General features: G+C 72.7%; 56 protein-coding genes and 1 riboswitch (2 of these 57 only partly in view). Of the genes, 25 read left to right on the top strand and 31 right to left on the bottom strand.

Translation table 11 applies throughout. From position 1 onward, the window contains the following. A protein-coding gene (locus KY5_RS09060; protein WP_199842992.1) for a hypothetical protein crosses the window boundary here: on the top strand, positions 1 to 639 show its 3' portion. The gene continues 117 nt to the left of window position 1, outside the view; the window shows 639 of its 756 coding nt (coding positions 118-756); its start codon lies beyond the left edge, outside the window; its stop codon occupies positions 637 to 639. Positions 640 to 715: 76 nt separating this feature from the next. Here the strand turns inward: KY5_RS09060 and KY5_RS09055 are convergent, their stop codons facing one another. From KY5_RS09055 to KY5_RS09030, 6 genes are all read right to left on the bottom strand, one after another. Then, positions 716 to 2,164 carry a peptidoglycan D,D-transpeptidase FtsI family protein gene (locus KY5_RS09055; RefSeq protein WP_098241742.1) on the bottom strand — a complete coding sequence of 483 codons (1,449 nt, stop codon included), beginning with the start codon at positions 2,162 to 2,164 and terminating at the stop codon, positions 716 to 718. Positions 2,165 to 2,277: 113 nt separating this feature from the next. Beyond that, on the bottom strand, positions 2,278 to 2,952 hold the full coding sequence (locus tag KY5_RS09050) for a response regulator transcription factor (RefSeq protein WP_418952753.1): 675 nt from the start codon (positions 2,950 to 2,952) through the stop codon (positions 2,278 to 2,280). Continuing rightward, positions 2,934 to 4,202 carry a sensor histidine kinase gene (locus tag KY5_RS09045; RefSeq protein WP_098241740.1) on the bottom strand — a complete coding sequence of 423 codons (1,269 nt, stop codon included), beginning with the start codon at positions 4,200 to 4,202 and terminating at the stop codon, positions 2,934 to 2,936. Before KY5_RS09045 ends, KY5_RS09050 begins: the two co-directional genes overlap by 19 nt. Next, positions 4,199 to 5,221: a hypothetical protein gene (locus KY5_RS09040; RefSeq protein ID WP_234362663.1), complete on the bottom strand. Its 1,023-nt coding sequence runs from the start codon at positions 5,219 to 5,221 to the stop codon at positions 4,199 to 4,201. The genes KY5_RS09045 and KY5_RS09040 overlap by 4 nt, the downstream gene beginning before the upstream one ends. Before the next feature lie 91 nt (positions 5,222 to 5,312). After that, positions 5,313 to 5,789 carry a GNAT family N-acetyltransferase gene (locus tag KY5_RS09035; RefSeq protein ID WP_098241739.1) on the bottom strand — a complete coding sequence of 159 codons (477 nt, stop codon included), beginning with the start codon at positions 5,787 to 5,789 and terminating at the stop codon, positions 5,313 to 5,315. Between the two features lie 3 nt (positions 5,790 to 5,792). Beyond that, entirely contained in the window at positions 5,793 to 6,566 is a 774-nt protein-coding gene (locus KY5_RS09030; protein WP_098241738.1) for an IclR family transcriptional regulator, read from the bottom strand. Positions 6,567 to 6,749: 183 nt separating this feature from the next. Between KY5_RS09030 and KY5_RS09025 the strand changes: the two genes are divergently transcribed. Continuing rightward, complete coding sequence (locus KY5_RS09025) at positions 6,750 to 8,282, top strand: aldehyde dehydrogenase (NADP(+)) (protein ID WP_098241737.1); 1,533 nt, start codon at positions 6,750 to 6,752, stop codon at positions 8,280 to 8,282. Between the two features lie 28 nt (positions 8,283 to 8,310). Continuing rightward, positions 8,311 to 8,919 (top strand): DUF1349 domain-containing protein, encoded by a 609-nt coding sequence (locus KY5_RS09020; RefSeq protein WP_098247133.1) that lies wholly within the window; start codon positions 8,311 to 8,313, stop codon positions 8,917 to 8,919. Here the strand turns inward: KY5_RS09020 and KY5_RS09015 are convergent. After that, positions 8,916 to 10,043: a Gfo/Idh/MocA family protein gene (locus KY5_RS09015; RefSeq protein ID WP_098241736.1), complete on the bottom strand. Its 1,128-nt coding sequence runs from the start codon at positions 10,041 to 10,043 to the stop codon at positions 8,916 to 8,918. The genes KY5_RS09020 and KY5_RS09015 overlap by 4 nt on opposite strands. A 63-nt stretch (positions 10,044 to 10,106) precedes the next feature. Between KY5_RS09015 and KY5_RS09010 the strand changes: the two genes are divergently transcribed. The 5 genes from KY5_RS09010 (at position 10,107) to KY5_RS08990 (ending at position 14,093) form a co-directional block, all read left to right on the top strand. Then, on the top strand, positions 10,107 to 10,502 hold the full coding sequence (locus KY5_RS09010; RefSeq protein ID WP_098241735.1) for a winged helix-turn-helix transcriptional regulator: 396 nt from the start codon (positions 10,107 to 10,109) through the stop codon (positions 10,500 to 10,502). Between the two features lie 84 nt (positions 10,503 to 10,586). Then, positions 10,587 to 11,324 (top strand): DsbA family oxidoreductase, encoded by a 738-nt coding sequence (locus KY5_RS09005; RefSeq protein ID WP_098241734.1) that lies wholly within the window; start codon positions 10,587 to 10,589, stop codon positions 11,322 to 11,324. A gap of 11 nt (positions 11,325 to 11,335) precedes the next feature. Further along, complete coding sequence (locus tag KY5_RS09000; RefSeq protein WP_098241733.1) at positions 11,336 to 12,382, top strand: aminotransferase class V-fold PLP-dependent enzyme; 1,047 nt, start codon at positions 11,336 to 11,338, stop codon at positions 12,380 to 12,382. 83 nt (positions 12,383 to 12,465) lie between these two features. Beyond that, positions 12,466 to 13,083 carry an RNA polymerase sigma factor gene (locus tag KY5_RS08995; protein ID WP_098241732.1) on the top strand — a complete coding sequence of 206 codons (618 nt, stop codon included), beginning with the start codon at positions 12,466 to 12,468 and terminating at the stop codon, positions 13,081 to 13,083. Beyond that, a complete protein-coding gene (locus tag KY5_RS08990; RefSeq protein ID WP_098241731.1) occupies positions 13,080 to 14,093 on the top strand; it encodes a maleylpyruvate isomerase family mycothiol-dependent enzyme in 1,014 nt (337 codons plus the stop codon). The genes KY5_RS08995 and KY5_RS08990 overlap by 4 nt, the downstream gene beginning before the upstream one ends. Before the next feature lie 227 nt (positions 14,094 to 14,320). On the opposite strand, the gene KY5_RS08985 is transcribed toward KY5_RS08990, so the two are convergent. After that, the gene (locus KY5_RS08985; RefSeq protein WP_098241730.1) at positions 14,321 to 14,875 is read right to left on the bottom strand and encodes a MarR family winged helix-turn-helix transcriptional regulator; all 555 of its coding nucleotides are present in this window, start codon (positions 14,873 to 14,875) and stop codon (positions 14,321 to 14,323) included. A gap of 178 nt (positions 14,876 to 15,053) precedes the next feature. Between KY5_RS08985 and KY5_RS08980 the strand changes: the two genes are divergently transcribed. After that, on the top strand, positions 15,054 to 16,115 hold the full coding sequence (locus KY5_RS08980; RefSeq protein ID WP_098241729.1) for an alkene reductase: 1,062 nt from the start codon (positions 15,054 to 15,056) through the stop codon (positions 16,113 to 16,115). 85 nt (positions 16,116 to 16,200) lie between these two features. Here KY5_RS08980 and thpD read toward each other — a convergent pair whose 3' ends face one another. The 5 genes from thpD to KY5_RS08955 form a co-directional block, all read right to left on the bottom strand. Next, a complete protein-coding gene (gene thpD, locus KY5_RS08975; protein ID WP_098241728.1) occupies positions 16,201 to 17,100 on the bottom strand; it encodes an ectoine hydroxylase in 900 nt (299 codons plus the stop codon). A 64-nt stretch (positions 17,101 to 17,164) separates the two neighbouring features. Further along, entirely contained in the window at positions 17,165 to 17,569 is a 405-nt protein-coding gene (locus KY5_RS08970) for an ectoine synthase (RefSeq protein WP_098241727.1), read from the bottom strand. A gap of 50 nt (positions 17,570 to 17,619) precedes the next feature. After that, on the bottom strand, positions 17,620 to 18,891 hold the full coding sequence (gene ectB / locus KY5_RS08965; RefSeq protein WP_098241726.1) for a diaminobutyrate--2-oxoglutarate transaminase: 1,272 nt from the start codon (positions 18,889 to 18,891) through the stop codon (positions 17,620 to 17,622). 107 nt (positions 18,892 to 18,998) lie between these two features. Then, on the bottom strand, positions 18,999 to 19,550 hold the full coding sequence (gene ectA / locus KY5_RS08960; RefSeq protein ID WP_199842990.1) for a diaminobutyrate acetyltransferase: 552 nt from the start codon (positions 19,548 to 19,550) through the stop codon (positions 18,999 to 19,001). Positions 19,551 to 19,983: 433 nt separating this feature from the next. Then, positions 19,984 to 21,084, bottom strand: a complete 1,101-nt coding sequence (locus KY5_RS08955) for a pyridoxal-phosphate-dependent aminotransferase family protein (RefSeq protein ID WP_234363153.1) — start codon at positions 21,082 to 21,084, stop codon at positions 19,984 to 19,986. Between the two features lie 88 nt (positions 21,085 to 21,172). On the opposite strand from KY5_RS08955, the gene KY5_RS08950 reads away from it, so the two are divergent. Further along, positions 21,173 to 22,270 carry an amidohydrolase family protein gene (locus KY5_RS08950; RefSeq protein WP_098241723.1) on the top strand — a complete coding sequence of 366 codons (1,098 nt, stop codon included), beginning with the start codon at positions 21,173 to 21,175 and terminating at the stop codon, positions 22,268 to 22,270. 299 nt (positions 22,271 to 22,569) lie between these two features. Further along, positions 22,570 to 23,508, top strand: coding sequence for an SCO1860 family LAETG-anchored protein (locus tag KY5_RS08945; protein WP_234362662.1), 939 nt, complete (start codon positions 22,570 to 22,572; stop codon positions 23,506 to 23,508). Between the two features lie 577 nt (positions 23,509 to 24,085). On the opposite strand, the gene cobC is transcribed toward KY5_RS08945, so the two are convergent. Next, entirely contained in the window at positions 24,086 to 25,630 is a 1,545-nt protein-coding gene (gene cobC / locus KY5_RS08940) for an Rv2231c family pyridoxal phosphate-dependent protein CobC (protein WP_098241721.1), read from the bottom strand. An 85-nt stretch (positions 25,631 to 25,715) separates the two neighbouring features. Here cobC and KY5_RS08935 point away from each other — a divergent pair, with 85 nt between their 5' ends. Beyond that, positions 25,716 to 26,447, top strand: a complete 732-nt coding sequence (locus KY5_RS08935) for a ZIP family metal transporter (RefSeq protein ID WP_055549345.1) — start codon at positions 25,716 to 25,718, stop codon at positions 26,445 to 26,447. Between the two features lie 29 nt (positions 26,448 to 26,476). On the opposite strand, the gene KY5_RS08930 is transcribed toward KY5_RS08935, so the two are convergent. The 8 genes from KY5_RS08930 to KY5_RS08895 form a co-directional block, all read right to left on the bottom strand. Further along, positions 26,477 to 27,895: a cobyrinate a,c-diamide synthase gene (locus KY5_RS08930; protein ID WP_098241720.1), complete on the bottom strand. Its 1,419-nt coding sequence runs from the start codon at positions 27,893 to 27,895 to the stop codon at positions 26,477 to 26,479. Continuing rightward, positions 27,889 to 28,497 carry a cob(I)yrinic acid a,c-diamide adenosyltransferase gene (gene cobO / locus KY5_RS08925; RefSeq protein ID WP_098241719.1) on the bottom strand — a complete coding sequence of 203 codons (609 nt, stop codon included), beginning with the start codon at positions 28,495 to 28,497 and terminating at the stop codon, positions 27,889 to 27,891. Before cobO ends, KY5_RS08930 begins: the two co-directional genes overlap by 7 nt. Beyond that, entirely contained in the window at positions 28,497 to 30,587 is a 2,091-nt protein-coding gene (locus KY5_RS08920) for a putative cobaltochelatase (RefSeq protein ID WP_098241718.1), read from the bottom strand. Before KY5_RS08920 ends, cobO begins: the two co-directional genes overlap by 1 nt. Next, positions 30,584 to 32,140 carry a cobyric acid synthase gene (locus tag KY5_RS08915; RefSeq protein ID WP_098241717.1) on the bottom strand — a complete coding sequence of 519 codons (1,557 nt, stop codon included), beginning with the start codon at positions 32,138 to 32,140 and terminating at the stop codon, positions 30,584 to 30,586. Before KY5_RS08915 ends, KY5_RS08920 begins: the two co-directional genes overlap by 4 nt. After that, positions 32,137 to 33,084 carry a cobalamin biosynthesis protein gene (locus tag KY5_RS08910; RefSeq protein ID WP_098241716.1) on the bottom strand — a complete coding sequence of 316 codons (948 nt, stop codon included), beginning with the start codon at positions 33,082 to 33,084 and terminating at the stop codon, positions 32,137 to 32,139. The genes KY5_RS08915 and KY5_RS08910 overlap by 4 nt, the downstream gene beginning before the upstream one ends. 132 nt (positions 33,085 to 33,216) lie before the next feature. Then, positions 33,217 to 33,290, bottom strand: a riboswitch (cobalamin riboswitch). 157 nt (positions 33,291 to 33,447) lie between these two features. Beyond that, positions 33,448 to 33,672 carry a hypothetical protein gene (locus tag KY5_RS08905; RefSeq protein WP_098241715.1) on the bottom strand — a complete coding sequence of 75 codons (225 nt, stop codon included), beginning with the start codon at positions 33,670 to 33,672 and terminating at the stop codon, positions 33,448 to 33,450. A gap of 12 nt (positions 33,673 to 33,684) precedes the next feature. Continuing rightward, positions 33,685 to 34,980 (bottom strand): inorganic phosphate transporter, encoded by a 1,296-nt coding sequence (locus tag KY5_RS08900; protein ID WP_098241714.1) that lies wholly within the window; start codon positions 34,978 to 34,980, stop codon positions 33,685 to 33,687. Positions 34,981 to 35,182: 202 nt separating this feature from the next. Further along, positions 35,183 to 35,923: a lysozyme gene (locus tag KY5_RS08895; RefSeq protein WP_098241713.1), complete on the bottom strand. Its 741-nt coding sequence runs from the start codon at positions 35,921 to 35,923 to the stop codon at positions 35,183 to 35,185. A gap of 88 nt (positions 35,924 to 36,011) precedes the next feature. Between KY5_RS08895 and KY5_RS08890 the strand changes: the two genes are divergently transcribed. From KY5_RS08890 to KY5_RS08880, 3 genes are all read left to right on the top strand, one after another. Beyond that, positions 36,012 to 36,719 carry a class II aldolase/adducin family protein gene (locus KY5_RS08890; protein ID WP_098241712.1) on the top strand — a complete coding sequence of 236 codons (708 nt, stop codon included), beginning with the start codon at positions 36,012 to 36,014 and terminating at the stop codon, positions 36,717 to 36,719. A gap of 89 nt (positions 36,720 to 36,808) precedes the next feature. Further along, positions 36,809 to 37,948, top strand: coding sequence for an alpha/beta hydrolase (locus KY5_RS08885; RefSeq protein ID WP_098241711.1), 1,140 nt, complete (start codon positions 36,809 to 36,811; stop codon positions 37,946 to 37,948). A gap of 122 nt (positions 37,949 to 38,070) precedes the next feature. Then, the gene (locus tag KY5_RS08880) at positions 38,071 to 39,516 is read left to right on the top strand and encodes a hypothetical protein (protein WP_199842987.1); all 1,446 of its coding nucleotides are present in this window, start codon (positions 38,071 to 38,073) and stop codon (positions 39,514 to 39,516) included. A 10-nt stretch (positions 39,517 to 39,526) separates the two neighbouring features. On the opposite strand, the gene KY5_RS08875 is transcribed toward KY5_RS08880, so the two are convergent. Together KY5_RS08875 and KY5_RS08870 are read right to left on the bottom strand one after the other, a co-directional pair. After that, positions 39,527 to 39,940: a VOC family protein gene (locus KY5_RS08875; RefSeq protein WP_098241709.1), complete on the bottom strand. Its 414-nt coding sequence runs from the start codon at positions 39,938 to 39,940 to the stop codon at positions 39,527 to 39,529. Between the two features lie 135 nt (positions 39,941 to 40,075). Continuing rightward, positions 40,076 to 40,966, bottom strand: coding sequence for a neutral zinc metallopeptidase (locus tag KY5_RS08870; protein WP_098241708.1), 891 nt, complete (start codon positions 40,964 to 40,966; stop codon positions 40,076 to 40,078). A 228-nt stretch (positions 40,967 to 41,194) separates the two neighbouring features. On the opposite strand from KY5_RS08870, the gene KY5_RS08865 reads away from it, so the two are divergent. The 4 genes from KY5_RS08865 to KY5_RS08850 all read left to right on the top strand — a co-directional run bounded on the left by KY5_RS08865 (position 41,195) and on the right by KY5_RS08850 (position 45,311). Beyond that, entirely contained in the window at positions 41,195 to 42,013 is an 819-nt protein-coding gene (locus KY5_RS08865) for a hypothetical protein (protein ID WP_234362661.1), read from the top strand. A gap of 121 nt (positions 42,014 to 42,134) precedes the next feature. Then, a complete protein-coding gene (locus tag KY5_RS08860; RefSeq protein ID WP_098241707.1) occupies positions 42,135 to 43,733 on the top strand; it encodes an ABC-F family ATP-binding cassette domain-containing protein in 1,599 nt (532 codons plus the stop codon). A 386-nt stretch (positions 43,734 to 44,119) separates the two neighbouring features. Next, on the top strand, positions 44,120 to 44,341 hold the full coding sequence (locus KY5_RS08855) for a helix-turn-helix domain-containing protein (RefSeq protein ID WP_055550175.1): 222 nt from the start codon (positions 44,120 to 44,122) through the stop codon (positions 44,339 to 44,341). 166 nt (positions 44,342 to 44,507) lie between these two features. Next, the gene (locus KY5_RS08850; protein WP_098241706.1) at positions 44,508 to 45,311 is read left to right on the top strand and encodes an enoyl-CoA hydratase/isomerase family protein; all 804 of its coding nucleotides are present in this window, start codon (positions 44,508 to 44,510) and stop codon (positions 45,309 to 45,311) included. A 31-nt stretch (positions 45,312 to 45,342) separates the two neighbouring features. On the opposite strand, the gene KY5_RS08845 is transcribed toward KY5_RS08850, so the two are convergent. After that, the gene (locus tag KY5_RS08845; protein WP_098241705.1) at positions 45,343 to 46,065 is read right to left on the bottom strand and encodes a nucleopolyhedrovirus P10 family protein; all 723 of its coding nucleotides are present in this window, start codon (positions 46,063 to 46,065) and stop codon (positions 45,343 to 45,345) included. A 108-nt stretch (positions 46,066 to 46,173) separates the two neighbouring features. Between KY5_RS08845 and KY5_RS08840 the strand changes: the two genes are divergently transcribed. From KY5_RS08840 to amaP, 5 genes are read left to right on the top strand one after another with little or no spacing between them, the layout of a single operon-like run. Then, positions 46,174 to 46,659 (top strand): Asp23/Gls24 family envelope stress response protein, encoded by a 486-nt coding sequence (locus KY5_RS08840; RefSeq protein ID WP_098241704.1) that lies wholly within the window; start codon positions 46,174 to 46,176, stop codon positions 46,657 to 46,659. Positions 46,660 to 46,688: 29 nt separating this feature from the next. Further along, positions 46,689 to 46,874 (top strand): hypothetical protein, encoded by a 186-nt coding sequence (locus KY5_RS08835; protein ID WP_098241703.1) that lies wholly within the window; start codon positions 46,689 to 46,691, stop codon positions 46,872 to 46,874. Positions 46,875 to 46,877: 3 nt separating this feature from the next. After that, a complete protein-coding gene (locus tag KY5_RS08830; RefSeq protein WP_098241702.1) occupies positions 46,878 to 47,222 on the top strand; it encodes a hypothetical protein in 345 nt (114 codons plus the stop codon). Beyond that, a complete protein-coding gene (locus tag KY5_RS08825) occupies positions 47,219 to 47,908 on the top strand; it encodes a DUF6286 domain-containing protein (RefSeq protein ID WP_098241701.1) in 690 nt (229 codons plus the stop codon). The genes KY5_RS08830 and KY5_RS08825 overlap by 4 nt, the downstream gene beginning before the upstream one ends. A 5-nt stretch (positions 47,909 to 47,913) precedes the next feature. Next, positions 47,914 to 48,492 (top strand): alkaline shock response membrane anchor protein AmaP, encoded by a 579-nt coding sequence (amaP, locus tag KY5_RS08820; RefSeq protein ID WP_098241700.1) that lies wholly within the window; start codon positions 47,914 to 47,916, stop codon positions 48,490 to 48,492. Between the two features lie 27 nt (positions 48,493 to 48,519). Here amaP and KY5_RS08815 read toward each other — a convergent pair whose 3' ends face one another. The 6 genes from KY5_RS08815 to KY5_RS08790 form a co-directional block, all read right to left on the bottom strand. Continuing rightward, positions 48,520 to 49,275 (bottom strand): SDR family oxidoreductase, encoded by a 756-nt coding sequence (locus tag KY5_RS08815; protein ID WP_098241699.1) that lies wholly within the window; start codon positions 49,273 to 49,275, stop codon positions 48,520 to 48,522. 5 nt (positions 49,276 to 49,280) lie between these two features. Continuing rightward, positions 49,281 to 51,065 carry a glycoside hydrolase family 15 protein gene (locus KY5_RS08810; RefSeq protein WP_098241698.1) on the bottom strand — a complete coding sequence of 595 codons (1,785 nt, stop codon included), beginning with the start codon at positions 51,063 to 51,065 and terminating at the stop codon, positions 49,281 to 49,283. A gap of 127 nt (positions 51,066 to 51,192) precedes the next feature. Next, positions 51,193 to 51,981, bottom strand: a complete 789-nt coding sequence (locus KY5_RS08805) for an SURF1 family protein (protein WP_098241697.1) — start codon at positions 51,979 to 51,981, stop codon at positions 51,193 to 51,195. 71 nt (positions 51,982 to 52,052) lie between these two features. Further along, positions 52,053 to 52,286, bottom strand: a complete 234-nt coding sequence (locus KY5_RS08800; protein ID WP_079043687.1) for a hypothetical protein — start codon at positions 52,284 to 52,286, stop codon at positions 52,053 to 52,055. A 115-nt stretch (positions 52,287 to 52,401) separates the two neighbouring features. Next, positions 52,402 to 53,397 carry a DEDDh family exonuclease gene (locus KY5_RS08795; protein ID WP_098241696.1) on the bottom strand — a complete coding sequence of 332 codons (996 nt, stop codon included), beginning with the start codon at positions 53,395 to 53,397 and terminating at the stop codon, positions 52,402 to 52,404. 54 nt (positions 53,398 to 53,451) lie between these two features. After that, the gene (locus KY5_RS08790; RefSeq protein WP_098241695.1) at positions 53,452 to 54,087 is read right to left on the bottom strand and encodes a TetR/AcrR family transcriptional regulator; all 636 of its coding nucleotides are present in this window, start codon (positions 54,085 to 54,087) and stop codon (positions 53,452 to 53,454) included. An 83-nt stretch (positions 54,088 to 54,170) separates the two neighbouring features. Between KY5_RS08790 and KY5_RS08785 the strand changes: the two genes are divergently transcribed. Then, positions 54,171 to 54,694 carry the 5' portion of an acetoacetate decarboxylase family protein gene (locus KY5_RS08785; RefSeq protein WP_098241694.1) on the top strand. The gene runs 274 nt beyond the window's last position, so the window shows 524 of its 798 coding nt (coding positions 1-524); the start codon lies at positions 54,171 to 54,173; its stop codon lies off the right edge, out of view.

Genomic DNA, 54,694 nt, shown 5'->3' with positions numbered 1-54,694 from the left:
GAGGAGTCGGGGGCGGACGACGCCGAGGCCGAGTTCGGGCCCGCCGACGAGTTCGCCGCGCAACTGGTGCCCGCCACGGGGGAGCGGGCACAGGACGCACCGGCCGAGCAGGTGGAGACCTGGCGCTGGACCGCCGACACCTACGTCGACGAGGAGCTCCTGAACCGCTTCGGCGACGAGGGCTGGGAGGTCGAGCGGGTCGACGCGCTCGGCCGCTTCGTCAGCCACCGCGACCTGACGAGCCCGCAGCGCTGGGAGTACCGGCGCGAGCTGGTGACCCGGGGGCGCGAGGGGCTCGACGCGCGCCTGGCCCCCGACGGCTGGGAGGCGTGCGGCACCTGGATCGTCTATGCCTGGTTCAAGCGCCCCAAGGCCGCGAGCATCGGCCCCGCGGCCCGGCTCGCGGACGCGCCGCCGGCCCCCGGGCGCACCAGCTTCCTCAGCCGGAAGTTCTCCGTCCTGCTGGCCGTCCTCGCGGTCGCGGTGGCCGTGGCGGGTGTCGCCGTGGCCGTCGGCGACGACGATGCGAGCTCCGGCGGGGGCTTCGTGGTGGGCCTGCTCTGCGGAGCCGCCGCGGTGGCCGCGGTCCTCTGGGTCACCCAGACCTGGCTGGCCCGCTCGCGTTCGCGCTCCCGCTAGCCCGCGCGCCTCGGGCCTGTCAGGTCGGGATCCGCCGGACAGGCCCGAGGTCGCCCCTCATGACGTGAGCCGTTCCTCACGACTTCAGCGCCGCCGCCATCATCGCCTTCGCGATCGGCGCCGCCAGGCCGTTGCCGCTGACCTCGTCGCGTGCCGCGCTCGACGACTCGATCATCACCGCGACCGCGACCTCCTTGCCGTCACCGCCCTTGGCGTACGAGGTGAACCAGGCGTACGGCGTCTTGCTGTTGTTCTCGCCGTGCTGCGCGGTGCCGGTCTTGCCGCCGACGGTCGCGCCGCTGATCTTCGCGTTCGTGCCGGTGCCCTTCTCGACGACCGTCTGCATCGCGGACTGCAGGCCCTCGGCGGTGGACTCGCTCATCACGCGCTGCGCTTCGTCGTCGCCGTACTTCTCCAGGACGTCGCCGCTCGCGTCGCTGATCTGCGAGACCATGTACGGCTTGGCGAGCTCGCCGCCGTTGGCGATGGCCGCGGAGACCATCGACATCTGCAGCGGGGTCGCCGTCACGTCGAACTGGCCGATGCCGGTCAGCGCCGTCTGGGACTTCTCCATGTCGGACGGGTAGACGCTCTTGCCCGCGCGCACCGGCACGTCCAGCTTGTCCGCGTTGAAGCCCATCTTCTCGGACATCGCCTTGACCTTGTCCTGGCCCAGGTCGACGGCCATCTTCGCGAAGACGTTGTTGCACGAGTACTGGAGCGCCGTGCGGATGTCGGCGTTCTCGCAGGGGGCCGACCGGTTCTCGTTGTGGAGGACCGTCCGCGTGCCGGGCAGCGTGTACGGATTCGGGCTGCTCGTCTTCTCGTCCACCGAGCCGTAGAGACCGTCCTCCAGGGCGGCCGCCGCGACGACCAGCTTGAACGTGGAACCGGGCGGCAGCGGCTGGCGCATCGCGCGGTTGACCATCGGCTTCTCCTTGTCGGTGGTCAACTCCTTCCACTCCTTGGAGTCCGTGGAGCCGCTGATCTTCGACGGGTCGTACGACGGGGTCGAGACCATCCCGAGGATCTTGCCGGTCTTGGGGTCGATGGCGACGGCGGCGCCCTTGATGTCACCCAGCGCCTTGTAGCCCGCCTTCTGCACCGCGGGATCGATCGTGGTCACGACGTCGCCGGGGTCGGCGCGCTTGTTGGTGACCGTGTCCAGCGGGTTCTTCAGCCGGTTGTCCGTGCCGTCGAGCAGGTCCTTGTAGATGCCTTCCAGCTGGGTGGCGCCGTAGACCTGGGAGCTGTATCCCGTGACCGGTGAGTAGAGGTCGCCGTCCTTGTAGGTGCGCTTGTACGCGAGGTCTCCGCCCTTCGTCCGCTCGGAGCCGGTGATCGCCTCACCGCCCACGATGATGTCGCCCAGCGGGTTCGCGTACTGCTCTATCGCGTTGCGCCGGTTCAGCTTGTCGTCCGCGAGAGCCTTCGAGTCGTAGAACTGCACCCATGTCGCCCGCACCAGCAGGGCGAGCACGAGCAGCAGCGCGAAGACCGAGGCGTGCCTGATCGTCTTGTTCATCCCACGGAAGGACGAGCGAAGGGGAGCGGTTCGTTCCCTTCTGCGCCGCTTCCGGCCGTTTTCTCAGAGAGTTCTTAAGGTTCGGCGCGCCCGGTGGCCCCGGAGAGCGTGCCTCAGTCGGTCTTCATGAAACCCGCCTCGTACGCCGCGATCACCGCCTGCGTACGGTCGCGGGCGCCCGTCTTGGCGAGCACGGACGCCACGTGCGTCTTGACCGTCGCCGGGCCGACCCCCATCCGCCCGGCGATCTCCGCGTTGGTCAGGCCCACCGCCATCAGCCGGAGCACCTCGCTCTCCCGTCCGGTGAGCCGGGCCACCCAGGCGGGCGGCTCGGGCCTGGCGCTGCCGTACTCGGCGGCGAGCGCGCGGACGGCGGCGGGGAAGAGCAGCGAATCGCTGTGCGCGACGATCCGCACGGCCTGCACGAGGGAGTCCGCGTCCGCCCGCTTGAGGAGGAACCCGGACGCGCCCGCGCGCAGCGCCTCGTACACGTAGGAGTCGTTCTCGAAGGTCGTCACCACGACGATGCGCGGCGGCTCGGGCATCGCCGCCAGGATGCGCTCGGTGGCGCGGATGCCGTCGACCTCCGGCATCCGGACGTCCATCAGGACCACGTCGGGCGTCAGCTCCCGCACCACCGAGACCGCCTCCGCACCGGTCGCGGCCTCGCCCACGACCTCGATGCCCGGCTCGGCGGAGAGGATCGCGCGCAGCGCGGTGCGCACCATGCGCTCGTCGTCCGCGAGGACGACCCTGATGTCGTGCGCCGTCATGGCTGTCCCTGCCATTGCTGTCCCTTCAGAGGAAGTCGTACGTCGAGCCGCCACACGCCGTCCGAGGCACCCACCCGCGCCGTGCCGCCGAGCAGCCGCGCCCGGTCGGCGACGCCGCGCAGGCCGTGGCCGCCGCCGGGGCGCGAGCCGGGGGAGTGCGGCGGCAGGGGGTTCTCGGCGGTGACGCTCAGGCCGGTGTCGTCCAGGGCGACGCGCAGCGTCACGGAGGTGCCTTCGCCGCCGTGCCGCAGGGCGTTGCTCAGGGCCTCCTGCACGATGCGGTACGCCTCGCGGGAGACCAGGGGCGGCACCGCTTCGACGTCCGCCGCCACGTCGGCGCTCACCCGCAGTCCGCCCGCCCTGGTGCGGCGCAGCAGTCCCGCCAGGTCGGCGAGGGTCGGCGCGGGCTCGGTGGAGCGGGCGTCGTCGGCCTCGCGCAGCACACCGAGGACGGCGTCGAGCTCGCCCACCGTGCGCCGGGTGGTGTCCTCGATCGCGGCGAGCGCCTCGCGGACGAACTCCGGGTCCTTGTCGAGGACGCGGCGGGCCGCGCTCGCCTGGAGCGTCACGGCGCTCAGCGCGTGGCCCACCGAGTCGTGCAGCTCGCGGGCGAGGCGGTTGCGTACGGCGAGGTCGGCGGCGTGCTGTTCGGCGGCCGCGAGCCGGTCGGCGGGCGTCGGACCGAGCAGCGCGGGCGCCCAGCGCGCGAGCAGCCCGCCGGCCGCTGCCGCGCACGCCCCGAGCGCGGTCAGGGCCGCGAGGCCGATGAGCGGCGCGAGCGCGAGGAACCACGGCTCGTCGAAGACGGCGGGCGATCCGGTGCTCCCGGCCCGCAGCCCCGGCGCCACCGGCAGGGCGATCAGGAAGACGGCGAACGGCGGCAGCGCGAGCGACATCCCGCTGATGATCCCGCCGAAGCCGAGATGGAGCGTGAACCACGCGACGGTACGGGCCCGCGCCGCCCGGCTCCGCGCGGGCCCGTCGGCGAGCGATCCCCCGGGCACGTCGCAGAGCGCGCGCACGGCGGCCACCGACATCGGGCGGGTCAGCGGGAAGAGCGCGGTGATCGCGGCGAGCGGCAACCCGACGGCGAAGGAGGTGAGTTGGGCGGCCACCGAGCCGAAGAACTGCTTGTCGCCGAAGAGCGGGCCGACGATCACGGAGCCGACGAAGACGTACGGCATGGCGAGGGCGCCGCCGAGGATCAGGTGGATCCATCGGCGGCGCGTCCGCCGCCCGAACAGGGCGGCCGCCAGGTCCTTCACGCGGTGGACCCCGACCTCTCCTTGAGGAAACGCGCGCCCGTGGCGGCCACGAGCAAGCCGATGATCATGCGCACAGCGTAGGTCAGGAGCATCGGTCCGGTGGGCCGCTGCCCGACGTCGCCCGCGCTGACGAGCGCGCCGAAGAGCAGCCAGCCGCCCCAGCAGCCCACGGCGCCCGAGCCGAGCCAGGCGAGGGTGAGCGGCACCTTCACGGGGAGCAGCGGCGGGCGCCGCAGGACGAGCAGGAGGGCGCCCGCGACGGCCGCGAGGCAGTAGACCGCGCTCAATCCCTCCAGTACGGCGGACCCGGTCGTGCGCCCATCGGCCTGCGACGCGTTGAGCCCGGCGTCGACTCCGGAGGCCCACAGCAGGTGCGCGGTGACGGGGAGGAGCGCGAGCAGCGCGGCGCTGTACGCGGCGATCCGCGGGCCCCTGGCGCCGTCGCGCGGCAGCTCCCCGAGGCGTCCGCGCCACAGGTGGGCCCAGCGGTCCTTCGCGTACGGCACGAAGAGGGCGCCGAGGGCGATGCCCTGGACGATGAAGCCGCCGTAGACGACGCCGAACACCCAGTCGTGCAGGAAGGGTTCGGAGCTCTTCTCGCCCTCGGAGCCACCGCCGCCGAGTGCCGTCGCGAGCAGTTGCAGCGGGAACCCGGCCATGATCGGCACGAGCAGTCCACTCGCCACCCACATCGGCACGACGAGCAGCCACGCGGGCGTGCGCAGGCCCCAGGGGCGGGTCAGGAGCAGCACCAGGACGAGCACGGCCGCGTCCATCAGGACGGTCAGGCCGTTGGCGAGGACCATCGTGGTGCGGTGCTCGAGGAGGGGGCTGCCCGCGGGGATCCCGAGGTGGCTCCCGAAGATCCAGGCGACCTTGAGCGAAAGATAGGGAAGACAGGCGACTTGGGCGACGCCCCGCAGTGCGCGGCGGGCCCGGCTGGGCCGAAGGGGCACGCCACCGCCCGCCGTGCGCGTGGTGGGGCCCGGGGGAGGAAAGGCAAGCGAGGTCTGCTCCATGGCTCAACGCTCCCGCGCCCCCGCGCCCCACACGTCCTGCGCGGCGACGATCCGCCTCCGCCGTGCGGGGGAGGCCCGTGTCGCGGGAGGGTCAGTCGGCGTCCAGGATCAGGACCACCTCGTCGATCTCCGCCCCGCGCGACTGCGCGAAACCCCGTCCCCGTGCGGTCGCGCGGAATCCGCACTTCTCCAGGACGCGGAGCGAGCCCGCGTTGTCCGCCGCCGCGCGGGCGTACAGAGGGCGTTCGGGGACGAGTACGAGGAGTTCGCGCAGCGCGGCCGTGGCCAGGCCGCGGCCCCAGTAGGCGCGGTCGATCCAGTAGGTGACCTCGCGCTCGCCCGGCTCGCCGTACACCGACGCGTTGCCCACGACGTCGCCGTCCGCGAGGACCGTGCGCAGGTCGACGTCGGCCGCGGCGCGGTTCCTCGCCCAGTGGGCCTCGAAGCGGTCCCGGTCGGCGGGGTCCTCGGGGGTGAACGCGGCCATGTGGCGCGACTCGGGATCGTTCATCTGCCGGAAGAAGACCGGCAGATCACTGTCGTGTACCTCGCGCAGGGTGACATCCATGCCTCAGAGCCTACGAGTCGCCAGTGTCAGTCGGTCCCGCGCGTCGAACAGCGCGTCCTTGACCATCTGTTCATGGGCGGGCGTGAGGCGCGCCACCGGCACCGAGCAGCTGATCGCGTCCCGCGCCGGAGTGCGGTAGGGAATGGCGACGCCGAAGCAGCGAAGCCCCAGCGTGTTCTCCTCGCGGTCCACGGCGAAGCCCTGCTCACGCACCGTACGCAGCTCCTCGATGAGCTTCTCGCGGTCGGTGATGGTGTGCTCGGTGAGCGCGGGCAGCGCCTCCGGGAGCATCGTGCGCACCTGCTCGTCGGTGTACGTGGCGAGCAGCGCCTTGCCGAGCGAGGTGGAGTGCGCGGGCAGACGGCGGCCCACGCGTGTGAAGGGCCGCAGGTAGTGCTGGGACTGGCGGGTGGCGAGGTACACGACGTTCGTGCCGTCGAGCCGGGCCAGGTGGATCGTCTCGGTGGTGTCGTCCGAGAGCCGGTCGAGCGTGGGCCTGGCCGCCGCGACGACCTCGTCGCCGTCGATGTAGGAGGTGCCGACGAGCAGCGCGCGCACCCCGATGCCGTACCGCGTACCGGTCGCGTCCGTCTCCACCCAGCCGAGCTCGACCAGGGTGCGCAGCAGCATGTAGAGGCTCGACTTCGGGTAGCCGACGGCTTCCTGGACCGCGGCCAGGGAGTGCATTCCGGGACGGCCCGCGAAGTACTCGAGCAATTCCACCGTCCGCACCGCGGACTTGACCTGCGCACCGCCTCCGGTCTCGCCAGCCGACATCGCCCTTGACCCCTTAGTTCGCCGAGAAATAGTCTCCGAAGTCTCCACTCATTCAGCATTGGAGACGGTGTTCAGCATATCGAACGCCCCTGGTGAGTGGCATACCCCTGGCAAGGCCCCTGGCAAGACGCCTGGCAATATCCCTGGCGAAAACCGGCATCACCTCTGGAAAGGGAATCCGCGGTGGCAGCAGCACCAGTCTGGAGTGTCGACCCCCGAACCGGGAAGCAGCGCGAGCAGGTTGCGGTGGAGGCCACGGCCGAGGAGGTCGACCAGGCGGTCCGCGCCGCCCGGGCCGCCGCCCCCGCGCTCGCCGACCGCGCGACCCGCGCCGCCTTCCTGCGCACCGCGGCCGAGCTCCTCGAAGGCGCCGAGGAACACCTCGTGGAGGCCGCCGACGCGGAGACCGCACTCGGCCCCGTCCGGCTCACCGGCGAACTCGCCCGCACCTGCTACCAGTTGAGGTCCTTCGCGGCCGTCGTCGACGAGGGCGCCTTCCTCGGCGTCGTCATCGACCACCCGGACGCGACGGCCACCCCGCCCGTCCCCGACCTGCGCCGCTACAAGATCCCGCTCGGTGTCGTCGCCGTCTACTCCGCCTCCAACTTCCCCTTCGCCTTCTCCGTGCCGGGCGGCGACACCGCGAGCGCCCTCGCCGCGGGCTGCCCCGTCGTCGTCAAGGCCCACCCCGACCACCCGGGCACCTCCGAACTGGTCGCCGCCACCCTGCGCAGGGCCGCGGCCAGGCACGACATCCCGGAAGGCGTCATCGGTCTGGTCCACGGCTTCGAGGCGGGAGTCGAACTGGTCAAGCACCCGCTGGTGTCGGGCGCGGGCTTCACCGGTTCGGTACGCGGCGGTCGCGCCCTGTTCGACGCGGCGGCGGCCAGGCCCGTGCCGATCCCGTTCCACGGCGAGCTCGGCTCCCTCAACCCCGTCGTCGTCACCGAGGCCGCGGCCGCCGAGCGCGGCGAGCAGATCGGCACCGGCCTCGCGGGCTCGATGACGCTCGGCGTCGGCCAGTTCTGCGTCAAGCCCGGCCTGGTCCTCGCCCCCGAGGGCGCGGGCGGCGACCGCCTGGTGAAGTCCCTGACCGAGGCGGTCAGCGACACCGAGGCCGGGGTGCTCCTCGACCACCGCATGCGCGACAACTTCGTCGCGGGGGTGCGCGAGCGCGCCGAACTCCCCGAGGTGGACGCCCCGGTGACGCCGGGCGCGGGCGGCGAGCACACGGTCAGCGCGGGCTTCCTCACCGTCCCCGCCGCCAGGATCGCCGAGGAGGGGGCGTACGACCTCCTCCTTGAGGAGTGCTTCGGCCCGGTCACCGTCGTCGCGCGGTACGCCGACGACGCGGAGATCACCGCCGTCCTCTCCCGGCTGCCGGGCAACCTCACCGCCACCGTGCAGCTGTCCGCCGCGGAGGCGGCGGGCGAGAGCGGCCGTGGCGCCGAGCTGCTCGCCGAACTGACCCCGCTGGCCGGGCGGGTGCTCGTCGACGGCTGGCCCACCGGCGTCGCCGTCGCGCCCGCCCAGCACCACGGCGGCCCCTACCCGGCCACCACGTCCACCTCGACGTCCGTGGGAAGCACCGCCATCGAGCGCTGGCTGCGCCCCGTCGCGTACCAGAACACCCCCGAGGCGCTCCTTCCGCCCGAGCTGCGCGACGCCAACCCGCTGGGCCTGCCGCGCCGTTACGACGGAGCCCAGGAGCACTGACGTGCCGGGCGCCTGGAACACTGACGCCATGGACGTCACTCTCCCCGAACTGCCCTTCCCGCTGCGCACGTACGGCCCCGACGGCAACTGGTCGTACGAGGACGGGAGGCTCACCGGCTGGGCGGGCGCCCGACAGGACCGCTTCGTGCCGCCGACCGGCGAGGCGCTGGACCCCGCGTCCGACGCGCCCCGCCTGCTCGGCGCGCCCGAGGGGGACTTCCAGCTGATCGCCCGCGTCACGGTCGGCTTCGCCGCGGCCTTCGACGCGGGCGTGCTCTATCTGCACGTGGGCGACCGCGAGTGGGCCAAGCTCTGCCTGGAGCGCTCGCCCGACGCGCCCACGATCTGCACGGTCGTCACCCGGGGCCGCTCCGACGACTCCAACGCCTTCGTCGTGGACGGCGACAGCGCCTGGCTGCGCATCAGCCGTACGGGTTCCGCGTTCGCGTTCCACGCGTCGAAGGACGGCGAGCACTGGACGTTCGTGCGGATCTTCTCGCTCGGCGACGAGGAGTCCGCGCGGGCCGCGCTCGTCGGCTTCCTCGCGCAGTCGCCCGTCGGGGAGGGCTGCGTGGTGACGTACGAGCACATCGAGTTCCGGCCCAACTGGCCGCAGGGTCTGCGCGACGGCTCCTAGAGCGTGATCCGGCCGCCGGTCGCCGCCGACCTCTCGATGGCGTCGAGCAGCCCCTGACGGCGCGCCGCGTGGGCGAAGTCCGGCGCGTGGGCGGTGCCTTGGGCGAGGTCGGCGTGGATCCGGGCGTACTGTGCCCCGACGTTGTACGAGGGGAGTCCGCGCACGCCGTCGAGGGCGGGGACGTCGAAATAGCGCGCGGGGACGGGGAGTTCGGTCACCGTGACCTCCGTGCCCCGCGCGCCCCGCACGGTCAGGGCGGCCTGCTGGAGGTGGCCCGAGTCGCCCGTGACGACCAGGTCGCCGTCCGTGCCGTTGATCTCCCAGTGGAAGTTCGTTCCCCGGGACATCCCGGCGCGAAAGTGCGCCGAGACCACGGCGCCGCCCGCGAGGCGCCCGCTCACCGCGATCTGGTCGTGGACCGTCATCGGCGCGGCCCGCCCCGTGCCCTCCTCGTGCACGACGGGGCGCCGGGTCGCCAGGGTCGCCGACACCTCGGTGAGCTCGCCGAGCACCATGGTCACGGCGTCGATCGTGTGCCCGAAAGGGATGGTCAGCATCGTGCCGCCGTTGGCCCTGTCGATGAGGTACTCCCCGCCCGGCTCGAAGACGGGACCCCAGCGCCGCCCCGACGCCACCAGGCTGGTGGAGAGGACCTCGCCCACGTACCCGTCGGCCACCAGATCGCGGACGTGGCGGACCGCGGGCGCCGAGCGGGCCTGTAGCCCCGCGAACGTCCGCACCCCGGCCAGGTCCGCGGCCGCCGCGAGCTCCTCGGCCTCGGCCAGGCCGTTGCCCAGCGGCCACTCGGAGAGCACCGCCTTGCCCGCGCCGAGCGCCGCGGTGATCACCTCGCGGTGCAGCGGCACGCGCACGCTCACCACCACGAGGTCGACCTCGTCACTGCGCACGAGCTCCTCGGCGGAGCCGAAGGCCAGCGGCACGCCGTACTTCGCGCCGGCGGCCCGCGCGGAGGCGTCGCTCGACGCGGACAGGGCCCGCAGCTCGTAGCCGTCGAGACGGTTCAGGGCGGGCAGGTGGGACTGCGGTGCCCAGCCGCCGCGGGCGGAGAGGCCGACGAGGCCGACGCGGACGGGGGAGGGGGCGGTGGTGGTCGCGGAGTTCATGATCGGGACGGTAGGCGCGACCCCCTGATTACCCGCAAGGGATACAGCTATATTTTGGAAACCATGACTGGTCAGACCCGTAATGACGCCGCGGGGCGCCACGACATCTACGGCCTGCTCTGCCCCGGCCGCGCCGTCTTCGAGCTGCTCGTGAACAAGTGGACGGGCCTCGCGATCACCGCCCTGGAGGACGGGCCCCGCCGCTTCGGCGAACTGCGCCGCAAGCTGGAGGGCGTCAGCCCCAAGGTGCTCACCCAGACCCTGCGCCGCCTGGAGGAGAACGGCCTGGTGCGGCGCACGGTCTACGCCGAGGTCCCACCCCGCGTCGAGTACGAGCTGACCGATCTTGGCCGAGGCGCCCTGGAACCCCTCGCCCACCTGCGCATCTGGATCAGGGCCAACACGGGAAGGTTCACGGCGGGAGAAGGCGGGGCAGGAGAATGCGCCGCGGGGGAATGAGGCGCTTTGCCCGGACGTTGACGGCAGGAGCGGAGGCACCCTCCGTACCGATGACCGTACGACCTGAAGAGAGCAGTCACACACATGCGCGTCGAGATCTGGAGCGACATCGCCTGCCCCTGGTGCTACGTGGGCAAGGCCCGCTTCGAGAAGGCCCTCGCCGCCTTCCCGCACCGCGACGACGTCGAGGTGGTGCACCGCTCCTTCGAGCTGGACCCCGGGCGCGCCAAGGGCGACACCGCCCCGGTGCTCGCGATGCTCACCAAGAAGTACGGCATGACCGAGGAGCAGGCCCGCGAGGGCGAGCAGCGCCTCGGTGAGAACGCCGCGTCCGAGGGCCTCGGCTACCGCACCGAGGGCCGCGACCACGGCAACACCTTCGACATGCACCGGCTGCTGCACCTCGCCAAGGAGCGGGGCCGCCAGGACGAGCTGATCGGCCTGTTCTACCGCGCCAACTTCGCCGAGGAGCGCTCCGTCTTCGAGGACGACGAGCGCCTGGTGGCGCTCGCCGTCGCCGCCGGACTCGACGCCGACGAGGCGCGTGCCGTCCTCGCCGACCCGGAGAAGTACGCCGCCGACGTCCGCGCGGACGAGCGCGAGGCCGCGGAACTCGGCGCGGGCGGCGTGCCGTTCTTCGTCCTCGACCGCAAGTACGGCGTCTCGGGCGCCCAGCCCGCCGACGTCTTCGCGCAGGCCCTGGAGCAGGCGTGGGGCGGCCGCTCCCCGCTGACCACCATCGCCGCGGACACCGAAGTCGCCGAGGGTGAGGCGTGCGGCCCCGACGGGTGCGCTGTTCCGCAGCAGGGCGACGCCGTATAAGAGTGGGTCCCATGGGGATCAGCGCCGGCGCCGAGTTCGCGCCCACGACGACGTATCTCAACACCGCGAACTGCGGTCTGCCGCCGCGCCGCGCGCGCGAGGCCGTGCGCGCCATGGCCGCCGAGCTCGGCGACGGCAGGCCCGGCGGGGCGGAGGACTTCGGGTCCGTGGAAGCGGCCCGGGCGTCCTTCGCCCGGCTCGTCGGGGTGCCACCGGGCCGGGTGGCCACCGGCGGCTCCGTCGCCGTGCACGTCGGTCTGATCGCGGGCTCGCTGCCGCCGGGCAGCGAAGTCCTCTTCCCCGAAGGGGAGTTCGCCTCCGTCAGCACCCCCTTCGCGGTGCGCGGCGATCTCCGCGCGCGGTACGCGCCCTTCGAGTCGCTCGCCGAGGCCGTCGGCCCCGACACCGCGCTCGTCGCCTTCTCCGCGGTCCAGTCGGCCGACGGCAGGACCGCCGACCTCGCCGCCGTCCGTGCCGCGGCCGCCGCGCACAGCGCGCGCACCCTCGTGGACGCGACGCAGGCCGTGGGCTGGCTGCCGTTCGACGCCTCGCTGTACGACTACACGGTCACCGGCGCCTTCAAGTGGCTGCTCTGCCCGCGCGGCGCCCAGTTCCTCACCGTGACCGAAGAGGCCCAGAAGTCCCTGGTCCCGCTGCACGCGGGCTGGCTCGCGGCCGCCGACACCGACAACTCCTCGTACGGCCCGGTCACCGAACTCGCCCCCGACGCGCGCCGGTTCGACGAACCGCCCGCCTTCCTCGCCTACCGGGGCGCGGCCGCCGCCCTCACCCTCGTCGAGGAGACCGGCGTCGACGCGGTGCACGCCCACGACACCGCCCTCGCCGCCCGCTACCGCGCGGGGCTCGCCAGGATCGGCCGCACCCCGGTGCCCGGCACGTCCCCCATCGTCTCCGTGCCGGGCCTCGGCGACCGGCAGCCCGAACTGGCCCGCGCCGGGGTCGTCACCTCCGCACGCGCGGGACACCTGCGCGCCGCGTTCCACCTGTACAACACCGAGGCGGATGTGGACCGGCTGCTCGACGTGCTCTCCGGCTGAACCCTGGCGCGCCGGGCGGCTGGACGCCACGCTTGGCAGGGCGGGGCGGGCGCGCAGGGCGGCCGCGCGAGGTGGTGGTGCCGATGAAGCGGGCGTTCGACACGGCGGACGCGCGAGGCGGCCCCGAGCGGCCGCCGCCCGACGACGACCTGCACCGGCGCCTCGTCTACGGCGACGAGGCCGCGCTCGCCGATGCCTACGCCGCCTACGGCGACCTCGTGCTCCGCGTCGCCGCCCGGGTCACCCGCAGCCCCGCCGCCGCGGAGGACGTCGCGCAGGAGGTCTTCGCCCACCTCTGGAGCAGGCCGTACGCCTTCGACGCGCGCCGCGGCAGCCTGCGCGCCTGGCTCTCCATGCTCGCCCACCGGCGGGCCGTGGACTGGGTGCGCGGCGAGGAACGGCACCGCAAGGCCACGCACGTGGACGAGACGGTGCTGCGCGCCGTCCCCGCCCCGGGACCCGCCCCCGACGAGGCCGTCCTCGAACAGGAACGCTCGCTCCTGCTGCACTCCGCGCTCGCCCGGCTCCCGCTGCACCAGCGGCAGGTGGTGCACCTGGCCTATTTCGCGGGCCGGACGTACCGTCAGGCCGCGGTCGAGCTCGGCATCCCCGAAGGCACCGCGAAGACCCGCCTGCGGACGGCCCTGCGCACCCTGGCAGAGACCCTCGCGGACCCGCCCCTGCGAGGTGAGATCCCGTGACCACGGAACACGAGGACGTACGCGAACTGCTCGGAGCCTGGGCGGTGGAAGCGGTCCTGCCCGGAGACGAGCACCGGATCACGGCCCACCTGCCCGGCTGCGCGGCCTGCTCCGCGGAGGCGCGCAGGCTGCGGGACACGGTGCGGCACCTGGAGGGGCCACCGGCCCCGCCGCCGTCCGACGTCCCGCACGTGCTTTCCCGCGCGTTCCGCACCCGCGCCCCCGCCCTGCGCACCGCCCCGCACGCCGCGCCCTACGCGGCCGCGGTCGCCGGGCTCCAGGCGCTCCTGGGGGAGTTGGGCGAGCGGGGCGACTGGGAGACGCCGGTCGCGCACGACTGGGACGTGCACGACACCGTCGCGCACCTGATCGCCGCTGACGAACCGCTCGCGCTCCACCTCGGGCTGCACGCGCGCGTGCCCGCCTCCTCGGTGCCGGAGGGGGCGCCGTGGCGGGCGGCCTGGGCGGCGCGCACCTCCGACGTCATCGCCCACGAGCGGCTGCGCACTCCCGCGCAGACCGTCGCCACCTGGCGCAACCAGGCCGCGGGCCTGCTGGCGGCACCCGCCGCCCACGACCGTGAACTGGCCGCGCGCGCCGCGGTGTTGATGGGCGTACGGCTGCCGGTCGGCGACCACTTCCTGGTGCGGGCCTTCGAGGCGTGGGTGCACGCCGACGACATCGGCAGGGCGCTCGACCGGCGGGTGCCTCCACCGCGGGTCCCGCACCTGTGGCAGCTCGTCAGGCTCGCGGTGCGCATCCTCGACATCGCCCTCGGCCCGCAAGCACCGACGGTGGCGCTCACCATCGAGGGGGAGGGCGGCGGCACGGAGTGGATCCTGGGCGACACGACCGACGCCGTCCGCGCCGAACTGGTCCTGGACCCGGTCGACTTCTGCCTCCTGATAGGCGGCCGCCGCCCCCCGACCGACATCCCCCACGGCCTGTCGGGCGACACATCAGCAGCCCACCACCTCCTCACCCGAGCAGCCTCCCTGTCGTGGCTATAGCCCCACTCACCCAGACACGACTGACACCCACGCTGCGACGTCGCGGATAAGGGGCGCGAGGAACTGCGCGAGAAGCACGTCTGACGTCAACTCAACGACGACACAGGCAACGTCGCAGCCAGGGGCGCGGGGAACTGCGCGAGAAGCACGGCTCAGGCCCACTGGACGAGGTCACAGGCAACGTCGCAGTCAGGGGCGCGGGGAACTGCGCAAACGCACGGCTGACGTCAACTCAACGGCGACCCAGCCCCCGGCACGGCCCCCGGCAAGGCCCCGCACCGCGAATCCTCCCCCTCCACACAAAGACTCGCCTCAACCTTGGCCAGCAGCCGAGCCAACTCCACCCGCTCCCCCGCATCCAGCCCCGCAAGCGTCCGCCCCTCCAACTGAGCCCACGCCCCCTCCACCTGGGCCAGCAACCCGCAACTCGCATCGGTGGCCTCGACGAGAACGGCCCGCCGATCCGCCGGATCGGGCCGCCGCCGCACATGCCCGGCCTGCTCGAGCCGCTGGAGCATCTTCGTGACCGTGGACGGGTCGAGCTCGACCGCCTTGATGAGTTCGGACTGGCGCACGGGCCCCGCGTCCCACAGGTGCATCATCACGAACTCCTGGCCGGGGTACAGCCCGAGCCCCTTGAGCAGCTTGCCCGCGGCCACGCGATGCAGCCGCGCCACCCGGCTGACGGCGAGGCTGACGGGCCCCGCCTGCGCCACCCCGTGCGAGCCGGGGGTACAGACGGGGTCGCCGGCCGTTGCGGACGGTGCGGTGTCGGCCTTCATCGCGTGCTCCTGCTCCTGCTGCTGGTCGCGGGGTGCTCTCGGCGCATCTCCAGATACGTCCTCAGTATGTCGTCAGTATGTCTTCCAGAAGATTACCTTGGTCGGCCAATGAATGGGTTACAGTGGCATCCGGCGCAGATACTTGGCCGACCACATAACAACCTGCCCGGGAGTCCTGATGACCACCGCGTTCGACCCGATCGACCTGTCAGGCAGCCGCCTCGGCAACCGCATCGTCATGGCCCCCATGACCCGCAGTCGCGCTGGTGAGGGCGGTGTGGCCACGGATCTGACCGCCGAGTACTACGCCCAGCGCGCCTCCGCCGGACTGATCGTCACCGAGGGCATCCAGCCTTCCGTGGTCGGCCAGGGATACCCGGACACACCGGGCCTGCACAGCGCGGCGCAGGTGGCGGGCTGGCGCAAGGTCACCGACGCCGTGCACGCGGCGGGCGGCCGGATCTTCGCCCAGATCATGCACGCGGGCCGCATCGGCCACCCCGTGCTGCTGCCCGAGGGGCTCGTGAACGTCGCCCCCTCGCCGGTCGCCGCCGAGGGCCAGGTCTTCACGGCCGAGGGGCCCAAGGAGTTCATCACCCCGCGCGAGCTGACCGGCGCCGAAGTGCGCGCCACCATAGGCGACTTCGTCACCGCCGCGCGCAACGCGATCGACGCGGGTTTCGACGGCGTCGAGCTGCACGGGGCCAACGGCTACCTGATCCACCAGTTCCTCGCCCCGGGCTCCAACCGGCGCACGGACGAGTGGGGCGGCTCGCCCGAGAACCGCGTCCGCTTCGCCGTCGAGGTCGCCAAGGCCGTCACCGCGGAGATCGGCGCCGAGCGCACCGGCTTCCGCGTCTCGCCCGGCAACCCCTTCAACGACATCTCCGAGCCCGACCCGGAGCCCGTGTACATCGCCCTCGCGAAGGAGCTGGCCGCGCTCGACCTGGCGTATCTGCACGTCATGGAGGTGGGGGAGATCCGTGACCTCTCCAACAGGCTGCGCAAGGAGTTCGGCGGCACGTTCGTCCTGAGCCCGCAGACCGAGGGCCCCACCAGCCACGGCGCGCTCGCCCTGGTCGAGGACGGCACCGCGGACCTGATCGCCTTCGGCGCGCTGTTCCTCGCCAACCCCGACCTGCCTGCCCGCCTGCGGACCGAGGGCCCCTACAACACACCCGACCAGTCGACCTTCTACGGCGGCACGGAGAAGGGCTACACGGACTACCCGACGCTGTAGCACCGGCGGTACGCGACGTACCGGCCGTACGCGAGTCGGCCCGGCACCCACGGGGGGCGCCGGGCCGACTGACGTACGCGGCAGGCTACTTCACCGGCGTGAAGTCCCGCGCACCGATGAACTCGGGCCGTCGTACCGGTGCCGCGAACGGCTCGACCGCCGTGTTCTCCACGCTGTTGAACACGATGAAGACGTTCGACCGCGGATAGGGGGTGATGTTGTCCCCCGAACCGTGCATCGCGTTGCAGTCGAACCACGTCGCGGAACCGGCCTCACCGGTGAAGAGCCGGATCCCGTGGTCGGACGCGAAGTGGGTCAGCGTCCCGTCCGAAGGGATGCCCGCGTCCTGCATCTGCAGCGACCGCTTGTAGTTGTCCTTCGGCGTCGCGCCCGCACAGCCGAGGAACGTCTTGTGCGACCCCGGCATGATCATGAGGCCGCCGTTGGTGTCGTGGTTCTTCGTCAGCGCGATCGACACCGAGACGGTCCGCATGTTCGGCAGGCCGTCCTCCGCGTGCCAGGTCTCGAAGTCCGAGTGCCAGTAGAACCCGGAGGCGCCGAAGCCCGGCTTCACGTTGATCCGCGACTGGTGGACGTACACGTCCGAGCCGAGGATCTGCCGGGCCCTGCCCACCACGCGCGGGTCGGCGGCCAGCCTGCCGAAGAGCTCACTGATCCGGTGCACCTCGAAGAGGGAGCGGATCTCCTGCGTGCGCGGCTCGACGATGGAACGCTCGTCCTCCCGCATCGCGGGATCGTTCATGAGCCGTTCCAGCTCGGCGTGGTACACGCCCACTTCGTCCGGGGTGATCAACTGGTCGATCGCCAGGAAACCGTCCCGCTCGAACCCCGCCAGATCCCCGGCCGCGATCGGCCCTTCGGTACCCGGCTCGGACCACACCACGGGGTCCTTGCGTTCGATGAGCACCTCTTCGGCGCCTCGGGTCGGGTACAGGTCGGTGGTGCGTTCGGGTGCGGTGGTCATGGTGGTGCCTGCCTCTCCTCTCGTACGGCCCTGTTCGGGATGTCAGCGGACCGGTGGACCGGTCTCAGCCCTCGTCCGGCTCCGTGAGCAGCGGGTACACGCCGTTCTCGTCGTGGTCCTCACGGCCGGTGACGGGCGGGTTGAAGACACACAGGCAGTGGAAGTCCTCCTTGATCCGCATGGTGTGCTTCTCGTGCCCGTCGAGCAGATACATGGTGCCCGGCGTGATCGTGTACTTCTCGCCGGTCGTCTCGTCGGTCAGCTCGGCCTCGCCCTTGGTGCAGACGACGGCCTCGATGTGGTTCGCGTACCACATCGACGTCTCCGTACCCGCGTACAGGATGGTCTCGTGGAGCGAGAACCCCACGCGCTCCTTGGCGAGGACGATGCGCTTGCTCTCCCAGGTGCCCGATGCGGCCTTCACATGCCGGTCGGTGCCTTCAATGTCCTTGAACGAACGGACGATCACGGTGAGTTGCCTGCTTTCTTAACTGTCGTACGGTGAGGGGACGGCGGCCGTCAAGCGGTCTCGCGCACGGCGCGTGCCAGCGTCCGCAGCCCCTCGTCCAGCTCGTCGGGCGTGATCGTCAGCGCCGGAAGGAGCTTGACGACCTCGCTCTCGGGGCCGGAGGTCTCGATGAGCAGGCCGAGCTCGAAGGCGCGCTTGGCCACCTTGCCCGCCCGCTCCTTGTCGCGGAACTGGATGCCCCACACCAGGCCGCGCCCGCGGTACTCGACGGTGTCGTCGGGGTACTCGGCGCGCAGCGCGCTGAGGGTCTCCTCGATCTGCTGGCCGCGGGCCAGGGTCTGCTTCTCCATCGCGGGGCCGTCGGTCCAGTACGTCTCCAGGGCGGCGGCGGCCGTGACGAAGGCCGGGTTGTTGCCCCGGAAGGTGCCGTTGTGCTCGCCCGGCTCCCACACGTCGAGCTCCGGCTTGAACAGGCAGAGCGACATGGGCAGGCCGTAGCCGCTGATGGACTTCGACACCGTCACGATGTCCGGCGTGATGCCCGCCTCCTCGAAGGAGAAGAACGCGCCGGTGCGGCCGCAGCCCATCTGGATGTCGTCGACGATGAGCAGCATGTCCCAGCGCTCGCACACGTCGGCGAGCTTGCGCAGCCACTCGGCGCGGGCGACGTTGATGCCGCCCTCGCCCTGCACCGTCTCGACGATCACGGCCGCCGGGGTGTTCAGGCCCGAGCCGGAGTCCTCGAGGAGGCGCTCGAACCAGATGAAGTCGGGGGTCTGGCCGTCGAGGTAGTTGTCGAACGGCATCGGCGTGCCGTGCACCAGCGGGATGCCGGCGCCCGCCCGCTTGAAGGCGTTGCCGGTCACCGCGAGTGAGCCGAGCGACATGCCGTGGAAGGCGTTCGTGAACGACACGATCGACTCGCGGCCCTTGACCTTGCGGGCCAGCTTCAGCGCCGACTCCACGGCGTTGGTGCCCGTCGGGCCCGGGAACATGACCTTGTACGGCAGGTCGCGGGGGCGCAGGATGACGTTCTGGAAGGTCTCAAGGAAGGCGCGCTTCGCGGTCGTCGACATGTCGAGGCCGTGCGTGACGCCGTCGCGCTCGATGTAGTCGATCAGGGCGCGTTTCAGGACCGGGTTGTTGTGGCCGTAGTTGAGCGAACCGGCTCCGGCGAAGAAGTCGAGGTACTCGTGGCCGTCCTCGTCGAACATGCGGCTGCCCTGCGCGCGGTCGAAGACCGTAGGCCAACCGCGGCAGTAGCTGCGCACCTCCGACTCCAGGGTCTCGAAGACGCTCAGGTCGGGCTGGGTGATGGTCACAGCGAATCTCCTGGGAGATGAGGTAGTGCGGGGGAGGTGGGGGGTGTTGAGGGAAAGCCGGGGGAGTGGGGCGGGGAGCCGGGCGGGCGCCCGCCGTCCGTCGTCGCTCAGTGCGGCAGTGGCTCGATGAGGTAGAGCACCTCGGGCTCGTGCCCGTCGTCGGGGAACAGGCCCGCGTCGAACAGGACCGTGCGCGCGACCGATGCGCCGTGCCGCCTCGCGTACGAAGTGAAGAGGGCCTCGGACGCCGTGTTGTCGGGCGAGATGGTCGTCTCCAGGGAGTCCACCGGGTGCGTGGCGGTCACCTGCGCGGTCAGCCCGTCGAGGAGGGCGGCGGCGAGGCCCTTGCCGCGGTGCGGGTGGTCGACGGCCACCTGCCAGACCATCAGGGTGCCGGGTCGGTCGGGGCGGATGTAGCCGGTGATGAAACCGGCCACCTCGCCGTCGGCGTCCCGCGCCACCACGGAGGTCCGCGCGAAGTCACGGCACCACAGCAGATAGCTGTACGAGGAGTTGAGGTCAAGCACCTTCGAGTCGCGGGCGATCCGCCAGATCGCGGCGCCATCGGCGACCACGGGACTGTCGAGTCGCAGTCCCTCGGGCATTTTTTGGAATTTCGCTTGCAGGTCGGTCGGTAGATCGGCTTGTGCAGCGGTCATGCGGATTGAATTTACCGAGCAATTCCTGGGATTGCATCGAGCAAAGGGGTTACGTGAGAGCGGTCCATGTGTTATCACGCGGGGGTGCGCGCCCGCACGAGATCCCGACCATTTATGGTGATTTGCCCAGGAGATAGTGCACAAAATGGACGCGATGTGGAGTGCGTCACAGATCAACAACTGGTGCGGGGTGGGTCCGAATTACGGTGGTTGGCGCTGTTGAAACCTTAGTGTTTAGGTCCCCGGAAAGCGGGCAGAAGAATACGGGAAGCTGTGCTTCTCGGGTTTATAAACAATTCGCGATAATGCCTTGAGGGCGTCTGAGGGAATTCAATGGAAGAGGAGTCCCGGAAGGGGTGCGGGGAACTGCGCGACAAGCCACGACGAACGCGCGGCCGCCCGCGACCCGCACCCTGCCCCCGGGTCGCGGCGGCTAGCTCCAGGCGTCCGTCACCGCGCGGCGTGCCGCCTCCAGGTCGACCGTGAGGCCCGACTCCGTCATGGCCGCGCCCAGGGCCGCGAGCGAGGCGTGGACGACGCCGCGGGTCGCGTCGGGGCCGTAGTGGTTGACGCGGATCATCTCCTTGGCGAGCGCCCCGCCCCCGGCGACCAGCGGCAGTACCGGGTCCGCGGCGAGCGCCCTGGCGACGAGCTCGGAGGCGTCGACGCCCGAAGGCGCGCGCAGCGTGGTGGCGACCGGGGCCGCGTCCCCCGCCTCGTACACGTAGGGCTCGAGACCGCCGCCCAGCGCGAGCGCGCCCGCGCGCGTGGCGGCCGCGGCCGTGGCGTGCCGCGCCATCAGGGCGTCCAGGCCCTCCGTCTCGATCCGCTCCACGCACGCCTCGAGCGCCAGCATCTCCAGCTGGGCGGGCGCGTGCAGCAGCGCCTTCCTGCCGCCGTCGATCCAGCGCTCCTTCCAGTCCAGGAGGGAGAGGTAGGAGCGGCGCGGCGCCTGCGGGTTGGCGGCCAGGCGCTGCCAGGCCCGCTCGCTGACCGACACCGCGGAGACGCCCGCGGGCCCGCCCATCGCCTTCTGCGCGCCGATCACGCACAGGTCCACGCCCCACGCGTCGGGCAGCAGCGGCTCGGCCGCCACCGAGGCCACCGCGTCCAGCATGAACAGCGCGCCGTGCTCGCGCACGACCGCGCCGATCTCCGCGACGGGGTTGGTGTTGCCGGTCGCCGCCTCCGCGTGCACCAGCGAGACGAAGTCGATCTCCGGGTGCGCGGCGAACGCCTGGCGCACCTGCTCCGCGGTGACCGCCGTGTGGAACGGCACCGCGAGGTCGATCACCGTCGCGCCGCAGTCCCGCAGCCAGTTCCCGAACGTCTGGCCGTACGGCCCCGTGATCACGTTCAGCGCCGTCGTGCCGGGTCGCGCGGCGCCCCTGATGCATCCCTCCAGGGGCAGCAGGGCCTCGCCCTGCATGATCACGACGTCCTGCTCGGTGGCGAGCAGCCCCGCCACCCGCGCCTCGATGGCGGCGAAGTGCTGGGCGCTCAGCGGCGCCAGGTCCAGAAAGGGGTGCGTCACAGTACTGCTCACGTCACTGCTCACTTCGCTCACGAGTTCGTTCGGGCTGCGGTACCGAGCGTACCGGCCGCCTTTTAGGCTGCTGTTCATGAGCGATCACGCGGTGTTGCACGTGAAGGGGCGGGTGCTCGTAGGGCCCGAGGACGTACGGGGCGAACTGTGGGTGGTCGGAGGGCGGGTGACGTACGACCGCCCGGTCGGCGCGGCGGCCGCCGAGATCCGCACCGTCGAGGGGTGGGCCCTGCCCGGCCTCGTCGACGCGCACTGCCACGTCGGCCTGGACACCCACGGTCCGGTGGACGCCGCCACGGCCGAGAAGCAGGCCCTGACCGACCGGGAGATCGGCACCCTGCTGATCCGCGACGCGGGCTCCCCCTCCGACACCCGCTGGATCGACGACCGCGAGGACCTGCCGAAGATCATCCGGGCCGGTCGGCACATCGCCCGCACCCGGCGCTACATCCGCAACTACGCCCACGAGATCGAGCCCGACGACCTGGTCGCCTACGTCGCCCAGGAGGCGCGGCGCGGCGACGGCTGGGTGAAGCTCGTCGGCGACTGGATCGACAGGGACGCGGGCGACCTGACGGCCTGCTGGCCCCGCGGCGCGGTGGAGGCGGCGATCGCCGAGGCCCACCGGCTCGGCGCCCGCGTCACCGCGCACTGCTTCGCCGAGGACTCCCTGCGCGACCTGGTGGAAGCGGGCATCGACTGCATCGAGCACGCCACCGGGCTCACGGAGGACACGATCCCCCTGTTCGCCGAGCGGGGCGTCGCCATCGTCCCGACACTGGTCAACATCGCCACCTTCCCCGACCTCGCGGCGGGCGGCGAGGTCAAGTTCCCGCGCTGGTCCGCCCACATGCGCAGGCTCTACGACCGCCGCTACGACACGGTGCGCGCCGCGTACGACGCCGGGGTGCCGGTCTACGCGGGCACCGACGCGGGCGGCTCCCTCGCCCACGGCCTGGTCGCCGCCGAGGTCGCCGAACTGACCCTCGCGGGCATCCCCGCGGTCGACGCACTCTCCGCGACGACGTGGGGCGCGCGGGAGTGGCTGGGGCGTCCCGGGCTCGTCGAGGGTGCGCCGGCGGACCTCGTGGTGTACGAGGCGGATCCGCGGGCGGACGTACGGGTGCTCGCGGCGCCTCGGCGGGTCGTGCTGAACGGGCGGGTGGTGGGTTGACCGGCCGTTACGCCAGGTCTCACGGGTCGTTGATCTACCCCCTTCTGCGACTTCACCCCCCGATACGAGGGTTGCTTCAGAGGCTCAAGGGAACGCCCGTGCCTCCCGATTCGAAAGCAAGGTCGGAAACCTCCCTTTGGAGTGAACTCACGCCAGGTTGCTGACCGTTCACTCTCAGTGCGTAAAGATTCCCGCGTCGCCCTTCGTCGAAGGAGGGCGACGCCCTCGGCGCGCACGTGATGTCCCCATGTGGCGTGCGCCGTCGGCGGCTCCATTTCTCCTGTGGGGGTTCCACCACTTTGAACAGCAACACGTTCCGCATGCCCGCGCGCCGCATCTCCGCCGTCGCGATCACCACCGCCCTGGCCGCCGGTCCCGCGGCCCTCGTCGGTGCCGGGTCCGCGCAGGCGACCGGGGGCGGCGGCGACGGCACGCGCGGCGGACGCGCGGACGCCGTCGTGCTGCGGACCGGACTCGACGTCTCCCTGCTCAACAAGACCGTGAACGTCCCGCTCAAGGTCTCCCTGAACGAGGTGCAGGCGCCCGCCGACGCCGAGAAGACCGCGCTGACCGCCCGGTTGGACGGGGTCGACGGAGGCCAGCCGTTCAGCGTCCTGCGCGCGGACGTGGCGACGGCGCGGGCCACGGTGAAGGGCGGCAGGGCGGAGGGGTACAGCAACGTCGCGCGGGCCAAGGTGCATGTGCCCGGCCTGCCGCTGCTCTCCCTCATCGAGGTCGACCAGGTCACGTCGAAGGCGGTCTGCGAGGCGGGCAAGCGGCCCGTCGCCGAGGCGAACCTGCTGGGCGGGGTGACGGTACTCGGCAAGAAGGTCACGCTGACCGCGTCCGGGACGACCGAGGTGAAGGTCCCCGGCGTCGGCGAGGTCCGGCTCGACCTGTCACGGACGCGGACGACGTCGCGCACGGCGGCGGCGACGGCGCTGCGGCTCAAGGTGTCGGTGAATCCGCTGAAGCTGAACGTGGCGGAGGTGGAGGGAACGGTGACGCTGGCGGGCGCCGGCTGCGAGTCGCCCGCGGGGAAGCCGCGCGAGGAGACGGGGACGGAACCCCAGGGCAAGCCGGAGCAGCCGGTGCAATCGAAGCCGGAGCCGAAGACGGAGGCGAACCTGGCGGAAACGGGGGGCAGTTCGGTGACGCCATACGTAGCGGGTGGAGCGGTGGCGCTGCTGGCGGCGGGCGGCGGGGTGGTGACGCTCTCGCGCCGCAGGCGAGGCTGATTCGGGCGGGGCGCCTTGGGGGGGCGTCTGCGTGTGTGGGGGGCTTCGCTGTCCTCGCGGCTGCGGGCCGGTGGGGGTTGCCGCGCCAGCGGCTGTCGTGGGGGCGGGGCGGCGGGGGTGTGTGCGTACTGGCCGTCCTCGCGTCTGTGCCCCGGTGGGGGTTGCGCCGCCAGCCGCCGTCGTGGGGGCGGGGCCGCGGGGGTATGTGCGTACTCGCCGTCCCAGATGACCGCCAACGGACTTGCTTCCCTGCCCCCGTCACTTATGTGCTCCGTGCGCACATACCCCCACGTCCCCTCGCGCGCGCTCGCGACCGTCCCCCCGGCGGGGGTTCCCGTCCTCACCCCCACCGGGCCGCGGTCGCTGTTCGACCGGAGGGGACGTGGCGGTATGTCCGCCCGGAGCACTTGCGGCCACGTGCCGAGGTGCCCTGAGTGTGGCGGCCATCTGGGACGGCGAGGACGGACATACCGCCGCGGCCCCGCCCCACAACCGAGCCCCAACGCGCGATCCGGTGCGGATCAACGGGTGGGTGGGTGGGAAAGGCATCCGCCGCGAAGCGGCGGCGTAGTCGCTCCTACAGGCCCCCCCGACGCAGAGAGTCCCCGAACACCGCGAGAAACCCCGCAGAAGTGCTCCGATCACGAACCGCGAGCCGAATCCAGTCAGGCCCCAGGCCAGGAAACGTATCGCCACGCCGCACCGCATACCCCCCGCCCCGCAAGCGCTCACGCACCACACCCGCCCCCGGCACCCGTACGAGAACGAAGGGCCCCTCCGCAGGCTCCACCACCCGTACCCCGAAAGGCGCCAACTCCGCCAGTCCGGCCAGGAGATGGGACCGGTCCGAGGCCACCCGGTGCGCCGCGTGCCCCGCCTCCGCGAGCGCCCGGGGCGACACGCACGCCCGCGCCGCGGCGAGCGCGGGCGTCGACACGGGCCACAGCGGCTGCGCCTGCTCGAGCGCCGCGATCGTCTCCGGCGCCGCGAGCACGTAGCCGATCCGCAGCCCCGCGAGCCCCCACGTCTTGGTGAGGCTGCGCAGCACCACGAGCCCCGGCACGTCGGTGCGGCCCGCGAGGGCCTCGCGTTCGCCGGGCACCGCGTCCATGAACGCCTCGTCCACCACGAGGTGCCGCCCGGGCCGCGCGAGCCCGGCGACGGCCGCCGCCGGGTGCAGCACGGACGTCGGGTTGGTCGGATTGCCGACGACCACGAGGTCGGCTTCCTCCGGCACCGCCGACACGTCGAGCCGGAACCCGTCCGCCTCCCGCAGCAGCACGCGCCCCACCTCGTGCCCCGCGTCCCGCAGCGCCGCCTCCGGCTCGGTGAACTGCGGGTGCACGACGTAAGGGTGACGGACCTTCAGCGCGCGAGCGATGAGCACGAACGCCTCCGCCGCGCCGGAGGTGAGCAGCACCCGGTCCGGAGTCACCCCGTGCCGGTCGGCCACCGCCCGCCGCGCCTCCCGCCCGTCGGGATACGCGGCGAGCCCGTCGAGCGAGGCGTGGATGTGCTCCTTCAGCCACGCCGGGGGAGTGCCCGCCCGCACGTTGACCGCCAGATCGGTGAGGCCCGCGCCGTCGTCGCGTACCTCCGCGTCCCCGTGGTGCCGCAGATCGGGACCGGGCGAGGGGGGCGTGTGCATGGGCTCGAGCTCCCTGGGTTCGGTGCCGGAGGACACGGCAGGCGGTTCGTCCGGGCGGCTCGCGATCGCGCAGGTCGCCATCGCGGGGCGCCCGTGCGGCGTCGACTTCCTTTTGGGTACGAGGAGTTCACCACCGGCCCGCAGCGCCGCGGCCTCCGCGACCGAGGGCGTTCCGACGGCCGCGCGGGACCGGTCGGTCGGGTTGGGCACCGGAACCCGGGCCAGTTCCGCCGCCGGGTACGCCACGAGTGGCACCCCGAGCCGCGCCGCCGCCGCGACGATCCCCGGCTCCTCGGCCTTCGCGTCGACCGTCGCCAGTTCGACGACGGCCTCCAGGGAGAGCCCCGCGTCGCGCACGGCGTCCCTGACGAGCCCGAGCACCTCCGCCGCGTCGGCGTCCTCACAGGCGCCCACGCCGACGACCAGGGCGGCGGGCGCGGGCACCGTACCGGCGGCGAGGTCGGCGTCGGCCATGAGCGGTCCTTTCGTACGAGGGAGAGGGAGGGGCACGGCGGCTGCGGATGTGCGCCGCGGTGGGTCAATCGGTTAGCAAGGTGCCATGGCGGTGTTCGTGGCGCTCGGCGCCTTCCTCATGACGCTGGTGGGCGGCTGGACGGCCCAGCGGGTCACCGACCGGCGCCATCTCGTCCTGGGCCTCGCGGGCGGCCTGATGCTCGGCGTGGTCGGGCTCGATCTGCTGCCCGAGGCGCTGGAGGCCGCGGGCGGGCCCGTGTTCGGCGTCCCCGCGGCCCTGCTCCTGTTCGTGGCGGGCTTCCTCGTCGCCCATCTGGTGGAACACCTGCTCGCGGGCCGCCACGCCGCCCACGGCGCCGACGAGCACGCGAACGGCCGGGTCCCCGAGGTGGGGCTCACGGCGGCCGCCGCGATGGTCGGGCACAGCGTCATGGACGGCGTCGCGATCGGCGCGGCCTTCCAGGTCGGCGGCGGCATGGGCGTGGCCGTGGCGCTGGCCGTCATCGCCCATGACTTCGCGGACGGCTTCAACACGTACACGATCACCAGCCTGTACGGGAACGCCCGCCGCAAGGCCCTCGCGATGCTGTTCGCGGACGCGGCGGCCCCGGTGGTGGGTGCCGCGTCGACGCTCCTCTTCACCATTCCGGAGCAACTGCTCGGCGGCTATCTCGGCTTCTTCGGCGGGGCGCTCCTGTACCTGGCCGCCGCCGAGATCCTGCCCGAGGCGCACCACGACCACCCGGCCCGCTCGACCCTGCTGTGCACGGTGGCGGGCGCCGCCTTCATCTGGCTGGTGGTGGGCCTCGCGGGCTGAGCCACGAGGGCCGGTGCGTACGGCTGCGGTCACGTCGCGCATCTCTCGACGAACCGGCGGGCGATGCCCGGCTCCGCCGCCCAGTGCGTGTGCAGATAGCTGGCGTGCACGTTCTGCCGCACGAAGCCCTCGACGCGCCGTTCGGGCTGGTGCAGGCCCCAGGCGGGGGACTCCCCGGCCCCCGGCTCCACGACCGTGCGGTGGAACTCGTGCCCCCGCATCCGGGTCCCCGCCACCGCGAGCACGCTGTCCGACACGGCGACCGCGTCCCGGTACCCGAGCGTCAGCCGCTCCGACATCCGCGCGTCGGCGTCGAGCACCCCGCACATCGGCTTCCCGTCGAGCTCCCGGGAGAGGTACAGCAGCCCCGCGCACTCGGCGGCCACCGGCGCCCCGGAGAGCGCGAGCGAGGCCACCGCCTTCCTGAGCGGCTCGTTCGCCGACAGCTCGGGCGCGTACACCTCGGGGAAGCCGCCCCCGATCACCAACCCGGCGGTCCCGTCGGGCAGTTGCTCGTCGTGGAGCGGGTCGAAGGGGACGACCTCCGCCCCGGCGGCGGTGAGCAGCTCGGCGTGCTCGGCGTACGAGAAGGTGAAAGCGGCCCCACCGGCGACGGCGACCACCGGCTTCGCGCCGGCCGCTTGACGCGTACTCCGTCCGGCGCCGGAAGGATTTTCAGCCCGTCCGGCGTTCGAGGACGAACTCGGCGAAGCCGGTGACGACACCAGCCCCGGCGACCACGCCCCACCCCGGAGGGCAGGCGCCGACCGGGCCAGCGCAAGAAGAGCGTCCAGATCGCACCCGCCCCGCACCTGCGAGGCCAACGCGGCCACCGAATCGACCGCGTCGGCCCGCCGCTCGGCGACCGGCACGAGCCCCAAGTGCCGAGAGGGAGCACTGACTTGCCCCACCCGGCGCAACGCGCCCAGTACCGGCACCCCGGACTCCTCGAGCGCCTCCCGCAGCAGCGCCTCGTGCCGGTCCGAGCCGACCTTGTTGAGGATGACGCCCGCGACCCGCACCTCGGGGTCCCACGAGGCGAAGCCGTGCACGAGCGCCGCAACGGACCGCGACTGCGACGACGCGTCGACGACCAGCACGACCGGCGCCCGCAGCAGCTTGGCCACGTGCGCTGTGGAGGCGAGTTCGCCCTGCCCTGCCGCCCCGTCGTACATCCCCATCACGCCCTCGACCACGGCGATGTCGCACCCGGCTGCCCCGTGCGCGAACAGCGGCGCGACCAGGTTGGGCCCGCACAGGTACGCGTCGAGGTTGCGTCCCGGGCGTCCGGTGGCGAGCGAGTGGTAGCCGGGGTCGATGTAGTCGGGCCCGACCTTGTGCGGGGAGACGGCGAGCCCGGCGGCCGCGAACGCGGCCATCAGGCCCGTCGCGACGGTCGTCTTGCCGCTGCCCGACGACGGCGCCGCGATGACGAGGCGAGCTACCACTCGATGCCCCTCTGGCCCTTCTGCCCGGCGTCCATCGGGTGCTTGACCTTGGACATGTCGGTCACCAGGTCGGCGAAGTCGATCAGCTGCTGAGGGGCGTTGCGGCCGGTGATGACGACGTGCTGGGTGCCGGGACGGTTCCTGAGCACCTCCACGACCTCCTCCGGGTCGATCCAGCCCCAGTGCATCGGGTAGGCGAACTCGTCGAGGACGTACAGCTTGTACGTCTCCTGCGCGAGGTCGCGCTTGACCTGCTCCCAGCCCTCGCGCGCCTTGTCCTCGTTGGTCAACTCGCCCTCGGCGGGGGCGCGTTGGATCCACGACCAGCCCTCGCCCATCTTGTGCCAGTCGACCGTGCCGCCCTCGCCGGACGCCCCGAGGACCTTCAGCGCGTTCTCCTCGCCGACCTTCCACTTCGCCGACTTCACGAACTGGAAGACACCGATCGGCCACCCCTGATTCCAGGCCCGCAGCGCGAGCCCGAACGCGGCGGTCGACTTGCCCTTGCCGATGCCCGTGTGGACGAAGACGAGCGGGCGGTTGCGGCGCTGGCGCGTCGTGAGCCCGTCGTCCGGTACGACGCTCGGCTGTCCCTGCGGCATTAAGCGGCCCTCCTCGAAGGCGAGTTCATTCCCTGTACGTCCTTGACGAGACCGGCGATCGAGTCCGCCCGCAGCTCGTCGAGGGTGACGGCGGTGCCGCCGAGCTCGCCCGCCAACTGGGCCGCGAGACCCAGGCGTACGTAGCCCGACTCGCAGTCGACGACCACCGAGGCGACCCCGTCGGCCGCGAACAGCCGTGCGGCGCGGCCCGCTCGGGCCACCGGCTCGACGCCTCCGGTCGCCCTGCCGTCCGTCACCACGACCACCAGGGGACGCCGCGCGGCGTCCCGCAGCCGCTCCACGCGCAGCACGTCGTGCGCCTTGAGCAGGCCCGCGGCCAGCGGCGTGCGGCCACCGGTCGGCAGCGATTCGAGGCGGGCCGCCGCCGCGTCCACCGACGACGTCGGCGGCAGCGCCACCTCGGCGTCGGCGCCCCGGAAGGTCACGAGCCCCACCTTGTCGCGCCGCTGGTAGGCGTCCAGGAGCAGCGAGAGCACGGCGCCCTTGACGGCGCTCATCCGCTGCCGCGCCGCCATCGACCCGGAGGCGTCCACCACGAACAGCACGAGATTGCCCTCGCGCCCCTCGCGCGTCGCCTGCCGCAGATCGTCACGGCGTACGACGAGTCCGGTGCCGACGCGTCCGCGCGCCCTCTGGTGCGGGGCGGCGGCCTGCACGGTCGCCGCCAAGTGCAGCTTGGTCAGGGCGCCTTGGGGGCGCCGCGAACCCGTCGTACGGCCGTGCTCGGTACGCGCGCGTGAGCGCCGCCCCGCCGCGCCCTCGCCGATGCCGGGCACGCTCAGCATCTTCGTGCGGAACGGCTCGGCGGCGCGCACCGCCTGCTGCTCGCCCGCGCCACCGGGCGCCGGGGCGGGGGCCTGCGGGGCGGGTGCCTCGTCCTGACCCTTGCCCTCGCCCTCGCCCGTGCCCTCGCTCCCGCCCTGGTTCTGGGACGGCAGTTCGGGGGAGCCGGGTCCCTCGCCCGCCGGGGGCTGCCCGCCGCCTCCGCCGGGCCCGTCCGGATCGGGGTCGTCGTCACCGTCGGGGGAGCCGCCCCCCTCGGGCTCGGGCGCCTCGTCCTCGCGGGCCTCCTCCAGCGTCTCGTCCAGCTTGTCCTCGTCCAGGCCCGGCGCGTCGAAGGGGTTGCGGCGCCTGCGGTGTGGCAGCGCGAGCAGCGCGGCCTGGCGCACGTCCTCGCTCTGCACGTCGGTGCGGCCCCCCCACGCCGCCAGTGCCGTCGCGGTGCGCGCCATCACGATGTCCGCGCGCATCCCGTCCACCTCGAACGCCGCGCAGGTCGCCGCGATCTGCCGCAACGCCCCGTCGCCGAGGGTCACTTGGGGTAGCAGCGCCCGCGCGGCCACGACCCGCTCGCGCAGCGCGCTCTCGTCGTCGTACCAGCGCCCGGCGAAGCCCTCGGGGTCGTCGTCGTAGGCGAGCCTGCGCCGCACGACCTCGACGCGCTGGTCGGTCTCGCGGGAGGCGGCCACCTCGACGGTGAGGCCGAACCGGTCGAGCAACTGCGGCCGCAGCTCGCCCTCTTCGGGGTTCATGGTGCCGACGAGCAGGAAGCGCGCGGCATGCCGGACGGACACGCCTTCGCGCTCCACGTACGAGGCGCCCATCGCGGCGGCGTCCAGGAGCAGGTCGACCAGGTGGTCGTGGAGGAGATTGACCTCGTCGACGTAGAGGATGCCGCGGTGCGCGTCGGCGAGCAGCCCGGGTTCGAACGCCTTGACGCCCTCGGCGAGCGCCCGCTCGATGTCGAGCGCGCCGACGAGCCGGTCCTCGGAGGCGCCCACGGGCAGTTCGACCATCCGCGCGGGCCGCGCGGTGGCACCGCCCGCCTCGTGCGGCCCGTCCGGGCAGTTCGGGTCGGCGGCCGAGGGGTCGCACGAGAAGCGGCACCCGGCGACGACCGGCACCTCCGGCAGGAGCGCCGAGAGCGCGCGCACGGCGGTGGACTTGGCGGTGCCCTTCTCACCCCGCACGAGCACGCCGCCGACGGCGGGCGATACGGCGTTCAGCAAGAGCGCGAGCCGCAGGTCGTCCTGCCCGACGAGGGCGGTGAACGGATACGGGGTACTCACAGGGCCTCCTTGGTACGTTCTGGTGCTGCTGACGGCGCCGGCGTCGGTGCGGGCGCCCCCGGCGGAATGAACGGCAGACCCGTCGGCGTCCCCTTCTCGATCAGGGCCAACAGCGCGTCCGTGTCCGCGTGTTCTTCGATCAGGTCACCGAGCAGGTCGAGCTGTTCCTCGCGCAGCGCGCCGAAGCTGGTGTCGGGCGCGGGCACGAAGCGCCGTCCGGCCGCGCGCGCCACCTCGGTCAGGAACCGGCGCCGGAACGCGTCGCTCTCCAGCGACCCGTGCCAGTGCGTGCCCCACACCTCGCCGACCCGGCAGCCGTCCAGGAAGGGTTCCCCGCCCACGACGTCGGCCACGCCATGGTGGATCTCGTATCCCTCGACGCGCTCCCCGAGTGCCTCACCCACCGGCCGCGCGAGCGTCTTCTCGCGGGCGAACCGCACCCGTACGGGCAGCAGTCCGAGCCCGTCCACGGAGCCCGCCCGCGACTCGACCTCGTCCTCGATGTGCTCGCCGAGCACCTGGAAGCCGCCGCAGATCCCGAGCACGGGGCGCCCCTCCGCGGCCCGGCGCGCCAGGGCGGCGGCGAGCCCCCGCTCGCGCAGCCACTCCAGGGCGCGCACGGTGCCGCGCGTGCCCGGCACGACCACGAGGTCGGCGTCGACGAGCTCCTCGGCGCGGTCCACGAACCGCACGACGACGCCCGGTTCGGCGGCGAGCGCGTCCACGTCCGTGAAGTTGGACATCAGGGGCACGGCGCAGACGGCGACCCGCAGCACGTCGTCGCCGACCGGCGGCGCGACCACGGACTCCCGGACGGCGCCGCGCAGGGACACCCGCAGGCCGTCCTCCTCGTCGATGCCGAGCCCGTGCTGGAAGGGCAGCACGCCGTACGTACGCCGCCCGGTGAGCCCGTGCAGCATGTCGAGCCCGGGTTCGAGCAGCGAGACGTCCCCGCGGAACTTGTTCACCAGGTACCCCGCGACCAGCTCCTGGTCCTCGGCGCTCAGCAGCGCCGTCGTCCCGAAGAAGGACGCGAAGACCCCGCCCCTGTCGATGTCGCCGACCACCAGGACGGGGAAGCGGGCGGCCCGCGCGATCCCCATGTTCACGATGTCCGTGCGCCGCAGATTGATCTCGGCGGGACTGCCCGCGCCCTCACAGATCACGGCGTCATACGTGCCCCTGAGCTCCTCCAGGCATCCCACGACGGTCTCCAGAAGCGCCGCCTGCCGTCCCCCGTGGTAGCCGCGCGCACTCATCTCGCCCACCGGCTTGCCCATGAGGACGACCTGGCTGGAGCGGTCGCTGCCCGGCTTGAGCAGCACCGGGTTCATCAGCGCGCTCGGCTCCACCCGCGCGGCCTGGGCCTGCATGGCCTGCGCACGCCCGATCTCGGCGCCTTCGTGCGTGACGAAGGAGTTGAGGGACATGTTCTGCGCCTTGAAGGGCGCGACGGACACGCCCTTGCGCGTCAGCCACCGGCAGATCCCCGCGGTGACGACGCTCTTGCCCGCGTCCGACGTGGTCCCCGCGACCAGCAGCCCGCCGCTCATGCGTCTCTCCGTTTCCGCCGGGCGGCCGCCACCGCGACCCCCAGCGCCAGCCAGCTCACCCGTCGGGAGAGCTTCACGGCCCGCTCGATGTCAGGGACGCGTACGGCGCGCCCGTCCGCGTTCAGGACGGGACGGTGCTCGACCCGCCCCGCGTACGAGAGGGTCCCACCGAGCCGTACGCCCAACGCCCCCGCGAAGGACGCCTCGACGGGCCCGGCGTTGGGGCTGGGATGCTTCCCGGCGTCCGCGCGCCAGGCCCGCGCCGCGCCGCGCCGCGAGTCGCCCGCGAGGGTCGCGAGGACGGCGGTCAGCCGGGCCCCCGGCCATCCCATGACGTCGTCGAGCCGGGCGGAAGCCCATCCGTAGCGCCGGTACCTGGGCGACTTGTGCCCCACCATGGCGTCCAGCGTGTTGACGGCGCGGAAGGCGACGAGCCCGGGCACGCCGCCGAGCGCCCCCCACACCAGCGCACCCACCACGGCGTCGGAGGTGTTCTCCGCGACGGACTCCACGACGGCCCGCGCGATCCCGTCGGCGTCCAGGGCCTGCGGATCCCGTCCGCACAGGTGGGGCAGCCGCTCCCGCGCGACCTCGATGTCACCGGCCGCCAGGGCGCCGCCGACGGCCCGCGCCTCACGGCCGAGCGTCGTCCCGCCGACCACGGCCCAGGTCGCGGCGGCGGTCAGCGCGACGGATCCGGCGCGTCCGGCGGGGGAGCGGCGTACGAGAGCGGTGGCGAGGGCGGCGGCGCCCGCGGCGCCACCGGCGCACACCACGGCGTGCAGGGCGCCCCACCCGCGGTGGTCGCGCCACAGCACCCGCTCGACGGCACCCGCCGCACGGCCGAACGCGGCGACCGGGTGTCCCCGGCGCGGATCGCCGAGCAGCAGGTCACCGACGAGCCCGGCGGCGGCGCCGTACGCGAAGTCGCGATCGGCACTCACGGGGGGTCAGCCGGTCGCCGTGCCGAGGAGCTGACTCGTACTCGGAAGGGGAACCGGCAAGGGGCGGCCGCGCATGGCGATATGTCCTCACTCAGGGTGTCCGCGCCCTGGTTCGACGTGATGCGGCGGCGCGAGTTCCTGGCTTCCGGGGAGGTCGCTCCCCGATGACAGTGGCGGGACCGCGCCGGATTCGCACCGGCTTCCTCACCTGCCGCCGTAGTTGGCCCCGGCAGTCCACCACGCCCCGCGAACGCCCGTCAACTCGCCGTTGACCTGCGGCGGGAGAGTGTGCGGAGCCCCACACACGACGGTGGGGTGCGGGACGCGCACGCGCGTCCCGCACCCCACCGGTGAAGCTTGTCGTCAGGCGACGATCAGATAGATCCCGTACGCCACCGCTGCCGCGCAGAGCGCGAAGCAGGCGTACGCGCCGGTGCGGGCCATCGCCGCGGAGCCGCCGCCGGAAGAAGCTGCCGCCTCCTGCTTGGAGAGGCCGACGATGCCGAGCGTGAACAGGCCCACCAGGGCCACCGTCACCGCGAGGCTGACTCCGAAGACGGAGCCGAGAGCTGCCCAGTCGATGCTCATGCTGATCCGTCCTTACACCGTCGCGGGCCTGGCGGGGTCCGCCATGGCGCCGGTCGTGGTCGTGGTCGGGGCCGAGATGGTGGCCTTGACCGGGTCTTCGGAAGAGGCGTCCGCGGCGGCCGTCGTGCCCACCGGGGGCGGGGAGACGGCGGCGATCGCGGTGGTGACGACGCCCGCGGGCTCGGCGTCCTTGGCCGCGCCGCCGATCTCGTCGTCGGTGACGTTGGTGTGGTCGATGGCGTCGCGCCGCGAGAGGGCCCAGATCACGGCCGAGCCGCCGATCAGGATCGCGGCGGTGACCGCGATGCCCCAGGGGCCCTGCTTGGTGAGGAACTCGGCACCCGCGCCGACCAGACCGGCGGCCGGCAGGGTCAGACCCCACGCGACGAACATCCGGGTCGCGGTCGACCAGCGGACCACGCCGCCCTTGCGGCCGAGGCCCGCGCCCATCACGGCGCCGGAGCAGGACTGGGTGGTGGAGAGTGAGAAGCCCAGGTGCGAGGAGGCGAGGATGACCGTCGCGGCGCTGGTCTGGGCGGCGAAGCCCTGCTGCGGCTGGAGGTCGGTCAGGCCCTTGCCCATGGTGCGGATGATGCGCCAGCCGCCCAGGTAGGTGCCGAGGGCGATGGCCACACCGGCCGAGACGATGACCCACATCGGGGGGTTCGCGCCGGGGTTGAGGACACCGCCGGTGACCAGGGCGAGCGTGATGATGCCCATGGTCTTCTGCGCGTCGTTGGTGCCGTGCGCCAGCGAGACGAGGCCCGCGGAGGCGATCTGGCCCACGCGGTAGCCCTTGGCGGTGGCCTTGGTGTCGGTGTTGCGGCCGATCCGGTACGTCAGGCGCGTGGCCAGCATCGCGGCGATGCCCGCCACGAGCGGCGCGGCCAGGGCCGGGATCAGGATCTTGGTGACGACGGTGCCGCCGTTGATCGACGACCAGCCCATCGACATGACCGCGGCGCCGATGAGGCCGCCGAAGAGCGCGTGGGAGGAGCTGGAGGGCAGGCCCACCAGCCAGGTGAGGAGGTTCCAGAGAATCGCGCCGACGAGCGCGGCGAAGATGACCTCTGTCTTGAGGCCGTCCTCGTTGACGATGCCGCCGGAGATCGTCTTGGCGACTTCGACGGAGAGGAAGGCGCCGACGAGGTTGAGCACGGCGGACATGGCCACCGCCGTCTTGGGCTTGAGAGCGCCGGTCGAGATGGTCGTCGCCATCGCGTTGGCAGTGTCGTGGAAACCGTTCGTGAAATCGAACACGAGAGCGGTAACGATCACGATCCCGAGGAGAAGCGTGATGTGTTCCATTTACCCAGGCTTCTGTTGGACGTCAGTGGCATGTGGAACGTAGGCAACCTGGGTGAACGGAAAGTGAACTGGGCCGGGCGGTGCGGTGACCCGAAGCGGAGTGCCACCACTCCGTCTCTGCCAGGTGTCTGACGAAGATCGTACGGAGTGGTGGCGCGAGGCCCGGAATCTGGGCGGAGTGTCGGCTTCCGGGGCCCTTCGGCTAGCCCCTGGCGAACCGCTTCAGCGCGGCCGTCGAGCCGTTGAAGAGATTCTGATCACCCGGCAGTCCGCCGTGGTTGTCGTACTGCCAGAACGTCCAGTACGCCCAGCCCCTGGGCAGTGACCCCGCCGACGACGACCAGTGCGCGAGCCACAGGGCGTGGTCCGGGGCGAAGGCCCCGCTGCCGCCCGTGCAGTCGTTCCACCACTTGGCGGTCGTGTAGATCACCGGACGGCGTCCGGTTCCCCGCTTCACCGCGTCGCTGAAGTCCCGGATCCACTTCACCATCCTGGCCTTGCTCAGGCCGTAGCAGTTCCGCTTGCCGTACGGGTTGTGCTCGATGTCGAGCGCGGGCGGCAGCGTCCCGCCGTCCGCGCGCCAGCGCCCGCCGTGGCTCAGGAAGTACCGGGCCTGGGCCGCGCCCGATGACGTGCTCGGCACCGCGAAGTGGTAGGCGCCGCGGAGCAGTCCCGCCGCGCGCGAGCCGTCGTACTGCTGGTCGAAGTAGGGGTTGAGGTAGGAGTCGGACTCGGTCGCCTTCACGTAGACGAACCGCGCGCCCTTCTCCCTCGCCCGCTGCCAGTCCACGTTCTTCTGGTGCGAGGACACGTCGTGGCCCCGAGGCCCGCCCGCCGCCGAAACCGGAACCTCGGCGAGGGCGCTGCCGGCGACGGCGAGCGCCGCCACCGCTGCCGCCGCGAGCCGGGTACGACGACGGGACGATCTGTGCTCACGAGCCATGTTTCCCCTGCCTTGCGGACGCCCGGATTCCTGCGGACGCCTGGATTCCGCCCTATGGTGAGCGCTGCCCCGCTGGCAGGATCACCGCATGACTGAGCAACGACAGGACGCGGGGCGGGACACGGCGGGCGAAGCGGGCGGCGCGGGCCGGGACGCCGTCGAACAGGCGTGGGCCGAGCTGGTGGAGACCGCCCGCAGAACGGTGCGCGAGGGCCTGGTCGTCGGCACGTCGGGCAACGTCTCCGTCCGCGTCGGCGGCACGGTCCTGGTCACCCCGAGCGGCGTGCCCTACGACCGGCTGACGCCCGGGGACGCGCTCGGCGTCGACCTCGAAGGGCGGCAGCTGTTCGGCGACCTCTCGCCCACCAGCGAGCTGCCCATGCACCTCGCGATCTACCGCGAGACCGACGCGGGGGCCGTCGTCCACACCCACGCCGTGCACGCCACGGCCGTCTCGATGCTCGTCCCCGAACTCCCCGCCGTCCACTACATGACGGGCATCCTCGGCGGGCCCGTCCGGGTCGCTCCGTACGCCCTGTACGGAACGGAGGAGCTGGCCGAGAACATGCTGCACGCCCTGCGCGACCGCACCGGATGCCTCCTCCAGAACCACGGAACGGTCACGTACGGAGACTCGCTGTCCCAGGCGTACGACCGCACGGCCCAGCTGGAATGGATGTCCCGCCTCTGGCTCACGGCGAGCTCGCTGCCCGGCCACACCCCCACACTCTTGTCCCCGGACCAGCTCCGTGAAGCGGAGGAGAGGCTTCGGGGGTACGGACAGCGGCGTTCCTGACCCGCGCCCGACCGCGCGGCCGCGCGGCGGGATCACCCGGCGGGCACCGCCCACTGGCCCCGCACGCTCCCGCCCCGGACACTGGAGCCGTGCGCCCAGCCAAAGCGACGGCAGCAGCCGTCACCGTAGCCACCGGAGTCACCGCCGCTCTCGGCGCGGCCGCAGTCGCGGCGGGCCGGTACGCGAGCGACGCCGCCCTCAAGGCCCCGGCGGGCCGCCCCCTGCCGACGGAGCCCCGACTCACCGTGCACGCCACGGCCGCGGGCCAGATCACCCTGACCCGCGCCCTGGCGAGCCTGCGCCCCGGCACCTACGGACTCGGCGGCGACGGCACGCACGCCGTCGTCGGGCCCGTCCTGGAGTCGGCGCCGCACGCGGCGGACACCGTCGTACGCCGCCTCGAAGCCGTCACCCACGGCACCCTGGAGCCCGGCGCGAAGGTCTGGCTCACCCCGCAGGTCCACATCGGCGACCCGCACGCCGCGCTCGGCATCGACCACGCGGACGTCGACATCCCCGGCGAACTCGGCGGCCTGCCCGCCTGGTTCGTGCCGGGGGCCCGCGACACCTGGGTCATCGCCGTGCACGGCCTCGGCACGACCCGCGAGCACTCCATGGTCCTCATGGACTTCCTGCACCGCCAGCGGTTCCCCGTGCTCGCCCTCGCCTACCGGGGCGACCTCGGCGCGCCCCGCTCGCCGGACGGCCTCGGCCACCTCGGCGAGACGGAGTGGCGCGACCTGGACGCCGCCATCCGCTACGCCGTGCGCTACGGGGCCGAGCGCGTCGTGCTGCTCGGCTGGTCCACCGGCGCGACCATGGCCCTGCACGCCGCGGCCCACTCGGCGCTGCGCGACCGCGTCAGCGGCCTCGTCCTCGACTCGCCGGTCCTCAACTGGGAGACCACGCTGCGCGCCCTCGCCGCCGCCCGCCGCACCCCGGGACCGCTCCTTCCGCTTGCGGTCCGTGCGGCCCAGGGCCGGACCGGTCTGCGCGGCGACCGCATCCTGGAGGCGGCCGATCCCGAGGTGCTCAAGGTCCCCACCCTCCTGGTGCACGGCCCCGACGACGTCGTCGCACCCTGGGGACTCTCCCGCCGCCTCGCCCAACAGCGCCCCGAGCTGGTCACGTTGCACACCGTCCACGACGCGCCGCACGGCGCCATGTGGAACGCCGACCCCGCGGGGTACGAAGAGGCCCTGCGCCGCTTCCTCACCCCTCTCATGTGACGTGATGTGACCGCGGATCCGATCGTTCGAACCTCCTGAACCGACCGTTCGAGACCGTCTCCAGAACGCCTCCTTCGCCATTCCGTTTGGGTTTTCTGACCGTCAACAGGAAGACTGCTCCTGTGACGTCCCGTACCCCGCGCGACTCCAGGCTCCGACTCGTCCGCGCTCCCCACCCGAGGGCCGAGACGCGAGGAGAGGCCCAGCGCGACTCAGCGCGCCCCCTTTCCGCCGCCCCGGGCGCGGTGAGCGACCGCCGTGCGCGCCGTCCCGCGCCCCGGCCGCCCGAGGGCACACCGGCCCCCGCCGAGCTGGCGAGGGCGGCCCGCGCCGGTCTCGCCGACGCTGTACGGGTCGCGCGCTGGGCCGACGCGGCCCTGCGCCCAGGACCCCGCCGCTCCGGAACCACCCCCGACGGCAACGGCACCCTCTCCGACGCCACCGCCGAACGGGCCGCCGCCGAACTGGGACTGACCACCGATCAGGTCCGCGCCGACTGGGACACCGCGCGGCTCGCGGGCCTCATCGAGGTGCACGGCGACAGCGCGCGGCCCGGCTGGCGGCTGCGCGTCTGGAACCGCGACGACACCGCGGTGCTGCGCGGCTGGGTCGCGCTCTTCGACGCCTGGTCCCTCGCCCACCCCGCGCCCCTCGACCTCGCCCCGGCGGCGGTCGCCGAGGCCGTCGAGGCGATGCCGCAGGTGCTCTCCTTCCTCCAGCTCTCGGCGGGCCCCGTCCCCGTGCCGCAGCTCCTGGACCTCCTGGACCAGCGCGTCACGGAACTGCGCACCGAGCGCTGCGAGATTCCCTACGGGCCGCCCCTCTCTCCCGACCCCGCCGAAGAGGCGCCGCTGCCCGCCCTGCTCGACTGGGCCCTGCGCGGCCTCGCCGTCGTGGGCGCGCTGACCTACGCCGAGGGGCAGGCCACGCTCACCCCGCTCGGCAGCTGGGCGGTCTGGGTCAAGCTGGAGCAAATCTGCGTCGCCGCGCAGAGCCCCGCCGGGCACATCGAGCAGTCCGCCGAGGACATGCTGCGCGGCTGCGTACGACTGCGGCCCAACGCGGCGCGCGTCGAATACCGCGCCTGGCTCGCGGCCCGCCCCGTCGGCAGCGCCGTCACCGACCTGCTCACCGCAGCCCGCGGCGAGGACGCCCTGCTGCGCGGCCTGGCCTTCGAGGCGCTGCGGGTGGTCGGTGCCCCGGCCGAGGCGGAGGTCAGGACCGTCCTCGACGAGACGTCGCTGCGTCCGTACGCCCTGCTCTGGCTCGCCGAGCAGGAGGGCGCCGACCCCGAGGACGTCCACCTCGTGCTGAGCCGCGAGGAGTCGACCTGGCTGTGGATCGACACCGCGGCGGCCGTCGCGGACCACGGCGAGGCGCAGGTCCTCGTCCGGCACCTGGAGTCGGCGGTCCAGCCCACCGTGCCCGCGCTGCTCGAAGAGGTGCGCAAGGCGGGGCACCCCCGCACCGTCCAGGTCCTGGTCGCCCTCGCCGCGGCCCACCCCGATCCGGCGCTCGCCAAGGCCGTGCGCCGTGCGGCCTTCCAGGTGCACACCGGCGGGGAGTGACCGGACCGGTTCAGGCCCGGGTCTCGGGCGCGTACGTCCCGAAGCTCCACACGTTGCCCTCGGCGTCCCGCGCCATGTAGTCCCGGGAGCCGTAGTCCTGGTCGGTCGGGGGCATCAGGATCTCCACGCCGTGCTCCTTGGCCCGCTGGTGGTGGGCGTCGACGTCGTCCACCACCAGGTACACGCCGCACGGCCCCGCGTCCTTCATCACCTGGTCGAAGAGGCCGCCCCGGCCCTTGGAGCCGAGCATCACCGCGCCGTTGCCATACGTCAGTTCGGCGTGCATGACGCTGCCGCCCTCGCCCTCGTACACACTCGCCTCGGTGAAGCCGAACGCCTCCGTCAGCTGCTGGATCGCGGCCTTCGCGTCCGCGTACAGCAGGGTGGGGAAGATGGTCGGCCGTGCGCTGTCGTCGCCTGCCATGCCGATCGCTCCGATCCGTGAAAAGTGATCTGCTCCGCCAAAAGTGATCTGCTTCACATCTCTTCACAGTCTGGCATCCGGCACCGACAACGCCCGCCGGAGCCGCCCGAGGCCCCGGCCCGCCCCGCGCACGGTTCAGCGGAACGTGTTGCACTGCCCCATGTCGCCGGTGCGGTAGCCCTGGTAGAACCACTGCTGCCGCTGCTCGGCCGAGCCGTGCGTCCAGGACTCGGGGGTGACGCGCCCCTGGAACTTCTCCTGGATCCGGTCGTCGCCGACGGCGGCCGCCGCGTCGAGGCCGTCCCGGATGTCGTTGTCGTCGAGGCTGCTGATCAGCGGCTTCCCGGTGCGGTCGTCGGGGCTGCGGGTCGCGTGCCGCGCCCAGACCCCCGCGTAGCAGTCCGCCTGGAGCTCGACCTTCACGGCGTTGCTGTCGCGGCCCGTGCGCCCGTCCTGGGAGCGTTGCAGGGTTCCCATGAGGTTCTGCACGTGGTGCCCGTACTCGTGGGCCACCACGTACGCCTGCGCGAAGGGCCCGCCGTTGGAGCCGAATTTCGTCCGCAGTTCGTTGAAGAAGCCCAGGTCCAGATAGACCTTCCGGTCGCCGGGGCAGTAGAAGGGGCCGACAGCCGACGTCGCGGTCCCGCAGGCGGTGCCCACGCGGTTGGTGAACAGGACGGTCTGCGCGGGGGAGTAGGTCGCCCGTCGGCGCTGGAACTCCGGGCGCCAGAAGTCCTGGACGCTGTTGACCACCGCCACGATGCGGCAGTCCTCCTTGGCGTTGGCGTCCCGGCCCGTGCGGCAGCTCTGCTGCACCTGCGCGAGCGACGAGGAGGAGGCCGAGGGCTCCTGGTCGCCGGAGGAGAGGCCCAGCTGCTCGGGGCCCACTCCGAAGAAGAGCCCCAGGAGCAGCGCGATCAGACCGGCGATGCCGCCGCCGACCGTCGCCCTGCCGCCGGGGATCCGACTGCCGCGCACATCCTGCACCTCGGAGGTGTCCAGGTCGGCGTCGTCGTCGAACTGCATGGGCGCACCCCTCTGCCTCGCGTCCGGGACGGCACACGTCGCCCCGCGCGCCGAGCTATCGGCCACTTCATCCTGATATGCCAGCCCTCGCGGGGCGCCGGACGGAGGTCCGAACGGGGGACGCGGGCCGCGCCCCGCGCCGTGTCGCGACGGCTCCGGGCGCCCGTAAGGGGCCCCGCGGCTACGCTCTGCGCCTGATCCGTGGGCAGTGGTTCCGAAGGGGGCGTCATGTCCGTTCTGCCGGTCGAGGCGACCGACACGACCGCACCACCGCCCGAGGCCGCCCCACCGTCGGCGGACCTTCCCCTGAGGGGCTTTCCGGCCCCGACAACCGCCCCGACAACCGCCCCGGCCTCCCGGCGAGGCACCCGCATCGCGCTCCCCGTCGCCCTGGCCCTGCTCGCCGTGCCGCTCATCACCGCCGCCCACCACTCGCGGCTCGCCCCCTACGGAGACCACCTCACCGTCCACACGCGCGTGGCGGACGCCGAGCGCGCCGGGGAGCCCGAGCTGCGCAGGGCGGGCCGGGCCGTCGAGGCGTACGACCCGGTGAGCGGCAAGGCCCGGTGGACGTACGCGCGCGAAGGGCGGCGCCCCCTGAAGACGCTCGGTGCCCCCGGACACGCCTTCACGCTCTGGAGCGACGGCCTGGTCACCGACACCGCGCGGGCCGACGGCGGCTCCGTGCGCTGGCACCGCGCCGCGCCCGGCAGCGCCGCCTGGCTGCGCGGCGAGGCGGCCCGGGGCGGTGCGGGGGTCCTCCAGCCGCTCACCCCCGGCGCCCGCATGCTGGCCGTCGTCACCCCGCACCGCGTCGCCGCCTACCGCGCCGTGGACGGCGACCTGCGCTGGGTGCTGCCCGCACGACCCGGCTGCGCCTTCGTACCGTCCCGCGCCGTGCGCACCCGGGGCGCCCTCCTGCTCGCCCAGCCCTGTGCGAGCCCGGGTGCCTCCTGGACGTCCCAGGTCATCGCGGTGGACGACTACGGCAGAATCGTTCCCGGCCGTACACCGCTGGGCAACGGGGACCTCGGGCCGGAAAAGTAGTTGCGGGGGCCCGTTAGACTGGCTGCCATGGCAGCTCCTCTTCTCAGTTGGACGGCATAGACACCGGTCCCGAGTACCTCAGTCGTCCCACTCGCCGTCCACTCTGCTCAGGAGTACCCCCGTGATCACCGCTTCCGGCATCGAGCTGCGCGCCGGCGCCCGCATCCTCATCGAGAACGCCACCTTCCGTATCGCGAAGGGCGACCGCATCGGCCTCGTCGGCCGCAACGGCGCGGGCAAGACCACCCTCACCAAGTGCCTGGCCGGTGAGGGAATCCCAGCCGGCGGCACGATCTCCCGCTCCGGAGAGGTCGGTTACCTCCCGCAGGACCCCCGCACCGGCGACCTCGACGTGCTCGCCCGCGACCGCATCCTCTCCGCGCGCGGACTCGACGTCCTGATGCGCAAGATGCGCGAGAACGAGCAGCGCATCGCGAACGGCTCGGGCGCCACCCGCGAGAAGGCCCTCAAGCAGTACGAGCGCCAGGAGACGGAGTTCCTCACCAAGGGCGGGTACGCCGCCGAGGCCGAGGCCGCCACCATCGCCGCCGCGCTCAACCTCCCCGACCGCGTGCTCGGCCAGCCCCTGCACACGCTCTCCGGTGGTCAGCGCCGCCGCATCGAGCTGGCCCGCATCCTCTTCTCGGACGCCGACACGCTCCTCCTGGACGAGCCGACCAACCACCTCGACGCCGACTCGATCGTCTGGCTGCGGGACTACCTGAAGACGTACCGCGGCGGCTTCATCGTGATCTCCCACGACGTCGACCTCGTCGAGACGGTCGTCAACAAGGTCTTCTACCTGGACGCCAACCGCGCCCAGATCGACGTCTACAACATGGGCTGGAAGCTCTACCAGCAGCAGCGCGAGTCCGACGAGAAGCGCCGCAAGCGCGAGCGCCAGAACGCCGAGAAGAAGGCCGCGACGCTCCACTCGCAGGCCGACAAGATGCGCGCCAAGGCCACCAAGACGGTTGCCGCGCAGAACATGGCGCGCCGCGCCGACAAGCTCCTCGCGGGCCTGGAGGCGGTGCGCCAGAGCGACAAGGTCGCCAAGCTGCGCTTCCCCGAGCCCTCGCCGTGCGGCAAGACGCCGCTCATGGCCGAGGGCCTGTCGAAGTCGTACGGCTCGCTGGAGATCTTCACCGACGTCGACCTGGCCATCGACAAGGGCTCGCGCGTCGTCATCCTCGGCCTCAACGGCGCGGGCAAGACCACCCTGCTCCGGCTCCTCGGCGGTGCCGAGAAGCCCGACACCGGGGAGGTCATCGAGGGCCACGGCCTCAAGCTCGGCTACTACGCCCAGGAGCACGAGACGCTCGACCCCGAGCGCACGGTCCTGGAGAACATGCGCTCGGCCGCCCCCGACCTCGACCTCGTCGAGGTGCGCAAGACGCTCGGCTCGTTCCTCTTCTCCGGAGACGACGTCGACAAGCCCGCGGGTGTCCTCTCCGGCGGTGAGAAGACCCGGCTCGCGCTCGCGACCCTGGTCGTCTCCTCGGCGAACGTGCTCCTGCTCGACGAGCCCACCAACAACCTCGACCCGGCGAGCCGCGAGGAGATCCTCGGCGCGCTGCGCACCTACAAGGGCGCGGTCGTCCTCGTCACGCACGACGAGGGTGCGGTGGAGGCGCTCCAGCCGGAGCGGATCATCCTGCTCCCGGACGGCGTCGAGGACCTGTGGGGCCAGGACTACGCGGATCTGGTCGCCCTCGCCTGAGCCGCGTTCCGGTGCCCCGGGCCTGGTCCCCGGGGCGTCCACCGCGCTTGATCGAACCATTGATCCACTGGGTATGGATCATTCGGCCGATCCGTGATCCCCCATCTGTGTGAGCTGTCCTCGTACCGAGGTGTGTCATACACGGATTGTGGCGCCGTCCTGGCAAGGGCGCGGCTCTCCCGACCGGCACGGCGCTGACCTGGCGCTTCGTCCCGCTACTGGTTCGGCCGTACCGGATCCCACGCGCGGAATCGTTAATTCCACTCGTGGTGTCCGCTTCGGGAGCGGCAAACCTCGTCGTACGGACCTTGCCGAATGGGTGGCCAGGAAGCCCGGGAGGGGTGATCATGAGAAGTCCAGAGCGCACTTCCCATGAGGAGGCACGGGTGGCCGAGACTCTGAAGAAGGGCAGCCGGGTAACCGGCGCCGCGCGCGACAAGCTCGCGGCAGACCTGAAGAAGAAGTACGACGGCGGTGCGAGCATCCGGGCGTTGGCCGAAGAGACCGGCCGCTCGTACGGTTTTGTGCACCGGATGCTCAGCGAGTCCGGCGTCACGCTGCGAGGACGCGGCGGGGCGACGCGAGGCAAGAAGGCCGCCGCAGGCTGACAGCAGGCGGCACGCTGTTCCGTGGTCCGATGGTGACCACCCGGTCGATCGTTCCGCCAGGTCCTTCGGGACCTGGGGGTGACCCCTGATCGGCCGGGTGGTTACTGTGCAGTCACTTACGGGCGCTTCCCTGCGTCCGGCCCGACCGCACCCATCGGAGGCACCCATGGCTTCGTCCGACAGCGAGCTCGCACCGGTTCTCGACAAGGACGGCGTAAGCCTCACCATCGACGAGGCCGTCGCCACGGTGACGCTGACCAATCCGGCCAAGCGCAACGCCCAATCTCCCGCGCTGTGGAGGGCGTTGACGGAGGCAGGTCGGCTGTTGCCCGGCAGCGTCCGCGTCGTGGTGCTGCGCGGTGAGGGCAAGTCCTTCTCCGCGGGCCTCGACCGGCAGGCGTTCACGCCGGAGGGCTTCGACGGCGAGCCGTCCTTCATCGACATGGCACGCGGCGAGGACGGTTTCCTCGACGCGACCATCGCCGAGTACCAAGAGGCGTTCACCTGGTGGCGGCGGGCCGACATCGTGTCCATCGCCACCGTCCAGGGGCATGCCATCGGCGCCGGCTTCCAGCTCGCGCTCGCCTGTGATCTGCGGATCGCGGCGGACGACGTGCAGTTCGCCATGCGCGAGACCAGCCTGGGCCTGGTCCCCGACCTCACCGGCACCCATCCGCTGGTGGGGCTCGTCGGCTATGCCCGCGCCCTGGAGATCTGCGCCACCGGGCGCTTCGTGCACGCGGACGAGGCCGAGCGCGTGGGCCTCGCCAACCTCGTCGTGCCCGCCGACCAACTCGACGCCGCCGCCAAGGACTTGGCCGCGGCGCTCGTCGCCGCGCCCCGGGACGCCCTCATCGAGACCAAGGCGCTGCTCCAGGGCGTCGCCGACCGTACGTACGAGGAGCAGCGCGTCGCCGAGCGCGCCGCGCAGGGCCGCCGGCTGCGCGACCTCGCGGGCCTCGGCGACTGAGGTCGTCCGACGGCGGTGACGCGTACCGAGGTCACTCCACGGCGGTGACGAGCACCGCCACCGAAGGGCGGTCGGACAGGGCGTCGCCGACCGCCGCGCGGACCGCGAGTGCCACGTCCAGGGCTCGGTGCTCCCGGTCCGTCGCGAGCTCCACGCGCGCGTGGCGGCGCGGCAGGGCGTCCTGCGCCGCGTGCTCCTCCAGGTGCACGGCCGGGCCGAGCGCCTCGGTAAGTCGCGCCACACCAGGCACCGAGAGGGCCGCCCGCGCGGCCCGCGCCGCGTCGCCGTCTCCTTCGGGCGTCGCCGCCGCGGCCGCTTCTGCGGTCGGCCGCTCCGCCGCGTCCTGGGACCCCGCGTCCTCGTCGTCGAGCAGCGCCGTCACTCTGAGATCCACCTCGGCGACCACCAGACCGATCCGGTCGGCCGCCTCGGACAGCACCGTCCGCAGCCGCGCCGCCGCCTCGGGCAGCGGCCGCGCCGTCGTGGCCGCCACGTCCGCCGTGATCCGCAGCGGTCCGGGCGGCAGCGCGCTCGGCGGTGGCGGTACCGCGGCGACGTCCTTCCGTTCCGGATCGGCGACGCCGATGCGCAGGTCGCCCGAATGGACCCCTGCGACCTGTCCCGCCGCACGGCGCAACGCGGCCACCGCCGCCGTCTCCGTCACCCATGTGCCGTCCGCCGCTCCGCCCAGTGGCAGCACCCGGCCGAGGCCGAGCCTGCGGCGTACCGCCTGGGTCCACCCATCACCCGTCATGACCCCAGCCTGCCGCATCCCCGGCGCGCAGCCGCGCAACCGCACCTAATGTGGACCAAGGGAACAGATCCCCACTCGACATCCCCTTTCGGAACGGACGGGACGGCGATGACCGACACCGGACAGCGGAACACGTCTCAGACGCTGGAGAAGGATTCCCCCGACACGTCGGCGGGGAAGACCACGACCAAGCGCGGCGGCGGCGATCCAGCCGGCCGAGGGCGCACCACCATCGCGGACGGCGTCGTCGAGAAGATCGCCGGACTCGCCGCGCGCGACGTGGAGGGTGTGCACGCGATGGGCGGCGGCCTCGCCAGGACCTTCGGGGCCGTGCGCGACCGCGTCCCCGGCGGCACCAAGTCGGTGACGCGCGGCGTGAAGGCCGAGGTCGGCGAGGTACAGACGGCGCTCGATCTGGAGATCGTCGTCGAGTACGGCGTGTCGATCGCCGATGTCACACAGGACGTGCGGGAGAACGTGATCGCGGCCGTCGAGCGCATGACCGGGCTCGAGGTCGTCGAGGTCAACATCGCCGTGAGCGATGTGAAACTGCCCGACGAGGACGACGACGAGCCTCAGGGACGCCTCCAGTAGGAGCAGGACGTCTCGCTAAGGAGCGCACGATGAGCATGGCCGTGATCGGCATGGTGGCCGGAATGGCCCTCGGCTTCGCCGGATACTTCGGCGGGTTCGGGGCGTTCCTCCTGGTGTCAGCCCTGGGCGCCATCGGGTTCGTGGCAGGCAGGTTCCTCGAGGGGGACCTGGAACCCGGCGAGTTCTTCCGCGCCCGCGGCGACCGGCGGCGGTGAGCGGTGGCGGCACAGGTCGCGCCCGGGGAGCGCGGCGCGACCCGGATCGCCGACCGGGTCGTCGCGAAGATCGCCGCACGCGCCGCGCGTGAGGCGCTGGCCGCGGTGCCCGCCGACGGCGCGCCGCCGCACGCCACCGTCTCCGTCAGCCACGACACCGCCCGGGTCCGCATCAGCCTCGAACTGGACTACCCGAGCGACATCGGCGGCCAGTGCGGCGACGTGCGTCGCCGTGTCGCCCAGCGGGTAAAGGCGTTGGCGGGAATGGACGTGCCCGAGGTGGCGGTCCAGGTGGAGCGGCTGCACTCGGCGCAGGTACGCGCCGCGGCACAGGGGAGGACACGATGAGCGAGCCCCAAGGGGGCGGCGGCACCCGGCCGCTGCCGGTCATCGAGCAGACGGAGCAGGCGGAGCGGGCGGAGGGCGAGCTCGACCAGTCGGCCTCCGCAGCCGCCTACCGGCCGCTGCCCACCCTGTCGGAGGACGAGGAGAAGGCGGGCCGGTTCTGGTCGCCGCGCCGGGTGCCCGCCACCCTCCTCGCGCTGCTGCTCCTGGGCGGCGCGGGTCTCTTCCTGTACGACGTGGTCGCCGTGCGGGCCGACCACCCCGCGATGCACTGGCGGCGCGTCCTGGCCCGTGAGCTCGGCGAGCGGCCCCTGGACGACACCGCGGTCCTCGCGGGCGCCGCCGTGGCCGCGCTCCTCGGGCTGTGGCTGATCGTGCTCGCCGCGACCCCCGGGCTCCGTGCCGTGCTGCCGATGCGGCGCACCCACGCGGACGTACGCGCCGGGCTGCACAGGGGCGCCGCCGCGATGGTGCTGCGCGACCGGGCCATGGACGTGTCGGGAGTGCAGTCCGTGCGGGTCCGTATGACCCGCTCCAAGGTCGATGTGCGGGCCGTCTCGCACTTCCGTGAACTCGACGACGTGCGCGGCGACTTGGACGCCACGCTCGCCGACGGCATCCGCGATCTGGGCCTGGCCAGGGCCCCCGGCCTCGCGGTGCGCGTCGCGCGGCCGGGCAGGAAGGGGTGAGCGCGATGCTGCGGAGCGTCAACCGTGTGGTCATCGGGCTCGTCGGGCTCGTGCTGTTCGTCGTCGGCGGCTCCGTGCTCGCCGTCGGCCTCGGCGCGTCCCCGCCCTCCTGGTGGATCCACGACGACCGGCACGACGTCCTGGTCAGCGCCGCCGACCGGGCGCGCTGGCGGGACGAGGGATGGTTCTGGCCCACCGTCATCGCGGCACTCGCGGTGCTCGTGCTGCTCGCGCTGTGGTGGCTCTCGGCGCAGTTGCGCAGGCGGCGGCTCTCGGAGGTCCTGGTGGAGACCGGCGACGGCGAGGGAGCGCTGCTGCGCGGGCGCGCCATGGAGAGCGTGCTGAGCGGCGAGGCCGAGACGCTGGAGGGCGTCGAGCGCGCCCAGGTCGCCCTCACCGGGCGGCGCAGCACCCCGCAGGCGCGCGTGGAGCTCGTACTGGAACCCCACGCCACGCCGTCCGAGGCGCTGCACCGGCTCTCCGCCGAGGCCCTCGCGCACGCCCGCGACTCCGCGGGGCTCGCGAGTCTGCCCGCCACCGTGCGGCTGCGCGCCGTCAAGCACCGTGCCGAACGTGTGAGTTGAGCCCCGCCGCCGCTGCCGGGGGCGTCCTCAGAAGCCGCTGAGTGCCCCGCCGTCCACCGGCACCATGATGCCGGTGAGGTACGACGCGGCGGGCGAGAGCAGGAACGCCGCCGTGCGGCCGAACTCCTCGGGCGTGCCGTAGCGGCGCAGCGGAATCCTTGCCTCGTTGGCGGCGCGGGTGGCCTCCGGGTCGGGCGAGAGGCCGTCGAGCTGGCGCATGCGGTCGGTGCCGATCCGGCCGGGGAGCACACCGAGCACCCGGATGCCGCGCGGCCCGAGCTCGTCCGAGAGCGACTTGGCGAACCCGGCGAGACCCGGGCGCAGGCCGTTCGAGATCGTCAGGCCCGCGATCGGCTCGTACACCGAACTGGAGAGCACGAAGCCGATCACGCCGCCCTCGCCGAGTGCGGCGGCGGCGGAGCGCGCGAGCCGCACGGCACCGAGGAAGACGGACTCGAACGCCGCCTGCCACTGCTCGTCGGTGTTGTCCGCGACGAAGCCGGGCGCGGGCCCGCCGACGCTGATCAGCACGCCGTCGAAGCGCCCGAAGTGCTCGCGGGCGGCGGCGATCAGACGGTCCGCGACGGCCGGGTCCGCGTTGTCCGCCGCCACGCCCACCGCGTTCGGGCCGAGCTCGGCGGCCGCCTCGGCGACGGTCTTCTCGTCCCGCCCCGTGACGACGACCTTCGCACCGTCCGCGACCAGCTCGCGAGCGGTGGCGTTGCCGAGGCCGCGGGTGGCGCCGGTGACTACATAGACACGGTCTTTCAGTCCAAGATCCATGGTCCCTATCCTCCCGCGCCGCCGCCGAAGAGCGCGAGGGCGGTGCCCACGAGTCCGATATGGCTGAATGCCTGCGGGAAGTTGCCCAGCTGGCGCCGGGCCACCGGGTCGTACTCCTCGGCGAGCAGCCCCACGTCGTTGCTCAGCCCCACCAGGTGTTCGAACAACTCGCGCGCCTCCCGCGTACGCCCTGACATGTGCAGCGCGTCCGCCAGCCAGAAGGAGCACACGAGGAAGGTGCCTTCGCCGCCCGGCAGGCCGTCGACGTCCGTCTTTTCGGCCGTGTAGCGGCGCAGCAGGCCGTGGTGGCCCAGCTCGTCGCGGACCGCGTCGATCGTGCCGACGACGCGCGGGTCGTCGGGCGGCAGGAAGCCCACCCGGGGGATCAGCAGCAGCGCGGCGTCCAGCTCGGCGGAGCCGTAGTACTGGGTGAAGGTGTTCCGTTCCGCGTCGTACCCCTGTTCGCACACCTCCTGGTGCACCTCGTCGCGGAGTTTGCGCCAGCGGGCGGCCTCGCCGCGCAGCTCGGGATCCTCTTCGAGCGCGCGTACGGTGCGGTCGGCGGCGACCCACACCATCACCTTCGAGTGGACGAAGTGGCGGCGAGGGCCGCGCACCTCCCACAGTCCCTGGTCGGGTTCCCGCCACTTCTCGCGCAGCGTTTCGAGCAGGCGGAGCTGGAGGTTCCAGGCGTGCGGGCGGGCGCGCAGGCCCGAACGGCGCGCGAGCGCGAGGGAGTCGACGACCTCGCCGTACACGTCGAGCTGGAGCTGGTGCGCGGCGTCGTTGCCGATGCGCACGGGCGCGGAGCCCTCGTAGCCGGTCAGCCACGGGACCTCGTACTCGGGAAGGCGCCGTTCACCGCCGAGTCCGTACATGATCTGCAGGTCGTCCGGGTTGCCCGCGACCGCGCGCAGCAGCCAGTCGCGCCACGCCTCCGCCTCCTCCGAGTAACCCGCCGAGAGCAGCGCGCCCAGGGTGAGGGTGGCGTCCCGCAGCCAGCAGTAGCGGTAGTCCCAGTTGCGCACGCCGCCGATCTCCTCGGGCAGCGAGGTGGTGGGGGCGGCCACGATGCCGCCGGTCGGCGCGTAGGTGAGGGCCTTCAGGGTGATCAGGGAGCGGACGACGGCATCGCGGTGCGGCCCCTCGTAGCGGCAGCGCCCGGCCCAGGCCCGCCAGTCGGCGAGGCTGTCCCGCAGCGAGTCGTACGGGTCGACGAGCGGCGGCCTCGGCTCGTGCGAGGGGTGCCAGGTGAGGACGAACGCGACCTTCTCGCCCTCCTCGACGGTGAACTCGGAGTGCGTGCCGAAGTCCTCGCCCCAGGTGCGCACCGGCGGCTCGCTGCGCAGCCAGGTGGAGTCGGGCCCCGCGACGGCGACGCGGTACCCGTCCGTCTCGCGCATCCACGGCACCACGGACCCGTGGTCGAAGCGGAGCCGGAGCGTGCCGCGCACGGTGACGCTGCCCTTCAGGCCCTCCACGACGCGTACGACGTCGGGGGCGCGGTCGCGCTGCGGCATGAAGTCGGTGATGCGTACGGAGCCGTCCTCGGTGTCCCACTCGGAGTCGAGGACGAGCGAGTCGCGGCGGTAGGAGCGGCGGGTGCAAGGGCCCGCGCCCTTCGGAGCGATGCGCCAGTGACCGTTCTCCTCGTCGCCGAGCAGTGCGGCGAAACAGGCGGCCGAGTCGAACCGGGGCAGACAGAGCCAGTCCAGCGAGCCGTCCCGGGAGACCAGGGCGGCGGTCTGGTGGTCGCCGATGAGCGCGTAGTCCTCGATGGGTCGATGCACAGATGACGGCTTCCCTGAGAGGAACCGCGCCAACCGGATGGGACTGCGCCCGAAGGGGCGCGGGGAACTGCGCGACAAGCCACGACGAGGCCGCAGTCGAAGAACAGCCCTCCCCCGGGGGGAACGCCTACGCCGGAGCGGGCTCGGCTTCAGGCGCGGGCGCGGCCATCGCCGCGGCCCGGTCCCGCCGCTCCCTGCGGACCAGGACGACCCACCCGACGGGCACGCCCGCGGCGAAGAGCCACCACTGGACGGCGTACGCCATGTGCGGACCGATCCCGCTGTGGTCGGGCCCGCCGATCAGCTGCGGAGACCCGCCCACCGCCTCCGGCGAGGTCTGCTCGACGTAGCCGCCGAGCACCTGCTTGCCGAGGGCGTCGGCCTGCTGGCCGCTGCTGATCAGCATGATCTGACGGTCGGGCAGACCGCGGACGTCCTTGATGCCGCTCGCCGCGGACGTCTCGTCGGCCATCAGGCGGCCGGTGATGGTGACCTCGCCCTTGGGCGGGGCGGGGATCTTCGGGAACGCGGTCTGCGGGCCGTTGGCCGCGATCCAGCCGCGGTTGACCAGGAGGACCTTGCCGTCGTCGAGGACGAAGGGGGTCAGGACGTGGAAGCCGACCTCGTCGTCCGCGTTGGTGCGGCGCCGCACGACGACCTCGTGCTTCGCGTCGTACGTCCCCTTGGCGCTCACCCGGCGGTACAGATCCGTCTTGGGCACCTCGTGGCCCGGCGAGGTGAGCTTCTCGGCGGGAACCGGGTCGGCCGCGAGCGCCTCGGAGATCCGCTGGTTCTGCGCGACGCGGTGCTCGTGCCGGTGCAGCTGCCAGAAGCCGAGCTCGACCATCACGGGGATGAGGAGGAGGGCGATGAGGGTGAGGATCACCCACTGCCGGGACAACAGGAAGCGGTACACCCCACGAAGGTACAACTAGCGTCGTGGGGTGCCTGGGGGCGGGGTCGGCTGTCAGGAGGTGCCCGAGGGCGTCAGACCTTGTCGATGATGCCCACCCGCCCCTCCGCGCGCGAGCAGTGGGCGCCGCAGTACCAGTGCCCCTCGACCTCGACGCCCTGCCCGATGATGCGGCACCGGCAGTGCTCGCAGATCGGCGCCATGCGGTGGATGGCGCAGGAGAAGCAGTCGAAGACGTGCACCGCGCCCTGCGCGTGCACTTCGAAGGACATGCCGTAGTCGTTTCCGCAGACCTCGCAACGTGCCATGCGCCACAGGGTGGGACGCGGGTGCGGTGCGGGGCGAGCGGTCGGCGGGCGAGTCGCCCGCCAATCACCCGTCTGACGCCGCGCCGGCCCTCTCGCCGGCGCGGGCGCCCACGACTCATCCCTCCGAAGCGGGCGCCACGTCCTGGAGGAGCTGGCCGAACGCCGCCTCGTCGACCACCGGCGTGCCGAAGGAGCGCGCCTTGACCGTCTTGGAGGTGCCGGAGTCCGGGTCGTTCGTCACGAGCAGGCTGGTGAGCCGGGACACGCTCGTCGCGATGTGCAGGCCCGCCTCCACCGCCCGGTCCTCCAGGAGCTCGCGCTCCACGGAGGTGTCTCCGGAGAAGGCGATCCGCATGCCCTGCTTGAGCGGTTTGCCCGATTCGTAGCGACCCGGGTTCGGGTACGGGCACGGCGGCCGCTTGCGCGAGGGGCGCCAACTCCCGGGACGGTACGAGGCGGAGGGCGTCGGGCCCGTCGGCTGGCGGACGATGCGGGGCGCGCCGTCGGACCACTCGGTGAGCGGGCGGCACTCCAGGAGCGGCAGGCGGACGTTGCCCCCGGCCGCCGCGAGCAGGCTGGGGCGGAACGCCTCGGCGAGCACGCGCGCGTCGTCGAGGGCGTTGTGCGCGTGGCGCTGCTCGACCCCGAAGTGCGAGGCGAGGGACTCCAGCTTGTGGTTGGGCAGCGGGAGCGCGAGCTCCTTGGAGAGCGCGATGGTGCACAGCCGCTGGCGCACGGGGGCGGTGCGCTCGGCGCGCGCGTACTCCCTGGCGATCATCGACCAGTCGAACACCGCGTTGTGCGCGACGAGGACGCGTCCTTCGAGGCGGGCGGCGAACTCCTCGGCGACGTCCTTGAAGAGCGGCGCGTCCGAGAGCATCTCGGTGGTGAGGCCGTGGATCCAGACGGGTCCCGGGTCGCGCTGGGGGTTGACCAGCGTGTACCAGTGGTCCTCGATCTCGCCCCTGGCGTCCACCCGGTAGACGGCGGCCGACACTATGCGGTCGTCGCGGGCCAGGCCGGTGGTCTCGACGTCGACGACCGCGTACCCCGTTGGATACGCGGCCGGCCAGGGGGTGGCGGACGCTGCGGTCGTGCGGTCTTCGAGCATGGTCCATGAGGATACGGGCCGCGACTGACAGTCAGGTCCCTGGGCCGCCGACTGTCAGCCTCCCGGGCCGAGCAGCCCCGCCACCAGGGCCCTGACGGAGGTGGTGAACAGCGCCTCGGGATCGAGGGGTCCGGCAAGCGCGCGGGCGAGCGCGGCGTCCCGCTCCGCCGTCTCCGCCGTCCACAGTTCGTCCTCGCCGGGGCGCTGGACAGGGGCGCGTTCGCGGTTGCGCTCGACCAGGACGTGGCCGACGACGTGGATCTGGACGGCGCGGACGGCGTCGGCCGCGCGGGCGCCGCGCAGCCCCGCCGCGTGCACCTCGTGGACGAGCGCGCGCTGGGCGGGCAGGAACATCCGTTCCGTGAGGCCCCGTTCGTGGACCATGGCGACGAGGTGCGGATGGTCGCGCAGCTGGCGGCGCAGGGCGCGCGCCACGGAGACGACGCGCCGGTCGGGGGTGGCGCCGGAGGGGCGGATCTCGCCGAGGTCGGCGACGGTGCGCTCGACGAGGGCGTCCAGGAGCGACTCGCGGTTGCCGACGTGCCAGTAGATCGAGGTGACGGCGGTGCCGAGCTCGGCGGCGAGCTTGCGCATGGTCAGGGCGGCGGGCCCGTGCTGCTTCACCAGGTTCGCCGCGGCGTCGAGCACGTCTTCCCGGTTCAGATGCGTACGCGTCTCTTTACCCTTCACGAGTCCTGTTGTAACTGTGTTACAGAACCTCCCGCAAGTCCCCGCAGCGGACCCGAGTCCGCGTCGACGAAGGGTGGTACGACATGGCACGTATCCGGTACGGGGCGCGCACCGAGGCGGAGATCGCCGCCGCGCGCACCGCGAGTTCGAAGCTCCCCGACATCTGGTCCACCGGCGTGGTCGCGGTCTGGGAGAGCGATCCCGACGCGGTCGCTGCGGTCCTGCCGCCGCCGCTGAAGCCCACCGGGCGGCCCCTGGTGCGGGCCAACATCAGCAAGGTCGACCTGCCCGGCTATCCGCTGGGCGCGGGTTCGGTGGCCGTCGCCGCCGAGCACGGGGGAGTGACCGGCTGGTATCCGCTGGTGATGCCGATGACCCACGAGCGGGCCCTGATCGGCGGGCGCGAGGTCTTCGGCGAGCCGAAGAAGCTCGGCGAGGTCGAGGTGGAGCGCACCGGCCTGGTGGTGCGGGCCTCGCTCGCCCGGCACGGCATCGCGTTCGTGGAGGTGCGCGGCGCGGTCAGCGGTGACCTGCCGCTTCCCGAGCCGACGCAGAAGACCGACTTCTACTTCAAGTTCCTTCCCGCGGTGGACGGTTCGGGCTTCGA

Source organism: Streptomyces formicae (genome assembly GCF_002556545.1).
Classification (GTDB): Bacteria; Actinomycetota; Actinomycetes; order Streptomycetales; family Streptomycetaceae; genus Streptomyces; species Streptomyces formicae_A.
Note: the sequence above shows the minus strand (reverse complement) of the source record. Positions and strands in the feature narration are given on the sequence as shown.

Excerpts from the sequence above, each read along its gene's own strand:
- KY5_RS09055 (WP_098241742.1), bottom strand. The coding sequence starts at position 2,164 with ATGAACAAGACGATCAGGCACGCCTCGGTCTTCGCGCTGCTGCTCGTG.
- KY5_RS09050 (WP_418952753.1), bottom strand. The coding sequence starts at position 2,952 with ATGGCAGGGACAGCCATGACGGCGCACGACATCAGGGTCGTCCTCGCG.
- KY5_RS09040 (WP_234362663.1), bottom strand. The coding sequence starts at position 5,221 with ATGGAGCAGACCTCGCTTGCCTTTCCTCCCCCGGGCCCCACCACGCGC.
- KY5_RS09035 (WP_098241739.1), bottom strand. The coding sequence starts at position 5,789 with ATGGATGTCACCCTGCGCGAGGTACACGACAGTGATCTGCCGGTCTTC.
- KY5_RS09030 (WP_098241738.1), bottom strand. The coding sequence starts at position 6,566 with ATGTCGGCTGGCGAGACCGGAGGCGGTGCGCAGGTCAAGTCCGCGGTG.
- KY5_RS09020 (WP_098247133.1), top strand. The coding sequence starts at position 8,311 with ATGGACGTCACTCTCCCCGAACTGCCCTTCCCGCTGCGCACGTACGGC.
- KY5_RS09015 (WP_098241736.1), bottom strand. The coding sequence starts at position 10,043 with ATGAACTCCGCGACCACCACCGCCCCCTCCCCCGTCCGCGTCGGCCTC.
- KY5_RS09010 (WP_098241735.1), top strand. The coding sequence starts at position 10,107 with ATGACTGGTCAGACCCGTAATGACGCCGCGGGGCGCCACGACATCTAC.
- KY5_RS09005 (WP_098241734.1), top strand. The coding sequence starts at position 10,587 with ATGCGCGTCGAGATCTGGAGCGACATCGCCTGCCCCTGGTGCTACGTG.
- KY5_RS09000 (WP_098241733.1), top strand. The coding sequence starts at position 11,336 with ATGGGGATCAGCGCCGGCGCCGAGTTCGCGCCCACGACGACGTATCTC.
- KY5_RS08995 (WP_098241732.1), top strand. The coding sequence starts at position 12,466 with ATGAAGCGGGCGTTCGACACGGCGGACGCGCGAGGCGGCCCCGAGCGG.
- KY5_RS08985 (WP_098241730.1), bottom strand. The coding sequence starts at position 14,875 with ATGAAGGCCGACACCGCACCGTCCGCAACGGCCGGCGACCCCGTCTGT.
- KY5_RS08980 (WP_098241729.1), top strand. The coding sequence starts at position 15,054 with ATGACCACCGCGTTCGACCCGATCGACCTGTCAGGCAGCCGCCTCGGC.
- thpD (WP_098241728.1), bottom strand. The coding sequence starts at position 17,100 with ATGACCACCGCACCCGAACGCACCACCGACCTGTACCCGACCCGAGGC.
- ectA (WP_199842990.1), bottom strand. The coding sequence starts at position 19,550 with ATGACCGCTGCACAAGCCGATCTACCGACCGACCTGCAAGCGAAATTC.
- KY5_RS08950 (WP_098241723.1), top strand. The coding sequence starts at position 21,173 with ATGAGCGATCACGCGGTGTTGCACGTGAAGGGGCGGGTGCTCGTAGGG.
- cobC (WP_098241721.1), bottom strand. The coding sequence starts at position 25,630 with ATGGCCGACGCCGACCTCGCCGCCGGTACGGTGCCCGCGCCCGCCGCC.
- KY5_RS08935 (WP_055549345.1), top strand. The coding sequence starts at position 25,716 with ATGGCGGTGTTCGTGGCGCTCGGCGCCTTCCTCATGACGCTGGTGGGC.
- cobO (WP_098241719.1), bottom strand. The coding sequence starts at position 28,497 with ATGCCGCAGGGACAGCCGAGCGTCGTACCGGACGACGGGCTCACGACG.
- KY5_RS08915 (WP_098241717.1), bottom strand. The coding sequence starts at position 32,140 with ATGAGCGGCGGGCTGCTGGTCGCGGGGACCACGTCGGACGCGGGCAAG.
- KY5_RS08905 (WP_098241715.1), bottom strand. The coding sequence starts at position 33,672 with ATGAGCATCGACTGGGCAGCTCTCGGCTCCGTCTTCGGAGTCAGCCTC.
- KY5_RS08900 (WP_098241714.1), bottom strand. The coding sequence starts at position 34,980 with ATGGAACACATCACGCTTCTCCTCGGGATCGTGATCGTTACCGCTCTC.
- KY5_RS08895 (WP_098241713.1), bottom strand. The coding sequence starts at position 35,923 with ATGGCTCGTGAGCACAGATCGTCCCGTCGTCGTACCCGGCTCGCGGCG.
- KY5_RS08890 (WP_098241712.1), top strand. The coding sequence starts at position 36,012 with ATGACTGAGCAACGACAGGACGCGGGGCGGGACACGGCGGGCGAAGCG.
- KY5_RS08875 (WP_098241709.1), bottom strand. The coding sequence starts at position 39,940 with ATGGCAGGCGACGACAGCGCACGGCCGACCATCTTCCCCACCCTGCTG.
- KY5_RS08870 (WP_098241708.1), bottom strand. The coding sequence starts at position 40,966 with ATGCAGTTCGACGACGACGCCGACCTGGACACCTCCGAGGTGCAGGAT.
- KY5_RS08865 (WP_234362661.1), top strand. The coding sequence starts at position 41,195 with ATGTCCGTTCTGCCGGTCGAGGCGACCGACACGACCGCACCACCGCCC.
- KY5_RS08850 (WP_098241706.1), top strand. The coding sequence starts at position 44,508 with ATGGCTTCGTCCGACAGCGAGCTCGCACCGGTTCTCGACAAGGACGGC.
- KY5_RS08845 (WP_098241705.1), bottom strand. The coding sequence starts at position 46,065 with ATGACGGGTGATGGGTGGACCCAGGCGGTACGCCGCAGGCTCGGCCTC.
- KY5_RS08840 (WP_098241704.1), top strand. The coding sequence starts at position 46,174 with ATGACCGACACCGGACAGCGGAACACGTCTCAGACGCTGGAGAAGGAT.
- KY5_RS08835 (WP_098241703.1), top strand. The coding sequence starts at position 46,689 with ATGAGCATGGCCGTGATCGGCATGGTGGCCGGAATGGCCCTCGGCTTC.
- KY5_RS08825 (WP_098241701.1), top strand. The coding sequence starts at position 47,219 with ATGAGCGAGCCCCAAGGGGGCGGCGGCACCCGGCCGCTGCCGGTCATC.
- amaP (WP_098241700.1), top strand. The coding sequence starts at position 47,914 with ATGCTGCGGAGCGTCAACCGTGTGGTCATCGGGCTCGTCGGGCTCGTG.
- KY5_RS08815 (WP_098241699.1), bottom strand. The coding sequence starts at position 49,275 with ATGGATCTTGGACTGAAAGACCGTGTCTATGTAGTCACCGGCGCCACC.
- KY5_RS08800 (WP_079043687.1), bottom strand. The coding sequence starts at position 52,286 with ATGGCACGTTGCGAGGTCTGCGGAAACGACTACGGCATGTCCTTCGAA.
- KY5_RS08795 (WP_098241696.1), bottom strand. The coding sequence starts at position 53,397 with ATGCTCGAAGACCGCACGACCGCAGCGTCCGCCACCCCCTGGCCGGCC.